The organism is Mycobacterium sp., from assembly GCF_035274705.1.
Lineage (GTDB): Bacteria > Actinomycetota > Actinomycetes > Mycobacteriales > Mycobacteriaceae > Mycobacterium.
Map to the genome: position 1 here is coordinate 115344 of NZ_DATENY010000109.1, position 57385 is coordinate 172728.

Annotated in this window: 55 protein-coding genes and 1 riboswitch (2 of these 56 only partly in view); of the genes, 25 read left to right on the forward strand and 30 right to left on the reverse strand. The window is 66.3% G+C overall.

Annotated elements, in window-relative coordinates; genetic code table 11:
* On the forward strand, positions 1-1282 hold the 3' portion of the coding sequence (radA, locus tag VJV41_RS23130) for a DNA repair protein RadA (protein WP_325337611.1). Its footprint begins 128 nt before the window's first position; only the last 1282 of its 1410 coding nucleotides appear in the window; its start codon lies beyond the left edge, outside the window; the stop codon is at positions 1280-1282.
* Positions 1273-2391: a DNA integrity scanning diadenylate cyclase DisA gene (disA, locus tag VJV41_RS23135; RefSeq protein ID WP_414685024.1), complete on the forward strand. Its 1119-nt coding sequence runs from the start codon at positions 1273-1275 to the stop codon at positions 2389-2391. Before radA ends, disA begins: the two co-directional genes overlap by 10 nt.
* Here the strand turns inward: disA and VJV41_RS23140 are convergent.
* The gene (locus VJV41_RS23140) at positions 2388-3326 is read right to left on the reverse strand and encodes a hypothetical protein (RefSeq protein WP_325337612.1); all 939 of its coding nucleotides are present in this window, start codon (positions 3324-3326) and stop codon (positions 2388-2390) included. The genes disA and VJV41_RS23140 overlap by 4 nt on opposite strands.
* Before the next feature lie 168 nt (positions 3327-3494).
* Between VJV41_RS23140 and VJV41_RS23145 the strand changes: the two genes are divergently transcribed.
* Positions 3495-4055, forward strand: coding sequence for an XRE family transcriptional regulator (locus VJV41_RS23145; protein WP_325337614.1), 561 nt, complete (start codon positions 3495-3497; stop codon positions 4053-4055).
* Here the strand turns inward: VJV41_RS23145 and VJV41_RS23150 are convergent, their stop codons facing one another.
* Positions 4056-4817 carry a hypothetical protein gene (locus VJV41_RS23150; protein ID WP_325337616.1) on the reverse strand — a complete coding sequence of 254 codons (762 nt, stop codon included), beginning with the start codon at positions 4815-4817 and terminating at the stop codon, positions 4056-4058.
* 60 nt (positions 4818-4877) lie between these two features.
* Positions 4878-5498, reverse strand: coding sequence for a carbonic anhydrase (locus VJV41_RS23155; protein ID WP_325337618.1), 621 nt, complete (start codon positions 5496-5498; stop codon positions 4878-4880).
* Here VJV41_RS23155 and VJV41_RS23160 point away from each other — a divergent pair.
* Both VJV41_RS23160 and VJV41_RS23165 read left to right on the forward strand, forming a co-directional pair.
* Positions 5497-6372 carry an A/G-specific adenine glycosylase gene (locus VJV41_RS23160; RefSeq protein ID WP_325337620.1) on the forward strand — a complete coding sequence of 292 codons (876 nt, stop codon included), beginning with the start codon at positions 5497-5499 and terminating at the stop codon, positions 6370-6372. The genes VJV41_RS23155 and VJV41_RS23160 overlap by 2 nt on opposite strands.
* Positions 6373-6381: 9 nt before the next feature.
* On the forward strand, positions 6382-7746 hold the full coding sequence (locus VJV41_RS23165) for an adenylate/guanylate cyclase domain-containing protein (RefSeq protein ID WP_325337622.1): 1365 nt from the start codon (positions 6382-6384) through the stop codon (positions 7744-7746).
* Here VJV41_RS23165 and VJV41_RS23170 read toward each other — a convergent pair.
* Positions 7736-8722: a GlxA family transcriptional regulator gene (locus tag VJV41_RS23170; RefSeq protein WP_325337624.1), complete on the reverse strand. Its 987-nt coding sequence runs from the start codon at positions 8720-8722 to the stop codon at positions 7736-7738. The genes VJV41_RS23165 and VJV41_RS23170 overlap by 11 nt on opposite strands.
* A 71-nt stretch (positions 8723-8793) precedes the next feature.
* Here VJV41_RS23170 and VJV41_RS23175 point away from each other — a divergent pair, with 71 nt between their 5' ends.
* On the forward strand, positions 8794-9048 hold the full coding sequence (locus VJV41_RS23175) for a hypothetical protein (protein WP_325337626.1): 255 nt from the start codon (positions 8794-8796) through the stop codon (positions 9046-9048).
* On the opposite strand, the gene VJV41_RS23180 is transcribed toward VJV41_RS23175, so the two are convergent.
* A complete protein-coding gene (locus VJV41_RS23180; RefSeq protein WP_325337628.1) occupies positions 9022-9786 on the reverse strand; it encodes an alpha/beta hydrolase in 765 nt (254 codons plus the stop codon). The genes VJV41_RS23175 and VJV41_RS23180 overlap by 27 nt on opposite strands.
* A 39-nt stretch (positions 9787-9825) precedes the next feature.
* Here VJV41_RS23180 and mhuD point away from each other — a divergent pair, with 39 nt between their 5' ends.
* Positions 9826-10143 (forward strand): mycobilin-forming heme oxygenase MhuD, encoded by a 318-nt coding sequence (gene mhuD, locus VJV41_RS23185; protein WP_325337630.1) that lies wholly within the window; start codon positions 9826-9828, stop codon positions 10141-10143.
* 10 nt (positions 10144-10153) lie between these two features.
* Positions 10154-11494, forward strand: a complete 1341-nt coding sequence (locus VJV41_RS23190; RefSeq protein ID WP_325337632.1) for a serine hydrolase — start codon at positions 10154-10156, stop codon at positions 11492-11494.
* A gap of 157 nt (positions 11495-11651) precedes the next feature.
* Here the strand turns inward: VJV41_RS23190 and VJV41_RS23195 are convergent, their stop codons facing one another.
* The 7 genes from VJV41_RS23195 to lysS all read right to left on the reverse strand — a co-directional run bounded on the left by VJV41_RS23195 (position 11652) and on the right by lysS (position 18618).
* Entirely contained in the window at positions 11652-12203 is a 552-nt protein-coding gene (locus VJV41_RS23195; RefSeq protein ID WP_325337634.1) for a histidine phosphatase family protein, read from the reverse strand.
* Positions 12200-12931 carry a CbtA family protein gene (locus VJV41_RS23200; protein WP_325337636.1) on the reverse strand — a complete coding sequence of 244 codons (732 nt, stop codon included), beginning with the start codon at positions 12929-12931 and terminating at the stop codon, positions 12200-12202. Before VJV41_RS23200 ends, VJV41_RS23195 begins: the two co-directional genes overlap by 4 nt.
* Before the next feature lie 13 nt (positions 12932-12944).
* Positions 12945-13160 carry a CbtB domain-containing protein gene (locus tag VJV41_RS23205; RefSeq protein ID WP_325337637.1) on the reverse strand — a complete coding sequence of 72 codons (216 nt, stop codon included), beginning with the start codon at positions 13158-13160 and terminating at the stop codon, positions 12945-12947.
* Positions 13144-13331, reverse strand: a riboswitch (cobalamin riboswitch). Its footprint overlaps the gene before it by 17 nt.
* Complete coding sequence (locus VJV41_RS23210) at positions 13327-13698, reverse strand: YbjQ family protein (RefSeq protein WP_325337639.1); 372 nt, start codon at positions 13696-13698, stop codon at positions 13327-13329. Its footprint overlaps the riboswitch before it by 5 nt.
* A gap of 99 nt (positions 13699-13797) precedes the next feature.
* Entirely contained in the window at positions 13798-16347 is a 2550-nt protein-coding gene (clpC1, locus tag VJV41_RS23215; RefSeq protein ID WP_325337641.1) for an ATP-dependent protease ATP-binding subunit ClpC, read from the reverse strand.
* A 290-nt stretch (positions 16348-16637) separates the two neighbouring features.
* Positions 16638-16979 carry a histone-like nucleoid-structuring protein Lsr2 gene (gene lsr2 / locus VJV41_RS23220; protein WP_325337746.1) on the reverse strand — a complete coding sequence of 114 codons (342 nt, stop codon included), beginning with the start codon at positions 16977-16979 and terminating at the stop codon, positions 16638-16640.
* Positions 16980-17103: 124 nt separating this feature from the next.
* Positions 17104-18618, reverse strand: coding sequence for a lysine--tRNA ligase (gene lysS / locus VJV41_RS23225; RefSeq protein ID WP_325337643.1), 1515 nt, complete (start codon positions 18616-18618; stop codon positions 17104-17106).
* Between the two features lie 23 nt (positions 18619-18641).
* Between lysS and VJV41_RS23230 the strand changes: the two genes are divergently transcribed.
* On the forward strand, positions 18642-19865 hold the full coding sequence (locus tag VJV41_RS23230) for an alanine racemase (protein WP_325337644.1): 1224 nt from the start codon (positions 18642-18644) through the stop codon (positions 19863-19865).
* Here the strand turns inward: VJV41_RS23230 and VJV41_RS23235 are convergent, their stop codons facing one another.
* The 11 genes from VJV41_RS23235 to ftsH form a co-directional block, all read right to left on the reverse strand.
* Positions 19866-20681 carry a type III pantothenate kinase gene (locus VJV41_RS23235; RefSeq protein WP_325337646.1) on the reverse strand — a complete coding sequence of 272 codons (816 nt, stop codon included), beginning with the start codon at positions 20679-20681 and terminating at the stop codon, positions 19866-19868. It lies immediately after the preceding gene.
* A gap of 37 nt (positions 20682-20718) precedes the next feature.
* Positions 20719-21126, reverse strand: a complete 408-nt coding sequence (panD, locus tag VJV41_RS23240; RefSeq protein ID WP_325337648.1) for an aspartate 1-decarboxylase — start codon at positions 21124-21126, stop codon at positions 20719-20721.
* Positions 21126-22097 carry a pantoate--beta-alanine ligase gene (panC, locus tag VJV41_RS23245; RefSeq protein WP_325337650.1) on the reverse strand — a complete coding sequence of 324 codons (972 nt, stop codon included), beginning with the start codon at positions 22095-22097 and terminating at the stop codon, positions 21126-21128. The genes panD and panC overlap by 1 nt, the downstream gene beginning before the upstream one ends.
* Positions 22094-23038: a Rossmann-like and DUF2520 domain-containing protein gene (locus VJV41_RS23250; protein WP_325337652.1), complete on the reverse strand. Its 945-nt coding sequence runs from the start codon at positions 23036-23038 to the stop codon at positions 22094-22096. Before VJV41_RS23250 ends, panC begins: the two co-directional genes overlap by 4 nt.
* A gap of 80 nt (positions 23039-23118) precedes the next feature.
* A complete protein-coding gene (locus VJV41_RS23255) occupies positions 23119-24480 on the reverse strand; it encodes a DUF6779 domain-containing protein (RefSeq protein WP_325337654.1) in 1362 nt (453 codons plus the stop codon).
* Positions 24481-24557: 77 nt separating this feature from the next.
* Complete coding sequence (locus tag VJV41_RS23260) at positions 24558-25034, reverse strand: DUF3180 domain-containing protein (RefSeq protein ID WP_325337656.1); 477 nt, start codon at positions 25032-25034, stop codon at positions 24558-24560.
* The gene (gene folK, locus VJV41_RS23265) at positions 25034-25546 is read right to left on the reverse strand and encodes a 2-amino-4-hydroxy-6-hydroxymethyldihydropteridine diphosphokinase (protein WP_325337658.1); all 513 of its coding nucleotides are present in this window, start codon (positions 25544-25546) and stop codon (positions 25034-25036) included. The genes VJV41_RS23260 and folK overlap by 1 nt, the downstream gene beginning before the upstream one ends.
* Positions 25543-25923 carry a dihydroneopterin aldolase gene (gene folB / locus VJV41_RS23270; RefSeq protein WP_325337660.1) on the reverse strand — a complete coding sequence of 127 codons (381 nt, stop codon included), beginning with the start codon at positions 25921-25923 and terminating at the stop codon, positions 25543-25545. The genes folK and folB overlap by 4 nt, the downstream gene beginning before the upstream one ends.
* Positions 25916-26737 (reverse strand): dihydropteroate synthase, encoded by an 822-nt coding sequence (folP, locus tag VJV41_RS23275; RefSeq protein ID WP_325337661.1) that lies wholly within the window; start codon positions 26735-26737, stop codon positions 25916-25918. Before folP ends, folB begins: the two co-directional genes overlap by 8 nt.
* Positions 26734-27369, reverse strand: coding sequence for a GTP cyclohydrolase I FolE (gene folE, locus VJV41_RS23280; protein WP_325337663.1), 636 nt, complete (start codon positions 27367-27369; stop codon positions 26734-26736). Before folE ends, folP begins: the two co-directional genes overlap by 4 nt.
* Positions 27370-27387: 18 nt before the next feature.
* The gene (ftsH, locus tag VJV41_RS23285) at positions 27388-29685 is read right to left on the reverse strand and encodes an ATP-dependent zinc metalloprotease FtsH (protein WP_325337665.1); all 2298 of its coding nucleotides are present in this window, start codon (positions 29683-29685) and stop codon (positions 27388-27390) included.
* A gap of 302 nt (positions 29686-29987) precedes the next feature.
* Here ftsH and VJV41_RS23290 point away from each other — a divergent pair, with 302 nt between their 5' ends.
* The 4 genes from VJV41_RS23290 to VJV41_RS23305 are packed head-to-tail and all read left to right on the forward strand — an operon-like array spanning position 29988 to position 33967.
* On the forward strand, positions 29988-30968 hold the full coding sequence (locus tag VJV41_RS23290; RefSeq protein WP_414685026.1) for an alpha/beta fold hydrolase: 981 nt from the start codon (positions 29988-29990) through the stop codon (positions 30966-30968).
* Positions 30969-32159 (forward strand): LLM class flavin-dependent oxidoreductase, encoded by a 1191-nt coding sequence (locus tag VJV41_RS23295; RefSeq protein ID WP_325337667.1) that lies wholly within the window; start codon positions 30969-30971, stop codon positions 32157-32159.
* A gap of 31 nt (positions 32160-32190) precedes the next feature.
* Positions 32191-33213: a zinc-binding dehydrogenase gene (locus VJV41_RS23300; protein WP_325337669.1), complete on the forward strand. Its 1023-nt coding sequence runs from the start codon at positions 32191-32193 to the stop codon at positions 33211-33213.
* Positions 33214-33223: 10 nt separating this feature from the next.
* Positions 33224-33967: an SIMPL domain-containing protein gene (locus tag VJV41_RS23305; RefSeq protein WP_325337670.1), complete on the forward strand. Its 744-nt coding sequence runs from the start codon at positions 33224-33226 to the stop codon at positions 33965-33967.
* Between the two features lie 74 nt (positions 33968-34041).
* On the opposite strand, the gene VJV41_RS23310 is transcribed toward VJV41_RS23305, so the two are convergent.
* Genes VJV41_RS23310 through dacB form a run of 5 tightly spaced genes read right to left on the reverse strand, consistent with a single transcriptional unit; the run spans position 34042 to position 40279 of the window.
* Positions 34042-36264, reverse strand: a complete 2223-nt coding sequence (locus VJV41_RS23310) for a molybdopterin-dependent oxidoreductase (RefSeq protein WP_325337672.1) — start codon at positions 36262-36264, stop codon at positions 34042-34044.
* An 18-nt stretch (positions 36265-36282) separates the two neighbouring features.
* Positions 36283-36897 carry a hypoxanthine phosphoribosyltransferase gene (gene hpt / locus VJV41_RS23315; protein WP_325337673.1) on the reverse strand — a complete coding sequence of 205 codons (615 nt, stop codon included), beginning with the start codon at positions 36895-36897 and terminating at the stop codon, positions 36283-36285.
* 12 nt (positions 36898-36909) lie between these two features.
* A complete protein-coding gene (gene tilS, locus VJV41_RS23320) occupies positions 36910-37872 on the reverse strand; it encodes a tRNA lysidine(34) synthetase TilS (RefSeq protein ID WP_325337675.1) in 963 nt (320 codons plus the stop codon).
* Positions 37851-38900, reverse strand: a complete 1050-nt coding sequence (locus tag VJV41_RS23325; protein WP_325337677.1) for a zinc-dependent metalloprotease — start codon at positions 38898-38900, stop codon at positions 37851-37853. Before VJV41_RS23325 ends, tilS begins: the two co-directional genes overlap by 22 nt.
* A complete protein-coding gene (dacB, locus tag VJV41_RS23330) occupies positions 38897-40279 on the reverse strand; it encodes a D-alanyl-D-alanine carboxypeptidase/D-alanyl-D-alanine endopeptidase (RefSeq protein ID WP_325337679.1) in 1383 nt (460 codons plus the stop codon). Before dacB ends, VJV41_RS23325 begins: the two co-directional genes overlap by 4 nt.
* A gap of 102 nt (positions 40280-40381) precedes the next feature.
* On the opposite strand from dacB, the gene VJV41_RS23335 reads away from it, so the two are divergent.
* The 4 genes from VJV41_RS23335 to VJV41_RS23350 all read left to right on the forward strand — a co-directional run bounded on the left by VJV41_RS23335 (position 40382) and on the right by VJV41_RS23350 (position 43825).
* Complete coding sequence (locus VJV41_RS23335; RefSeq protein WP_325337750.1) at positions 40382-40870, forward strand: inorganic diphosphatase; 489 nt, start codon at positions 40382-40384, stop codon at positions 40868-40870.
* 188 nt (positions 40871-41058) lie between these two features.
* Positions 41059-41580, forward strand: coding sequence for a 2-oxo-4-hydroxy-4-carboxy-5-ureidoimidazoline decarboxylase (locus tag VJV41_RS23340; protein ID WP_325337680.1), 522 nt, complete (start codon positions 41059-41061; stop codon positions 41578-41580).
* Positions 41581-41600: 20 nt separating this feature from the next.
* Positions 41601-42620, forward strand: coding sequence for an allantoicase (gene alc / locus VJV41_RS23345; protein ID WP_325337682.1), 1020 nt, complete (start codon positions 41601-41603; stop codon positions 42618-42620).
* Between the two features lie 53 nt (positions 42621-42673).
* Positions 42674-43825 carry a serine hydrolase domain-containing protein gene (locus VJV41_RS23350; RefSeq protein WP_325337684.1) on the forward strand — a complete coding sequence of 384 codons (1152 nt, stop codon included), beginning with the start codon at positions 42674-42676 and terminating at the stop codon, positions 43823-43825.
* 13 nt (positions 43826-43838) lie between these two features.
* On the opposite strand, the gene VJV41_RS23355 is transcribed toward VJV41_RS23350, so the two are convergent.
* Entirely contained in the window at positions 43839-44834 is a 996-nt protein-coding gene (locus VJV41_RS23355; RefSeq protein WP_325337685.1) for a TerC family protein, read from the reverse strand.
* Between the two features lie 202 nt (positions 44835-45036).
* Between VJV41_RS23355 and VJV41_RS23360 the strand changes: the two genes are divergently transcribed.
* Genes VJV41_RS23360 through VJV41_RS23385 form a run of 6 tightly spaced genes read left to right on the forward strand, consistent with a single transcriptional unit; the run spans position 45037 to position 52903 of the window.
* Complete coding sequence (locus tag VJV41_RS23360) at positions 45037-45327, forward strand: hypothetical protein (protein WP_325337687.1); 291 nt, start codon at positions 45037-45039, stop codon at positions 45325-45327.
* Between the two features lie 13 nt (positions 45328-45340).
* Positions 45341-49264: a Pls/PosA family non-ribosomal peptide synthetase gene (locus VJV41_RS23365; RefSeq protein WP_325337689.1), complete on the forward strand. Its 3924-nt coding sequence runs from the start codon at positions 45341-45343 to the stop codon at positions 49262-49264.
* Entirely contained in the window at positions 49261-50607 is a 1347-nt protein-coding gene (locus tag VJV41_RS23370; protein ID WP_325337692.1) for a M1 family metallopeptidase, read from the forward strand. The genes VJV41_RS23365 and VJV41_RS23370 overlap by 4 nt, the downstream gene beginning before the upstream one ends.
* Positions 50604-51848: a hypothetical protein gene (locus VJV41_RS23375; RefSeq protein WP_325337694.1), complete on the forward strand. Its 1245-nt coding sequence runs from the start codon at positions 50604-50606 to the stop codon at positions 51846-51848. Before VJV41_RS23370 ends, VJV41_RS23375 begins: the two co-directional genes overlap by 4 nt.
* A 24-nt stretch (positions 51849-51872) precedes the next feature.
* On the forward strand, positions 51873-52565 hold the full coding sequence (locus VJV41_RS23380; RefSeq protein WP_325337696.1) for a glycosyltransferase family 2 protein: 693 nt from the start codon (positions 51873-51875) through the stop codon (positions 52563-52565).
* Positions 52562-52903 (forward strand): DUF2304 domain-containing protein, encoded by a 342-nt coding sequence (locus VJV41_RS23385; RefSeq protein ID WP_325337697.1) that lies wholly within the window; start codon positions 52562-52564, stop codon positions 52901-52903. The genes VJV41_RS23380 and VJV41_RS23385 overlap by 4 nt, the downstream gene beginning before the upstream one ends.
* A gap of 64 nt (positions 52904-52967) precedes the next feature.
* Here the strand turns inward: VJV41_RS23385 and VJV41_RS23390 are convergent, their stop codons facing one another.
* Positions 52968-53912, reverse strand: a complete 945-nt coding sequence (locus VJV41_RS23390; RefSeq protein ID WP_325337699.1) for an NAD-dependent epimerase/dehydratase family protein — start codon at positions 53910-53912, stop codon at positions 52968-52970.
* A gap of 57 nt (positions 53913-53969) precedes the next feature.
* Here VJV41_RS23390 and VJV41_RS23395 point away from each other — a divergent pair, with 57 nt between their 5' ends.
* Positions 53970-55733: a hypothetical protein gene (locus VJV41_RS23395; protein WP_325337701.1), complete on the forward strand. Its 1764-nt coding sequence runs from the start codon at positions 53970-53972 to the stop codon at positions 55731-55733.
* Between the two features lie 56 nt (positions 55734-55789).
* Positions 55790-57385, forward strand: partial view of an EspA/EspE family type VII secretion system effector gene (locus VJV41_RS23400; RefSeq protein WP_325337703.1) — the 5' portion only. The gene runs 678 nt beyond the window's last position; the window shows 1596 of its 2274 coding nt (coding positions 1-1596); it begins with the start codon at positions 55790-55792; its stop codon lies off the right edge, out of view.

The window sequence follows — 57385 nt, forward strand, 5'->3', positions numbered from 1 at the left end:
CGGCTCCGCTGCGCGGCGCGCCGTCGCACCCACCTCACCCGCGGTGCCGATCAGCTCGATCGACCCAGGAAGCACACGCCACTTCCACACCGGGGTAAGCGAGCTCGACCGTGTGCTGGGCGGCGGGCTCGTCCCGGGTTCGGTGACGTTACTGGCCGGTGACCCCGGGGTGGGCAAGTCGACGCTGCTGCTCGAGGTGGCGCACCGCTGGGCACGGGCCGGCAAGCGGGCGCTGTATCTGTCCGGTGAGGAGTCGGCGGGGCAGATCCGGCTGCGCGCGGAACGGACGGGCTGCACGCACGACGAGGTCTATCTGGCCGCCGAGTCGGACCTGCAGATGGCGCTTGGCCACATCGAAGCGGTGCAGCCCACGCTGGTGGTGATCGATTCGGTGCAGACCATGTCGACCACCGAGGTCGACGGCGTCACCGGCGGCGTCACCCAGGTGCGGGCGGTCACGACGGCGCTGACGATGGCCGCCAAGGCATCAGGCGTCGCGATGATCCTGGTCGGCCATGTCACCAAGGACGGCGCGATCGCCGGGCCGCGCTCGCTGGAGCATCTCGTCGACGTCGTGCTGCACTTCGAAGGCGACCGCGCTTCGGCGCTCCGGATGGTGCGCGGCGTCAAGAACCGATTCGGCGCCGCCGATGAAGTTGGCTGTTTTCTATTGCACGACAACGGGATTGAATGTGTTGCCGACCCGTCGGGATTGTTCCTCGACCAGAGGCCCAAGCCCGTGTCGGGCACGGCGGTGACGGTCACGCTCGACGGCAAGCGGCCGTTGATCGGCGAGGTGCAGGCACTGATCGGCGCCCCAGCGAGCGGGACTCCGCGCCGCGCGGTCAGCGGGATCGACTCGGCGCGTGCCGCCATGATCACCGCGGTGCTGGAGAAGAGGGCCAGGCTGCCCGTCGGCTCCAACGACATCTATCTGTCGACGGTCGGCGGCATGCGGCTCACAGACCCCTCGTCGGATCTCGCGGTGGCGCTGGCGATCGCGTCGTCCTACGCCGACTGGCCGCTGCCCGCCAATGCTGTGGTGATCGGCGAGGTCGGCCTTGCCGGGGATTTGCGCCGGGTCAGCGGCATGGACCGCAGGTTGGCAGAGGCAGCAAGGCTCGGGTTCGGCATCGCCGTGGTGCCCGCCGGCGTGACGTCGCCGCCGCCTGGCTTACGGACGCATTCAGCAGACAACATCGGAACGGCATTGCGGGTGCTGCGGCAAATCAGCGAGACTAACGCCAATAGCGGCCGATCCGAGGAGAAGAAATGGCCGTGAAGTCCGCGGGCAGGTCGGGCCGCAACGTGGTGCAGCTCGCCCGGCCCACGCTGCGTGAAACCATTGCTCGGCTGGCCCCCGGCACAGCGTTGCGCGACGGCCTGGAGCGCATCCTGCGTGGCCGCACCGGCGCCCTGATCCTCCTTGGGTACGACGACAGCGTCGAGACCATCTGTGACGGAGGCTTCGAACTCGACGTCCGCTACGCCCCGACGAGGCTGCGCGAACTGTCGAAGATGGACGGAGCTGTCGTGCTCTCCAGCGACGGCAGCCGCATCCTGCGGGCCAACGTCCAGCTGGTACCCGACCCGTCGATTCCCACGGAGGAATCCGGCACCCGGCACCGCTCCGCCGAGCGCACTGCGATTCAGACCGGCTATCCGGTGATTTCGGTGAGCCATTCGATGAGCATCGTCACCGTCTACGTCGCCGGCGAGCGCCACGTCGTGCCGGAATCGGCCACCATCCTGTCGCGCGCCAACCAGACCATCGACACGCTCGAGCGCTACAAGACCCGGCTCGACGAAGTCAGCAGGCAGCTGTCGACCGCCGAGATCGAGGACTTCGTCACGCTGCGTGACGTGATGACCGTCGTGCAGCGGCTGGAGATGGTGCGCCGAATCAGCCTCGAAATCGATTCCGACGTCGTTGAACTGGGCACCGACGGCCGTCAGCTCAAGCTGCAGCTGGAGGAACTGGTCGGCGACAACGACACGGCCCGCGAGTTGATCGTGCGTGACTACCACGCCAACCCCGACGCGCCGACGGCCGCCCAGGTCAGCGCGACGCTGGACGAGCTGGACTCGCTGTCGGACAACGAGCTGCTCGATTTCACCACGCTTGCAAGGGTTTTCGGCTATCCGTCGACGGCCGAGGCGCAAGACTCGGCGATGAGTTCACGCGGCTACCGCGCGATGGCCGGCATCCCGCGGCTGCAGTTCGCCCATGTCGATCTCCTGGTCCGGTCGTTCGGCTCGCTGCAAGGGCTTTTGGCCGCCAGCTCAGATGACCTGCAGTCGGTCGAAGGCATCGGGTCGATGTGGGCCCGCCACATTCGGGAAGGCCTCTCTCAGCTGGCCGAGTCGACGATCGCCGACCGGCTGGCCTAGCTCAATTCCGTTGCGGCCCTTGTGCCGTCGAGGCCATGTCGGAGTAGCTCCCACGCGAGCCGGCGAGCTTCTGCAGCTCTGGTGTGCATGAGCCGCTGTACGGTCCTGATCGAGTCTTGCTTCGGCGTGCGCCCTTCGACGACGGCATCGTGCACATCCTGCGCCACCCGGATCGCCATCGCCGCGGCCTCGTTGACTTGGTCCAGCGCGCGATGCAGACGATCGTCCTCGAGGAGAAGGTTGGCGTTGCTGACCTCGACCGAAAAGTCGTTCACGACTCGGCTGATCTGCTCGAAGATCGGGTTCATCGCCCGCTCGCGCTCATCGCGGTCCTCGATGCACAGGATGCGGGCGCCTTCGTTCCACAGGTTGGCGAGCATGTGAGTGTGCCCGTTGACAGCGCGTGAGACTTCGATCATCGCTTGCTTCTGGAGCTGATTGATGAGGTGCATGCGTTCGTTGCGGGCCAGCCCGCGTTGAGCCTCGACCTCGGCGCGGTACAACTTCTCCCGCGCCTCCATCTCGACGCGGTGCAGTGCCTGGGTGAGCGCTATTTCGCGGGCCGCGCGCTCCTCGGCGGCCAGCAGCTCCGTGCGGAGTCGTTGTGCGGCTTCGGCGGCGTGCTGGTTCGCCTGCCGCTGAATGTTGAGGGTCTGCCACATGGCCACCAGCACGACGCAGAAGACGGCGGCCCCGAAGAACCACTCGGCCTTGGATCCGATCTCTCCGTGGCTGAGGAAGATGAACCAGGCGATGGCCAGGCTGCCCGCCACACCGCAGGCAAACCATCCGATTCCGCGCCAGCGCTGGGTCGTGGCAGAGCGGTGGGGTTCCTGGCGAATTGGCGCGGCCGGTTCGACGGGCTTCGCGGATGCGCTCAAGTCATCGGGTTCCGAATCCTCGGTGGCACTGGGGAATTGCGCTAGTCCGGTCACCGTCACCTCCCGTTCACCCGATGCTGCCGCCGTGCGGGTTCAGACTAGAGCGCACGGGCTGAGTCGTCGCGCCCCGACCTCACTGGCGGTGTACGCGCAACAACGCGGACCGCTAGTGTCGACCCGTATTCACCGCTATCGAATTGACCGCTCGAGAATTGAGGGCCCATGGGACAACCCACGCAGGAAGGTGACTCGTCGATCATTGTCGACCTCTCCGAGGCGGCGATGCACATGTACACAGCTGCGATCGACGCGTTGCCCTTCCCGGAGGACAAGAAGTTCCACAAGCGCGCCGATGTCGTTCTGTCGGGCATGCGGAAGCTACGCGCCGCGCTCACCGATGCGGCAAGTACCAGCAGGCCCTCACCCGCGGTGATCGTGGCACTCAGCAATGTACGGCGGCGTTACGACTCGCTGATGGCACACGCCGCCACCGCTCCTGGATCGAGTTTGGGTCAGCAGTTGTACGTCACGCGTATCGAGGCCAAGTTGTCCGCACGGGAAGTGGCCAACGGGGCCGGGCTTCGTGACGGTCGTCTCGACGAACTCGAGGCGGGTGGAACGCCCAACGACGACGAAGCCGCAAGGATCAAAGACGCTATCGCTGCCCTCGGCGGGGTGCCCGGCACCGAACACCAACAGCAACCCGAACCGGCTCATGAGGAGCCGGAGGAGTCACACGTCAACGGCTGGGACGAATCGCTCGTCGGGGAGAACGCCGGGTAATCAGCCGCCTTGCGGTGCGGGCGGTGCGCCCTCGGGCGGTGGCGGCTGCTGCGCTGGAGCCGCGAGCATGAACGGCACCGGTGCCGACCGCAGGTTGCCCAGCTGGACGATGAGGTTGTACGTACCCGGTCCGATCGGCTGACGCGGCAGCGGGCACTGCGGTGCCGAGCCCATACCCGTCCAGGTGACCTCAGTCGTCACCTGCTCGCCGGGCTGGAACGTCTTGACCAGAGTCTCGTTAGACGGCGCGCAGTCGAGGTTGGACCACAGCCGGATGTTGTCGAGCGAGTACACGTATGCGGCGAGCACCGCGGCGCCGACATCACGCCGGCAGGCCACCAGCCCGATGTTGGTCACGACCATCGTGAACTTGGGCTGTTCGCCGACGATGTACTGCGGCTGGTTGGTGATGCCCTTGACTGCAAGTGTGGAGTCCGGGCAGTCGTCGCCCTCTTTGAGGACCGGCGGAGGCATCACAGCCGCAGTCGGGGTGGGCGTGGGCGGCGGGATCTGCTGGGCGGGCGGCACCACGACGGGCGTCTTGATCTCGGGATTCTCACCGGGCAGTGGCGTCGGCGCGGCGGCTGGGGCGGGCGCCGGCTTCTCTGCGACCTTGTTCTGGGTACCTGTGCTGTTCACGACGACCATCACCACGACGGCGGCGATGACGCCGATCACGAGTACCGCTATGCCCAGCGCCAATGCTCTGCGTCGCCAGTAAATCTGCGACGGTAGGGGGCCCTGCGGTTCCAGATCCAGCACAACCCTCACGGTAAGGCCAGGTCACGCCACCTCGTCCGAGGTGGCCCGGCGTGTCGCGCGTCAGCCTTCGCCGAGATCACCCAGATGATCCCGCAACACCACGCGGCCGTCGGCCAAGTGGTACGTGAGCCCGACGATGGCTACGGTGCCCGCGGCCAGCCGTTCGGCGATGGACGCGGAACGGACCCGCAGCTGCGTGACAGTGTCGTTCACGTGGCGGGTTTCGAACTCGTCGACCCGCGTCAGCCCGGCATGGCGGCCCTGCAGGATGGACGGCGTGACCCGCTCCACGATGTCGCGCACGTAACCGCTGGGCACCTCGCCGTCGTCGATCGCCGACAGCGTCGCCTTCACGGCGCCGCAGCTGTCGTGTCCCAGCACGACGATCAGTGGCACATTGAGCACTGTCACGGCGTATTCGATCGAGCCGAGCACCGCCGAGTCGATGACATGGCCGGCGGTGCGCACCACGAACATGTCGCCGAGACCCTGATCGAAGATGATCTCGGCCGCCACGCGGCTGTCGGCGCAGCCGAACACCACCGCGGTGGGTTTCTGTGCCCCGGCCAACCGCGCCCGGTCCTCGATGCTCTGGCTGGGATGTTCGGGCTCGCCCGCAACGAAGCGCTCGTTACCCTCCTTGAGTGCTTTCCACGCGGTCACGGGGCTGGTGTTTGGCATGACCGACATTGTGCCGCAGCTGCTCGATTGGTATGACCTCGAGCAGCGCGACCTGCCGTGGCGGCGGGACGGCGTCACGGCGTGGCAGATCCTGGTCAGCGAGTTCATGTTGCAGCAGACGCCGGTCTCCCGCGTCGAGCCCATCTGGCTGGACTGGGTGGCGCGCTGGCCGACGCCGTCGGCGACTGCCGCCGCGAGTGCGGCCGACGTGTTGCGAGCCTGGGGGAAACTCGGCTATCCGAGGCGGGCCAAGCGGCTGCATGAATGCGCGACCGTGATCGCCACCGCACACGGTGACGTGGTGCCGTCGGACGTGGAGACGCTATTGACCCTGCCGGGCGTCGGCGCCTACACGGCCCGAGCCGTCGCGTGCTTCGCGTACCGGCAACGCGTGCCGGTCGTCGACACGAACGTGCGCCGCGTGGTGGCCAGGGCCGTGCACGGACGGGCCGCCGCCGCGGCATCGTCGTCAGGACGGGATCTCGACGACGTCGAGGCATTGTTGCCGAATGAACTTCTGGCCCCGCAGTTTTCGGTTGCGTTGATGGAGTTCGGGGCGACCGTGTGCACTGCGCGCGCTCCACGTTGCGGGCTGTGCCCGCTGAGCGCGTGCGCGTGGCGGTCGGGCGGTTTTCCGGCGGGCTCGGTGACGCGGCGGGTGCAGCGGTATGCCGGCACGGACCGCCAGGTGCGCGGTCGGCTGCTGGATGTGTTGCGGGGCAACGACTCTCCAGTCACCCGCGCGCAGTTGGACGTCGCATGGCTGTCCGACACCGCGCAGCGCGACCGCGCGCTGGACTCGTTGCTCATCGACGGGCTTGTCGAGCAGACGGCCGACGGCCGTTTCGCTCTGGCAGGCGAAGGCGGCGACTAGCCTGAGGATGTGGCGCAGGCTCCGCGCACCCGCTACGCCAGTTGTGGCGACATGGACATCGCCTACCAGGTCTTCGGCGAAGGCCCGGTCGATCTGCTTGTGACGCCCGGGCCCTTCGTTCCGATCGATTCGATCGACGCGGAACCGTCGATGTATCGCTTCCATCGCCGCCTTGCATCCTTTGGCAGGGTGATCAGGTTCGATCAGCGCGGAATGGGCATGTCATCGCGCGTTCCCTCGATCGACGTGATCGGGCCGAAGGGCTGGGCCGAGGACGCGATCGCGGTGATGGACGCGGTCGGATGCGAACAGGCGACGATCTTGTCGTCTAGCTTCAACGCCACTGGCGCGCTCGTTCTGGCCGCCGATTATCCCGAGCGCGTGCGCGGGCTCGTCGTCGTGAACGGTGCTGCCCGCGTGCTGTGGGCGCCCGACTATCAATGCGGCGTCAAGGGAAACAGCGTCAATCGGTGGGAGGTCGCGTTGGAGCCCGATGCGCTCGAGCAGGGCTTTGACGTTCTCGAGTCCATCGCGCCGACGGTCGCGGGCGACAATGCATTCCGTACTTGGTGGGACCAAGCCGGCAATCGTTCAGCATCGCCGAGCATGGCCCGAGTGGTGAGTCAGATAGTGGTCGAGGCGGATGTGCGCGACAGGCTCGCCGCCATCAGCGCGCCGACTCTCGTTCTGCATCGCGAAGACGCCAGCTTCGTCGAGGTCGGGCACGGCCGCTATCTCGCCGAGCACATCGCGGGATCGCGCTACGTCGAGCTGCCCGGCGCGGATTCGCTGTACTGGGTCGGCGATACCGCGCCGATGCTCGACGAGATCGAAGAGTTCGTCACCGGCGTGCGTGGCGGCTTCGAGGCCGAACGTGTACTCACCACAATCGTTTTCACCGATATAGTCGGCTCAACACGGCGCGCCGCAGCCCTCGGCGACCACCGCTGGCATGACCTGCTGGACAACCACGACCGCGTCGTCCGCCACGAACTGGAGCGGTACCGCGGCCACGAAGTCAACACGGCCGGAGACGGATTCGTTGCGACCTTCACCAGTCCGAGCGTCGCGATCGATTGCGCCGACGCGATCGTCGACGCGGTCCGCTCACTCGGAATCGAGGTGCGGGCGGGCATCCATGCGGGTGAAGTCGAAGTGCGCGGCAACGACATCGCCGGCATGGCCGTGCACATCGGTGCGCGCGTAGCGGCGCTTGCCGGTCCCAGCGAGGTGCTCGTGTCGTCGACCGTGCGGGAGATCGTCACTGGATCGCGACGCCAGTTCGTCGAGCGAGGTGAGTACGAACTCAAGGGCGTGCCGGGGCAATGGCGGGTGCACGGGCTCGTGCGTGAGAACGCGGAGGTCAAGCGGTAGCAGCGGCCTCTTCGCACGGACCATTGCAGGAGAATCGGCGCCGGTAATCCGACGGGGTCACGCCGATGACCCTGCGGAAGTGGTGGCGCAACAGCGTCGCGGTCCCGAAGCCCGATTTGTCGGCGATCCGGTCGATGTCGAGGTCGGTTTCCTCCAGCAGCCGGCGCGCGTAGAGCACCCGCTGGTCGGTGACCCACTGCATGGGCGTGCGCCCGGTCTCCTCGACGAACCGCCGGGCGAACGTGCGCGCCGACATGTTGACCCTGCGGGCCAGTGTGGTGACCGTGAGCGGCTTGTCGAGATTGCTCAGCACCCAGTCGAGGTGCGGCGCAAAGCCTTCCGAACAGCGGACTGGAATCGGCTGGTCGATGTACTGACGCTGACCGCCGTCGCGTTGGGGCGGCACCACCATCCGGCGTGCGATCTTGTTGGTGACCTCGCTGCCAAGCTCCCGGCGCACCAGGTGTAGGCAGGCGTCGATGCCCGCGGCTGTGCCTGCACTGGTGATCAGATTGCCGTCGTCAACGAACAGCACGTTGCGGTCGACGTTGGCCGTCGGGTACATCCGGGCCAGTTCGTCGGCGTGCATCCAGTGCGTGGTGCATGGCCGCCCGTCGAGCAGCCCCGCCGCACCTGCGACGAACGCCCCCGAGCAGACCGTGAGGATGATGGAGCCGGAATCGGCGGCCTCCCGGACGGCCTTCAACGCCTCGGGTAGATAGCCGTCGTTTTGAGCACTGATCGCCGGGATGGCCACCAGGTCGGAGCCGACCAGCCCGTTGAGGCCGCACTCAGGTGTCAGGGTTGCGCCGACTGACGTCCGGATCGGCTTGCCCGGCTCGGGTCCGCAGACCTTGAAGTCGAAGTTCGGAACACCGTCGGCGGAGCGGTCGATGCCGAACACCTCGCAGATCACGCCGAACTCAAAAATCGCTAGACCGTCCAGCACCAGCGCCGATACGCTCTTTATTGCCATGGCAGCATTTTATCGCACGATGTCGTTCCTGCCACTGTTGGCGGGATATTGATGAGCGGAGCATTACTGCCATGACCACTGCACTGACCTTTCTCATCCTGATCGCCCCGTTCGCGGTGGCAGCGGCGCTCAGCTGGGCCGCCCATCGCTCGGACTCGCTTCGCATCCGGTTCGACCAGTTCCGGGGGTCCGCGCCGATGGTGGGCCGCTTGTTCGAGGACGACCGCGACGGATTTCGCATCGCGCACGACGTCGACGCCATCCGCACACGCTTCGAGAAGGAGCCGTTCTGGCCCGCCTCAGGCGCTGTGGGCGAGCGTCGCTAGGAACGATTCGACCGCTTCTTGGTAGATCTGCGGCGCGTCGTCGTGGATCAGATGACCGGCTCCGGGCACGTGCAAATACGTTGCCTGGTAGCCGGTCTCGTACATTTCGCGCATCTGACCCGGCGGTGTGACGGAGTTGCCCGCCTCGATGAGCAGCGAGGGCTTCCGCACCGCCTTCCACTGCTTCCAGTAGTCGCGCGTGCCCCATTCGGCGGCGATCTCGATCCAATAGCCGGGATGCCCGTGCAACCGCCAGCCCGTCGCGGTGCGCTCGAACGCGTCCATGAAGTACTGGCCGGCTACCGGCCCGAATTCGTCGTAAAGCTTTTGCGCAGAGCTGAATTCGACTGGCAGCGCATGCAGCCACGGTTCCCACGGGCCAGTCGTGCGCCCGCGGAAATCGGGCGACATGTCCTCCACCACCACAGCGGTGACCAGATCCGGCTGTGCCGCCGCCAGACACCACGAATGCAGCGCGCCCATCGAGTGGCCGACCAAAACGGCAGCCCGGCCCAGCTCCGCAACCGCCTCGCCGAGATCCTCGACGAACCGTTCGGTGCTGATCGGATACGGGCCGGTGATATCGCGGCCGCGATGCCACGGCGCGTCGTAGGTGTATACCTCGCCGAGTCGCGTGAGCCACGGCAGCTGGCGCGACCACGTGCTGCCCCGCCCCATCAGGCCGTGTACCAGCACGAGCGGCTCACCATGACCGCCGCGTGGGGTGAGGAGTCGCATGCCGACATCATGCACATCACGGTTCGGTAACCTTGCCGCATGCCCGTCGTGAAGATCAACGCAATCGAGGTCCCGCCCGACGCAGGCCCCGAACTGGAGAAACGGTTCGCCAACCGCGCACATGCAGTCGACAACCAGCCGGGTTTCCTCGGCTTCCAGCTGCTACGCCCAGTCAAGGGCGAAGACCGATACTTCGTCGTCACGCAATGGGAGTCCGAAGAGGCGTTCCAGGCGTGGGCGACCGGTCCTGCCGTCGAGGCTCACGCCGGTCAGCGGGCCAACCCCGTGGCCACGGGCGCATCGCTGCTCGAGTTCGAGGTTGTGCTGGACGTTGCAGGGACCGGCGCGAAGGCGTAACGCAGGCCGGGTGCGACGAGCGGCCTGCCTCACGGTTGCGGTGGTTCTCGTCGTCGCACTGGCCTGCGGTTGCGCCAACACCGGAACGGCCCCCACGGCCGATGCCGCGTACGGCGTGCCCATCGACATCAACACGCCTCAGGGCCTTCGGGCCAAGCAGACCATGGACATGGTCAACTCCGACTGGCCGATCGGCACCGTCGGGGTGCGCACGATGGCTGCCCCGCAGCAGGTCAACAGCATCACCAGCGCAATGGGCAATCTGTGGTTGGACCGACCGATCACCGTTGCCGGCATCGAGGTCGGCGCGGGCGTCGCGACGCTGCACACGCTGAACCCCTACGGCGCGGCACAAGACATCGAACTGCGCACCAATGCCGAAGGCATGGTCGACCGGTTCGCGGTGAAACTGATGCCGCCCGTGATCAAGAATTGGGCAGACATCGACTCGGAGCTGACCAAGTCGGGAGCGCGCTACTCGTATCAGGTGTCGAAGGTCGTCAAAGATGGCCCGGCCGGGAAGTGCGTCTCAATCGCCGGCACCAACACCGACCTATCGCTACCTCTCGCTTCGATCTTCAAACTCTATGTGCTGCTTGCGGTTGCGGAAGCGATCAAGGCAGGAACCGTGAGTTGGAACGACTCGCTGACCATCACCGAACAGGCCAAGACGGTCGGATCGGCGGGCCTCGAGGAACTGCCCGCCGGTGCGCAGGTGTCGGTGCGCAAGGCGGCACAGGAGATGATTTCGGCCAGCGACAACATGGCCACCGACCTGCTGATCGAACGGCTGGGACCCGGCGCGGTCGAGCGTGCCCTGATGGCGGCAGGGCACCACGACCCGGCCAGCATGACGCCGTTCCCGACGATGCACGAGTTGTTCTCCGTCGGCTGGGGCGAGCCGGATCTGCGTGAGCAGTGGAAAAATGCCTCTCCGCAGGACCGAGCCAAGCTGCTGCAGCAAACGAATTCCCGTCCGTTTCAACCGGATCCGAACCGCACACACACACCGGCGTCTCCCGACGGGGTCGAGTGGTACGGCAGCGCCGCCGATATCTGCCGGGTACACGCCGCGCTGCAGGCTGCGGCCGTCGGCGACGCCGCGCCGGTCAAGCAGATCCTTTCGGCCATACCCGGTATCGAGCTGGACAAGTCGAAGTGGTCGTATATCGGCGCCAAGGGCGGAAACCTGCCCGGCGACTTGACCTTCAGCTGGTACGCCGTCGACCACACCGGACAGCCCTGGGTGGTGAGCTTCCAGTTGAACTGGCCGCATTTCTATAGTTCGACCGCGGCGAGCTGGCTGCTGTCGATCGTGCATCAGACTTTCGATCTGGTCCCGATCGCCTAGCGGGTTGAGTCGTTAATTCCGCGCCGCTTCTTCGCATTTGCGGTGAGACTCTAGTTGTCGTAGATAAGTGCGAGTAGCGGCCGCGATAACCACAGTCTCGACAATGCTGCATGCCCGCGTTCGCCGGAATCTGCCACAGAACTTGTGAATCGGGACACTAGAGGGTCGACCGTAGCGTCCAGGCGTGCCCGCGGAAGTGCATCACCGTGCGGCTCGCGGGGGCAACATCGATGCGCCAGAACGATATTGGAGGCGCGTCGAGCGCCACCAATATCGCCGCGCGGATCACCGCAGGGTGGGTGACGGCGACCAGCCGGATGCGGTTGGCGGTCAGTGAATCCATCCACGCACGCACCCGGCTGATCAGCTCGACGACGGACTCGCCTCCGTGCGGGGCGCGCGTCGGGTCGGTCAGCCAGATCGCCAGATCGGCCGCAATCACACCGCCAAGCACGTCACCTCGCCAGCGGCCGCAGTCCAGATCCGCCAGCCGGTTGTCGACACTGGCGTGCAGGCCGAGCAGCTCGGCCGTTTGCCTGGTGCGCTTCTCGGGTCCGCAGTACGCGCGTTCAGTGACGCCAAGTTCAATCGACGTGTCGATCTGACGGTGGCCGACGGAGTTCAGCGGTTCGTCGGTGGGAAATCGTCCGGCTGCCATCGCATCCGTCATGGCGTGGGATACGAGGGTGAGCCGGACGACCTCGCTCACGCGCTGACGCTCTCCCGTCGTCGCGTTTCACCGAGCAGCCGCTGCGCCATCGAGGCGAACACGAGCCCGATGATCGCCCACAACACCAACTGCGTGCCCAACGAGTACAGGCGGAACTCGTAGAGAACGTCGGCGGGGAAATGGTCGGGCGTCTCGTCGATGGTCGGCAGCGCCAGCATCACGATCGCGATCGCCACGACATACGACCCCGCCGCGATCAGCGCGGCGCTCCACCCTCCGTACCGCTCCACCAGACTGCGGCCCACGTACACCGCCGCCACCAGGAGCGCCGCCGACAGCACGACCATCAGCAGATACAACAGCGTGCGCTGACGGATGGTCTCCTCCAGGCTGGCCGCCGGCGGGCTAGGCGGATACTTCAGGAACGGAATGACGTAGAGCGACAAGAACATTCCACCAGCAAGCAGCAGAGACAACAGCCGCGGCGCGATGTTGCCGACGCGTCCATAGGCCACGCAGTAGGCCACCGCGAACAAGGCGCCCATTGCGACGCCGAACGCCAGTACACCGAATCCCATGCCGATGTTGGCTTGTACCCCACGGCTGAACAATTCGACGCCATGCTCGTGACCGCCGTGATCGTGCAATTCCTCGAAGGCGATAGCCCGTTCGATCACCGGCTCGACGAAAGTGCGCGCAAAGAAGAATGCGAGCACGCCACCAATTGCGCCGGCCAGAACGCCGCGCGCGATTATTCGTTTTTCCATTCTCGGCTCGCGCTCAGTGGCAGGGGAAGCCGAGCAGGTGGCGAGCGTCGTGCACGAATTCGTGCACATACATGTTGTCGCCGAACACCGACGTCGCGCCCTGGTCAAGGCCGACGAAGTACAGCACCACCAACGCCAGGAACGCCGTCAGCGACAGCCACAGCGCCGCCTTGGCCACCGACAGATCGACGGCCGGTGCGACGGTCTTGCGTGCCTCGGGAGAGGTCATGACATTTCCTTTCCGGGATTTCGCGTCCCAGTTTCCACACGGCGAGCCGTGCATCTCGCAGAAGTGATGGCGGACGTCGGGTCTGACTGTCACAGTGGCGCGACCGTTCTGGAGTCTCACCAGATTCCTTCGCCCGCCGATTACAGCAGCATCGTAACTAAGACGTCTAGCCTCCGGCGCCGTATCCCAATTGCTGGGCGGTGTACTTCGCCCCGTCCGTCACCGGGACGGCTTGCACCGCCGTGCCGTAGGCGCAGATCTCGGTCCACACGTCGCCGAGTTCGGTGGTGTCGAAACGCATTGCGACGATCGCGTTGCCACCGCGTGCGCGGGCCTCGGCGATCAGCCTGCCCATGGCCTCGTTGCGGCTATCGGCGAGGTTCTTTGTCATGCCCTGCAGTTCGCCGCCGAACATCGATTTGAACCCTGCACCGATTTGGGCGAACGCGTTGCGGGAACGGACGGTCAGCCCGAACACCTCGCCGCATACCCGCTGGATCTCCCATCCGGGAAGGTCGTTGCTGGTGACAATAAGCACTGCGCACGCACTCCTTTTCTGACACGAAAAACGGGCGGCTACCCGGTGAGAGGGTAACCGCCCGCTTTTGTTGTAGTCCCAACTTGCGCGGGGGCCCAGTTACTCTGCGGCCGCCGCGCTCGGCGCGCCCGCAGCGCCAGCCTTCTCCAGTTCCGGCTCGGCCGGCTTGGCCGGCTTCTTGGTTCCGGCGAACGTGAACACCGCGTCCTCGCCGGTGCCCTCGCCGTCCCAGTTGTCGACGTCGACCTTGACGAGCTGGCCGGGTCCGACCTCCTCGAAGAGGATCTTCTCCGACAGCGCGTCCTCGATCTCGCGCTGGATCGTGCGACGGAGCGGGCGAGCTCCCAGCACGGGATCGAACCCGCGCTTGGCGAGCAGAGCCTTGGCCTTGTCCGTCAGCTCCATGGCCATGTCCTTGCCCTTGAGCTGCTTTTCCACCCGCGTGATCATCAGGTCGACCATCCGGATGATCTCGTCGCGAGTCAGCTGGTGGAAGACGATGATGTCGTCGATGCGGTTGAGGAACTCCGGCCGGAAGTGCTTCTTCAGCTCGTCGTTGACCTTCTGCTTCATCCGCTCGTAGTCGTTCGCACCGCCGCCTTGGCTGAAGCCCAGGCCGACAGCCTTCGAGATATCGGATGTGCCGAGGTTCGACGTGAAGATCAGCACCGTGTTCTTGAAGTCGACCGTGCGACCCTGACCGTCGGTCAGGCGGCCGTCCTCGAGAACCTGCAACAGGCTGTTGTAGATCTCCTGGTGCGCCTTCTCGATCTCGTCGAACAGCACAACCGAGAACGGCTTGCGCCGCACCTTCTCGGTGAGCTGGCCGCCTTCCTCGTAGCCGACGTAGCCCGGAGGGGCACCGAACAGCCGCGAGGCGGTGAAGCGGTCGTGGAACTCGCCCATGTCGATCTGGATGAGCGCGTCCTGGTCGCCGAACAGGAACTCCGCCAGCGCCTTGGACAGCTCGGTCTTACCGACGCCGGAGGGGCCGGCGAAGATGAACGAGCCCGACGGGCGCCGTGGATCCTTCAGGCCGGCACGGGTGCGGCGGATCGCCTTGGAGACGGCCTTGACGGCATCCTCCTGGCCGATGATCCGCTTGTGCAGCTCGTCCTCCATGCGCAGCAGCCGAGTCGTCTCCGCCTCGGTCAGCTTGAACACGGGGATACCGGTCCAGTTGCCCAGAACCTCGGCGATCTGCTCGTCGTCGACCTCGGCGACCACGTCAAGATCACCTGAGCGCCACTGCTTCTCGCGCTCGGCACGCTGCGCGACCAACTGCTTTTCCTTGTCGCGCAGACTTGCCGCCTTCTCGAAGTCCTGCGCGTCGATCGCGGACTCCTTCTCACGGCGGGCCTCGGCGATCTTCTCGTCGAAGTCACGAAGGTCTGGCGGCGCCGTCATCCGACGGATCCGCATCCGGGCACCGGCCTCGTCGATCAAGTCGATGGCCTTGTCCGGAAGGAAGCGGTCGTTGATGTAGCGGTCGGCGAGCGTGGCCGCCGCGACCATCGCGGAGTCGGTGATCGACACCCGGTGGTGCGCCTCGTACCGATCGCGCAGACCCTTGAGGATCTCGATGGTGTGCTCGACCGTCGGCTCGCCGACCTGCACCGGCTGGAACCGGCGTTCCAGAGCGGCGTCCTTCTCGATGTACTTGCGGTACTCGTCGAGCGTGGTCGCGCCGATGGTCTGCAGCTCGCCGCGGGCCAGCTTCGGCTTCAGGATGCTGGCGGCGTCGATCGCGCCCTCGGCGGCACCCGCACCCACGAGCGTGTGCAGCTCGTCGATGAACAGGATGATGTCGCCGCGGGTGTTGATCTCCTTGAGCACCTTCTTCAGGCGTTCCTCGAAGTCACCGCGATACCTCGAGCCTGCCACCAAGGATCCCAGGTCAAGCGTGTAGAGCTGCTTGTCCTTCAGCGTCTCGGGGACCTCGCCGTGCACGATCGCCTGCGCAAGCCCCTCGACGACGGCGGTCTTGCCGACGCCGGGCTCGCCGATCAGCACCGGGTTGTTCTTGGTGCGGCGGGACAGCACTTGCATGACCCGCTCGATTTCCTTCTCGCGACCGATGACCGGGTCGAGCTTGCCCTCCATCGCGGCCGCGGTCAGGTTGCGGCCGAACTGGTCGAGCACCAGCGAGGTGGACGGGTTGCCCGCCTCGCCGCCGCGGCCGCCGGTGCCGGCCTCCGCGGTCTCCTTGCCCTGGTATCCGCTCAGCAGCTGGATCACCTGCTGACGCACGCGCGTCAGCTCGGCACCCAGCTTCACCAGAACCTGGGCGGCCACGCCTTCACCCTCACGGATCAGCCCGAGCAGGATGTGCTCGGTGCCGATGTAGTTGTGGCCGAGCTGCAGCGCCTCGCGCAGGGACAGCTCCAGTACCTTCTTGGCGCGCGGGGTGAAGGGGATGTGGCCGGACGGCGCCTGCTGGCCCTGGCCGATGATCTCCTCGACCTGGCTGCGCACGCCTTCCAGCGAAATGCCCAGCGACTCCAGCGACTTGGCTGCTACGCCTTCACCCTCATGAATGAGTCCCAACAGGATGTGCTCGGTCCCGATGTAGTTGTGGTTGAGCATCCGGGCTTCTTCTTGAGCCAGGACGACGACCCTGCGGGCACGGTCGGTGAATCTCTCAAACATCGGTGGTTACCTGCTCTCCATCAAAAGGCTCGGTTCTTTGCGCGGCACGCCGCGCCCGGACCCGTCACCCAAGTCTAGTGGGCGACCGCCACCCCTGCGTCGCGTGCCGGAGTTGTCGGACAAGCGAAGTTGGGAGGCTATGCGTGCCAAAGGCCCTGTACCTGGCGCGCTACACGTAGCAACGCCCATGTTGAGGAAAACGTTTCCGGACCTGATACCGCGACTGGTTCGCCGCTAGCGAAAGGCAGCAGCAGTTGTCGTCCATACGGACGACGACTGGCAACGGCCGATTAGGTTGCCGCGTGGAATGCGTCGATGACGTCGGCCGGGATGCGACCACGGGTCGACACATTGTGTCCATTGCGCCGAGCCCATTCGCGGATCGCGGCACTTTGTTCGCGATCGATCGCCGCCCGCCCCCGGCCCGATCCAGCAGAACGCCCACGCCGACGACCACCAACCCGGCGGCCAGCATCGACCCATTGCTTCAGGTCGTTTCGAAGCTTTGCAGCATTCTTGGAAGAAAGGTCGATCTCATAGCTCACCCCGTCGAGCCCGAATTCGACCGTCTCATCGGCGCCACCTTCGCCGTCGAAATCGTCGACCAACGTGACGGTCACTTTCTTCGCCATTAGCTCACACTGACCCTTCTGCCTGCGCACTACAAGAGTAGATTAGTTCTCGAACCCCCGCACCAATGTGCCATATGGAGGCACCCCATTCAACAAGATTGAACAAGTTCTGAATCGAAGCAGTTCAGTTGATGTGTCGACGAACAATCGGGAACAAAACCGTATCCCTAATCGACAGTCCCGTCAAAGCCATCAACAACCGATCGATACCCATTCCGGTGCCCGTAGAGGGCGGCATCCCATACTCCAATGCCGCCAGAAAATCTTCGTCGAGAGCCATTGCCTCGTCGTCGCCGGCGGCCGCCGCGCGCACTTGCGCTTCGAACCTTTCCCGTTGGATTACCGGGTCGATCAGTTCCGAGTAGCCGGTCGCCAACTCGATGCGCCGGACGTACAGATCCCACTTCTCGGTGACGCCCTCAACGCTGCGATGAGGCGCGGTGAGCGGCGTCGTCTCCACCGGAAAGTCACGCACGAAGGTTGGTGCCCACAGCTTGTTACCAACCGTGTGCTCCCATAGTTCTTCGACCAATTTCCCGTGCCCGTAACCACGATCGCGCGGAATCTCAACGCCGAGACGGTCTGCAATCCCCCATAACTCATCCGCAGGAGTCTCAGGCGTGATCTGTTCTCCGAGAGCCTCGGACAGCGATGGATACATTTGTATCGAGTCCCATTCGCCGTCCAGATCGTAGATAGTGCCATCAGGCAGTGGCAGCTTTCTGGTACCGATCGCGTCGTCGGCAACCTCCTGAATAAGTTCGCGCGTGACGACCGCGGAATCGTCGTAGGTGCCGTACGCCTGATATGTCTCCAACATCGCAAATTCGGGTGAATGTGTGGAATCCGCACCTTCGTTTCGGAACACGCGATTCAACTCGAAGACCTTGTCGAAACCGCCTACCAAGCAACGCTTCAGGAAAAGTTCCGGAGCGATGCGAAGGTACAGGTCCGCGTCGAGCGCATTCGAGTGCGTCACGAACGGACGCGCGGCGGCGCCACCGGCCAGCGTCTGAAGCATTGGCGTCTCGACTTCGAGAAAACCGCGCCTCTGAAGCGCCTCGCGAACCGCACGCACCACCGCAACGCGTTGACGGGCAATGGTGCGAGCCTCGGGGCGCACGATCAGATCGACATAGCGCTGCCGCACCCGAGACTCTTCGCTCATCTCTTTATGAGCGACGGGAAGCGGCCGCAACGCTTTTGAAACAATTTGCCAAGAATCTGCAAGCACAGACAGTTCGCCTCGCCGCGAACTGATCACCTCGCCGTGGACATAAACGATGTCACCCAGGTCGACGTCAGACTTCCAGGCGTCGAGCGATTCCTGACCGACCCGATCCAGGCTGATCATCGCCTGCAGCGCCGTGCCGTCGCCTTCCTGGAGAGTTGCGAAACACAGCTTTCCGGAATTGCGCGCGAACATCACCCGGCCCGCGACGCCGACGATCTGGCCGGTTTCGGTGTTGGCCGCCAATTCCGGATAGGCCTGACGGATCTCGGCCAGGGTATGGGTGCGCGCAACCTCGATCGGGTAGGGCTGGCGTCCCTCCGCGAGCAGCCTTTCCCGCTTGGCCTGACGGATCCGGAACTGCTCGGGGACGTCGGACTCGGAGTTGGGCTGATCAGGAGAGGTCACGACTGGCCAGCTTAAATGAACGCATGGCCGATCCCGTCAACGCGGCGGCGCTGGCCGCCCTTGCCGACGAGCCGCTGGACTGGCGATTCAAAGGAATACCAACGTCATGGTTGGGCCGCACTGCTGCGCAGATCTGCGCTTCGGCCCCCAACCTTTTCGATGAAGGTGCAACGGGGCCCGTCTGCGTGCTGCGCGCCGACGCGCTGACGCACAACCTCACCACGATGGCGAACTGGTGTCGCGACCACAGTGTCGAGCTGGCGCCGCACGGCAAGACGCACATGGCGCCGCAGCTGTTCGCCCGCCAGCTCGCCGCCGGTGCCTGCGCGATCACGGCGGCCACGGTCAGCCAGATCCGGGTGTGTCGGGCGTTCGGCGTGCGCGACGTCGTGCTGGCCAACGAGCTGGTGGACGCGGCCGGACTGCATTGGCTGGCAGCCGAACTCGATGCTCATCCGGACTTTCGGCTGGTGTGCTGGGTAGATTCGGTTCGCGGTGTGGAACTGATGACCGATGCGCTGTCGGCGGCGGGGGCGCAGAGACAGCTCGACGTCTGCGTCGAGGTGGGCATGGCTGACGGCCGCACCGGATGCCGTGGACCAGCCGCTGTCGACGAGGTCGCGCAGGCGGCCGCCCGTTCGTCGCGGCTGCGACTTGTCGGAGTGGCCGGCTACGAGGCGGCGCTCGGGCACGACGTCACACCCGACGCGGTAGCCGTCGTGACCGGCTATCTGCTTCAGATGCGCGCAGCGGCGCTGCGACTGGCCCCATTGTTCGAGACGGATCGGGTGATCGTGACGGCCGGTGGCAGCACGTACTTCGAATCGGTCGCCGACGTGCTGACCGGCGAATGGCGCACCGTATTGCGCAGCGGCGCCTATCTGACGCACGACGACGGCCTATACGCCCGCACGTCACCTCTTCGCGACGCGCTGCGGCCCGCGCTGCAGGTGTGGGCGCAGGTGGTGTCACGCCCTGATCCAGAGCTTGCGGTGCTGACCATGGGCCGGCGCGACGTGTCGTTCGATCAGGATCTGCCGTCGCCGCTGAGTCTGCCCGGCAGCGTCGTCACCAAGCTCAACGATCAGCACGCCTATCTTCGACTGGGCGGCGTCGACCGCGCCGAGGTCGGCGACTGGCTGGGTTTTGGCATCTCACACCCGTGCACGACGTTCGACAGGTGGCAGCTCATCCCCGAGCTGGACGCCGACGATCGAGTGGTCGGCTTGATCCGCACGTTCTTCTAGTTAACGGGCCTGCTTGAGGCGGCCACGCTGGCTGTCTCGGTTGCGCTCGAACACCAGCCGCAGGCCGTCCAGCGTCAGATGCTCGTCGTAATGCTCGACCGAGCGCATATCGGGCAGCAGCAGCGGCGCGGTGTGCCCGGTCGCAACTACGGCGACGTCGTCGCCCGCGAATCCGTCGACGTCGTCGCGGATCCGCTGCACCAAACCGTCGACCAGCCCGGCGAATCCGAATATCGCGCCGGCCTGCATGCATTCGACGGTGTTCTTGCCGACGACCGATCGTGGCCTGGTCAGCTCGACCCGGCGCAGCGCAGCGGACCTGGCCGCGGCGGCATCTGAGGACACCTCGACTCCGGGAGCGATTGCGCCCCCGAGGAATTCGCCCTTGGCCGACACCACGTCGACACAGATGGACGAACCGAAGTCGACGACGATCGCGGCGGTGCCGTATTTGTGGTAGGCCGCCAGGCAGTTGACGATGCGATCGGCGCCGACCTCTTTGGGGTTGTCGACCAGCAGCGGGATGCCGGTGCGCACGCCGGGCTCGATCAATACGTGGGGCACCGACGGCCAATACTGCTGGAGCATTTCGCGCAGTTCGTGCATGACCGACGGCACCGTCGACAAGCCGGCCGCGCCGGTGAGCCGCTCGGAGTCATCGCCGATCAATCCGTCGATGGTCAGCGCCAGCTCGTCGGCGGTCACCTCGGATTCGGTGCGAGTCCGCCACTGCTGCACCACTTTGGCGTGGTCGCCGGAACCCGACACCAGACCCATGACGGTGTGGGTGTTGCGGACGTCGATCGCGAGAAGCACGGCTACATCACCCCTACTCGGGTCACTTCGTTCCTGCTCACCGTGGCGACATCAGCTCGGCCGCATCCGCCGGCACGTAGGCGGGGTCGGTCCCGAGGTCGATCTGCTTGTTGTCGGCGTCGACGAAAACCACGCGCGGCTGATACGTCCGCGCCTCGGCGTCCTCCATCGTGCCGTAGGCGATCAGGATCACCAGGTCGCCGGGATGCACGAGATGCGCTGCGGCACCGTTGATGCCGATCACGCCGCTGCCGCGCTCACCGGTGATCGCGTAGGTGACCAGCCGGGCGCCGTTGTCGATGTCGACGATCGTGACCTGCTCGCCCTCCAACAGGTCCGCGGCGTCCATCAAGTCGGCGTCGATGGTTACCGAGCCGACGTAGTGCAGGTCGGCCTTGGTAACCGTGGCACGGTGGATCTTCGATTTGAGCATCGTTCGTAACATCAGTTCCTCCAAGGCAATTCGTGACTGCCGGCTGAGCCGGCGATCTGTCCGGTGTCGTCCGACCCGACGCGTGGATGTCCGTCGGTGCCGGCGGTTGCTCCGATGTCAATGGCGATGTTGTCCAGCAGTCTGGTGCGGCCCAGTCGCGCCGCCAGCAGCATGCGGGCGATGCCTTCGGCCGGCGGCGGACCCAGCATGATGTCGCGCACCTGCAGGTAGTCGAGTTCGATGGCGGGCACCTCGTCGAGCACCGCGCGGGCGGCGTCCAATGCGGCCGACGTGCCGCCCGACGCGGCGTACATGCCGGCCAGCAGCGCCGCCGACAGTGCGCCCGCCTGCTCACGATCGACCTCGTTGAGATAGCGGTTGCGCGAGGACATCGCCAGCCCGTCGGGCTCGCGCACGATCGGCACCCCGACGATTTGGACGTCGACGTTGAGGTCGGCAACCATCTGCCGCACCAACACGAGCTGCTGGTAATCCTTCTCGCCGAAGAATGCCCGATCCGGGCGCACGATCTGCAGCAGCTTGAGCACGACGGTCAGCACGCCCGCGAAATGCGTTGGACGAGTGGCACCTTCGAGCTCCTCGCCGAGCGGGCCGGGATGTACGGAAGTGCGGGTGCCGTCGGGATACATGTCGGTGGCGGTCGGGGTGAACGCGATCTCGACGCCCTCGGCGCGAAGGGCTGCCAAGTCGTCGTCGAGTGTGCGCGGGTACGCGTCGAGGTCCTCACCGGCGCCGAACTGCAACGGGTTGACGAAGATCGACACCACCACGACCGCGCCCTGCACGCGCTTGGCGGCTCTGATGAGGGTGAGGTGGCCCTCGTGCAGAGCGCCCATCGTCGGCACCAGCATCACCCTGCGGCCGACCGTGCGCAGCGCCCGGGTGACGTCGGAGACTTCGCTCGGCCGGGAATACACGTTGAGCTCACCGGTGGTGAACTTCGGTGCTTTGCGATCGGTCATTTGTGTCCCGCTTCCCGGCTAGCGCCTGGAGCCACGGCAAGTACGGCCAACACGTCGTCGGGGGCATGGGCGCGCTGCGCGGTGCGCAGTGAGTTCGCCCGATATGCCTGCGCCAGTTCAGGATCCACCTCGGCGAACGCCCGCAGGTGGCCAGCCACTGCGGCCGCGTCACCGCGCGCGACGGGACCGGTCAGAGCCGCCTGGCCGCGTACAAGCGCATTCTCCAGCGACGCCCGAGCCAACGGACCGATCACGCGCTCAGCGATGCCGCCCGGCGCGTCGCCGACCAATTCCTGGCCGAGCAGCTCCTGTCCCCACAACGCCGACCGCAGCGCCTCGACGGCGTCGAGAAGCACAGTGACGACGTGGTTGCTCGCATGGGCCAGCGCTGCGTGGTACAGCGTGCGGGCGTCCTCGCGCACCCGGAACGGCTCTCCGCCGATCTCCAGCACCAACGACTGGGCGACGGCATACCCGACCTCGTCGGCGGCGGTGATACCGAAGCAGGTGTCGCGCAGGCGGTCGATGTCCTCGTCTGAACCGGTGAACGTCATCGCGGGATGGATGGCCAGTGGGATGCAGCCCTGCTCTGTCAGCGGGGCCAGCACGCCGATGCCGTTGGCTCCGGAGGTGTGGACGACGATGGTGCCCGGTCGCACCGCCTGCGTCGCTGCGAGGCCTGATACCAGCGAGGCCAGCTCGGCGTCGGGCACCGCGAGCAGCAAGAGTTCGGCCCGGCCTGCCACCTCGTCGACAGGCAACACTGCGGTGTCGGGGAGCCGGCGCTCGGCGCGCTGCCGCGACGCATGCGAGACGGCGCTGCATGCCACGACGACGTGGTCGGCGCGCTCCAGCGCCACGCCCAGCGCTGTACCCACCCGACCAGCGGAAATGATGCCGATCGTGAGTCGCGCCGGACGCAGTCCGTCTACCTGCTCCATCGCAGACGACCTCGCAAGTTCTGTGGTTCGCTCGTTCCGGTCCTGCGTTGCGGGTACCGGACGGTCGGGAAAAGGTTATCTCACTCTTCGCGTCGGCGGCGACGGCCGCCCCCGGTAGGCGTCGCTTGCAGCCTCGCGAGCAGCTCGGCAACGGACTGTCCACCGGTGTCCTCGACGCTGCGGTGCCGCGGCTGCGCGGGGGTGGGTGGCGGGGTGGGCTCCGGGTGCCGCAGCGCCTGCGGAGGTTCGGTGGCCAAAGTCGGCGGTGTGGGCGGACGCCCGGGATCGGTGGCTTCCGGCGGAGCGGAGTGGCGGCCACGGGGAGACTCGGCCGGCGGCGGCGACATCGTCGGCTGAGCCGGCGAATTGGATGCCGTCGGCTGAGCCGGCGAATTGGACACGGCGGGCTCGGTTGCCCTTCTCCTGCCGACATAGTCGCCGGCCGAGCCGTTGTCACCCGTCGGCTGAGCCGACGAATCGGGCACCGACGGCGAGATCCAGTTGCTGCCGGGTGTCCCCGCCGGTACCCACTGCCCCTCGGCGGGCGCGGGCTGCCAGTCCGTCGGCGGCGCTTGCGCGGCGACCGGCTCCGGTTCCGGGCGCGGCGGAGGCGGCGGAGGTGGTTCAGGGGCCGTCGGTGGTTGCTCCTGTTGCGGTGGCCGCCAAGGGAATTGGGGCTCGGGTGCCTGCTGCGGCGCCGGCTCAGGGGCAGGCGGCGTCCACACCCGCGGCGGCTCCTCTACCCGATGCCGCAGGCCCTCCTGCGCCAACTCCGACGGCCTGCGATGCGCACCGCCGAAGGTCGACGACGGTACCCATTCAGGCTCAGGCGGATGCGGTTCAGCGGGCACGTCGATGATCGGGCTCTCCTCGGTCCGGTCCTCGACGTCGTAACGATCCTCGGTGTCGATCCGGCTGGCGGTGACGCGGCCCGTGGTTTCGGCGTCGCGCGCCCAATCACTGTACGCGCGGACCGTGGTGCGTTCGTTCTCGATCGCGGGCCGGTGCGATAAGTCGGCGTCGAAGAGGATCTCCAAATTCGCGCGCAGCGCCGCCAATTCCGCCCTCAGTCCGGCCACCTCGTCGGCGGCCTGGGCTCGCAGCTCGGAGGCCAACTCGCGGCGCAGCTCGGTTTCGACGCTCAGCTCGTATTCGCGTCGCGCCGAGATCTCACGGTCCAGTTGGAGGTCGTAAACCAGCTTCAGATCGCGCACCTTGGCCTGGTCGACATCGCTCTGTCTGCGGTAGATGACCGATACGAACGCGGCCACTACCGCTGCCCACAACGCCAGGATGACGGCGAGCTTCAACAGCTCCACCCGGTTGGTGAACACCAGGGCAGAACTCGCCCCTATGGCGAGCACCAGCAACACCGTCAACAGCGCCCAACCCGGCCTGCGGCCGCCGCGCCGTGACCGGGCGCTGCGGGTCAGATCGGTCATGGGCCGACTGTACCCGCCACAGGTCGGCTCGCGTGTCGACCTCTCCGGCGATTCGGCAGGTAGAGCCTCCGGGCCAGCTACTCAGTGGCTCCGTCGGCGCTGTCGGGCGGTTCCTCCGGCGACTTGCAGCAATGCTGAAGCCACAGTGCGGCGATCACCAGCGCGAGCGCACTGGCGGCGGCCACGGCCGCCCCGGCGGTGTCCTCACCGGCCACCCGCAGACTGCTCCGGCGTGGCAAAAGATAGACCAACACAGCGATCCACCACCCGAGCACCAGCGCACCCACCCACGCCGACGCCTTAGCGATCAACACCGACCGCGCCACCGCTAGCGGATGCAGCCAGCCAGGCCCGTCGCCGATCTGTCCGTCGTTGATCTTGGACCGTATGTAGAAGGCCCAGCCCCCCTCGGCGACCGCCACCGCGAGCAGCGACACGCCCGTCCACAGGGTGATCGGCGGGAACCACCGGTACAACAGGACGACGAGCATGTAGCCCACCAGAGCAGCACCGGCCGCCGCGGCCGTCAGGTCACGTTTGCGGGTCGGCCCCATCAGGCGAGCACCAGGCCGGTCAGGTGCACCCCGTCTCGCTCGGCGGGATCGATTTCGGCGAGCAGCTTGTCGATGCGTCGCGGTCCGCCTGCCACTGTCAGTGTGGCGTCGGGTTCGACCGCCAGCCACGGGATCAACACGAACGCCCGCAGATGCGCCAACGGATGCGGCAGCGTCAGTCCTTCGTCGCGGGACGTCACTTCATGGTCGCTGTCATGGCATGTGACGAGATCAACGTCGAGGGTGCGTGGACCCCAGCGCTGACCGCGCACGCGGCCTGCGGCCTGCTCCAGCTCTTGGGCACGCCGCAGCCAGCCGTGGCCGTCGAGCGCGGGGTCGTCGGCGATCAGCACCGCGTTGAGGAATGCGCCCTGCTCGACGCCGCCCCACGGGTCGGTCTCGTACACCGGCGACACGGCGCGCACGGCACCGTCGAGTCCGTCGACGACGGATTGCAGCCGCGCCATCCGGTCGCCGACATTCGACCCGATCGACAGCACCACCCTGCTCATGCGCCGCCCCTGTCGCCGCGTCGCGACCGTCGCGCCACCACCGCCACATCCGAGAACTCCAGCGGAATGGGCGCGGCGGGCTTGTGTACGACGACCTCGACGGCGTGCACGCGCTCGTCGGTCATCACGCCCTCGGCGATATCGCCTGCCACCGCCTCGATGAGTTTGCGCGGCGGCCCGGCGACGATGTCGGCGGCCCTCTGTGCCAGCGTGCCGTAGTCCAGCGTGTCGGCGAGGTCGTCACTGGCGGCGGCCTGCGCCAGATCGATCCATACCGTGATGTCGACGACGAACTCCTGGCCGTCGCGGCGCTCGTGCTCGAACACACCGTGGTTGCCCCGAACCGTCAAGCCCCGCAACTCAATTCGATCAGCCATCGCGCCACGCCTCAAGCACTTTCAGCGCATCGACTGACGCACGTACGTCGTGCACCCGCACTCCCCACGCCCCGTGCAGACCGGCCAGCGCGGAGACCACCGCGGTCGCGGTCTCGCGTCCGTCCGGTGGCCGCGGTTCGCCGTCGGGACCCGCAAGCAGCGTGCCGAGGAAGCGCTTTCGCGATGCCCCGACCAACACGGGGATTCCGGTGGCGACGAACTCTGGCAGCGCACGCAGCAGTGCCCAATTGTGTTCTGCCGTCTTGGCGAATCCGAGCCCCGGATCGATGATCAGCTTGGCGGAATCCACGCCGGCAGACACTGCGACGTCGACGCTGGCCAGCAATTCGTCTCGCACCTCGCCTACCACGTCGCCATAGGCGGGCACATCGTGCGGGCGGTCAGCGCCGACCGACCGCCAGTGCATCAGCACCCACGGCACTTTCGCGTCGGCGATCAGCGGCGCCATGTTCACGTCGGCGCGGCCGCCGGAGACGTCGTTGACGATCCGAGCTCCGTTCTCGAGCGCAGCTTTAGCGACCTCGGCGTGCATGGTGTCGATGCTGACCGTAATGCCCTGTCCGGCAAGTTCTTTGATCACCGGCACAACGCGTGCGGTCTCGACCCGAGGATCGATACGGGTGGCGCCAGGGCGCGTCGACTCTCCGCCTACGTCGACGATTGCGGCCCCGTCGGCAGCTAGCGCAAGGCCGTGCTCGACGGCGCGGTCACGGTCGAGGAACACTCCTCCGTCGGAGAACGAGTCGTCGGTGACGTTCACGACCCCCATGACCTGCACGCGCGTCGGACTCACTTTCGCAAAATGAGATCCAGCGCCTCGGATCGTGACGACGCATCGCACTTGAACTGGCCGCGCACCGCCGATGTGGTGGTGACCGCTCCGGGCTTGCGCACGCCGCGCATCGACATGCACAGATGCTCAGCCTCCACAACCACGATCACGCCACGTGGATCCAGCTTGCGCATCAGCGCATCGGCGATCTGCGCCGTGAGTCGTTCCTGCACCTGCGGCCGCTTGGCATACAGGTCGACCAACCTTGCGATCTTGGACAGACCCGTGACCCGTCCGTCGACACCAGGGATGTAGCCGACGTGCGCGACCCCATGGAAGGCCACCAAGTGATGCTCGCAGGTCGAGTACAACGGGATCTGCTTGACCAGCACCAGCTCGTCGTGCTGCTCGTCAAAGGTGGTGTCCAGCACCGTGTCGGGGTCGGTGTAGAGCCCGGCGAACATCTCCTTGTATGCCCTCGCCACACGCGCAGGCGTGTCCTCCAGCCCGTGCCGGTCGGGGTTTTCCCCGACAGCGATCAGCAACTCCCGCACTGCGGCTTCCGCACGCGGTTGGTCGAATGCCGGGGTGGTGAACGTGGCCGAGTTGTTGTGCGACACCTGCTGAACCGCTCCTCGCGTGCGCGGGGTCATCGAGAGCCTCCGTATCTGTCAGCCGTGGGCCGGCGGATTAGACCGGTTCTCCTGGCCCGAGTCCTCATTATTCGGGTTTGACGCGGGAGCCCCGCCTCCAGGTGCGGGTTGTCCGGGCTGCGGGTAGGGCTGATACGGCGGGTAGGGCTGTTGCCAGTGCGGCGGCGGGTACCAGTACCCCTGCGGGTGCTGGGCCGGCGGCTGCTGCTGCTGCGGAGGCCAGCCGGGCGCGTGCCAGCCGGCCGGCGCGCCGTAGTCGGGCTGGGTGGGCGTGTTGGCGGGGATTCCGTTGGTCCCGTTGCCATTTGCGCCGTTCTGGTGGGCCGCCTCGGCCGCCTTGCTGGCCTGCGCGATGGCGGCCTTGAACGCCGGTTCGGGTTGCGGCTTGGGCCACGGCTCGCCGCGCTCGATCGCTAGCTCGCCGGGTGTCTTGATCGGCGGCTTGTCGGACGGGACACGGCCACCGAAGTCGTCGAACATCGTCAGCCGCGGGCGCTTCTTGACCTCACCGAAGATCGCTTCGAGTTCTGCGCGGTGCAGCGTCTCCTTCTCCAGCAGTTCGCCGGCCAAGATGTCGAGCACGTCGCGGTACTCGGTGAGGATCTCCCACGCCTCGGTGTGCGCGGCCTCGATGAGCTTGCGCACTTCGTCGTCGATGATCTGGGCGACCTCGTGGCTGTAGTCCGCCTGGACACCCATCGTGCGGCCCAGGAACGGGTCGCCGTGCTCGGTGCCGTAACGCACCGCGCCGAGCTTGGAGCTCATGCCGTATTCGGTGACCATCGCGCGGGCGATCTTGGTGGCCTGCTCGATATCGGACACGGCGCCGGTCGTCGGCTCGCGGAAGACGAGTTCTTCTGCGGCGCGTCCGCCCATCGCGAACACCAGCCGCGCGATCATCTCGGAGCGGGTCATCAGGCCCTTGTCGTCCTCGGGCACGGCGACCGCATGCCCGCCGGTGCGACCGCGGGCCAAAATCGTCACCTTGTATATCGGCTCGATGTCTGGCATCGCCCACGCCGCGAGCGTGTGCCCACCCTCGTGGTAGGCGGTGATCTTCTTCTCGTGCTCGCTGATGATGCGGCCCTTGCGGCGCGGTCCGCCGACAACGCGGTCGACCGCCTCCTCGAGCGCAGCCCCGGTGATGATGGTGCCGTTCTCGCGGGCGGTCAGCAGCGCGGCCTCGTTGATCACGTTGGCCAGATCGGCGCCGGACATGCCGACGGTGCGCTTGGCCAGCCCGTCGAGGTCGGCGTCGGGTGCGACGGGCTTGCCCTGCGAATGGACGCGCAGCACGGCGCGACGGCCGGCGATGTCGGGATTGGACACCGGGATCTGCCGGTCGAAGCGGCCGGGACGCAGCAGGGCGGGGTCCAGGATGTCGGGGCGGTTGGTGGCCGCGATCAAGATGACGCCCTGCCGCTCGCCGAAGCCGTCCATCTCGACGAGGAGTTGGTTCAACGTCTGCTCGCGCTCGTCGTGGCCGCCGCCGAGACCCGCACCACGCTGACGGCCAACGGCGTCGATCTCGTCGACGAAGATGATGCACGGGCTGTTCTGCTTGGCCTGCTCGAACAGGTCGCGGACGCGGGATGCGCCGACGCCGACGAACATCTCGACGAAGTCGGAGCCGGAAATCGTGAAGAACGGAACCCCGGCCTCACCGGCGACGGCTCGGGCAAGGAGCGTCTTGCCGGTGCCCGGCGGGCCGTAGAGCAGCACGCCCTTGGGGATCTTGGCGCCCAGCGCCTGATAGCGCGACGGGTTCTGCAGGAAGTCCTTGATCTCGTAGAGCTCTTCGACCGCCTCGTCGACACCGGCCACGTCGGCGAACGTGGTCTTGGGCATGTCCTTGTTGAGCATCTTGGCGCGGGACTTGCCGAAGCCGAAGCCCATCCGACCGCCGGTCTGCATCCGCGAGAACATCACGAACAGCCCGACCAGAAGCAGCAGCGGCAACAGGTAGATCAGCAGCGAGCCGAGCATGTTGCCCTGGTTCACCACGGTGTTGGTCTTGGCGTTCTTTGCCTGCAGGGCGTCGAACAGCTGCACCCCATAGCCGGTGGGGAATTTGGTGATGACCTTGTCGCTGTCGTCAGTGTCGGCGTTGCCGTTCTTCAGCTCCAGCCGCAGCTGCTGTTCACGGTCGTCGATCTGCGCGTTCTTGACGTTGTCGCTGTTGATCTGGGCCATCGCCACCGACGTGTCGACGGGTTTATATCCGCGGGTGTCGTCGCTGAAATAGAAGAACGACCAGCCCAGCAGCAACACCACGGCGACCGCGGTGAGCGTGCGGATTACATTTTTCCGGTTCATTAGATGTCCGTCGACTTCATCTTTTGCGGCCGCTCGCGGCCGGTGTCCTTCCAATACGCGCAGCTGGAAACCTCAAGGCTACCGCTACAACAACGAAGTCCAGTTCCCGACGGCTTGCCGGAGGGAACCGAGGGTGTAGCCCGACGGCTTGCCGGAGGGAACCGAGGGTGTAGCCCGACGGCTTGCCGGAGGGAACCGAGGGTGTAGCCCGACGGCTTTCTCGCCCGCGTTCGCCGAACGTGGGTTACCCGCACGCTTCTTGCGCTCGAGGCGTGACATAACCCCACACTCGCCGCTCAGGACTGTGCTTGGCTGTGACCGTGCTCACGTCGACCGAACGGTTAGTAGAGACCAACGGAGTGCAGCTTCGGGTCATCGAGGCCGGCGAGCAGGGTGCGCCGGTCGTCGTGCTGGCTCACGGTTTCCCCGAGCTGGCGTACTCGTGGCGCCATCAGATTCCCGCGTTGGCCGAGGCCGGCTACCACGTGCTGGCACCCGATCAGCGCGGTTATGGCGGCTCGTCAAAGCCTGCGGCCGTCGACGCCTACAACGTCGTGGAGCTGTCCGCTGACATAGTCGGCCTGCTCGATGATGTCGGCGCGCAGCGGGCCGTGCTCGTCGGACACGACTTCGGTGCAGTGGTGGCGTGGACGGCGCCCCTGCTGCATCCCGACCGGTTCGCCGGGATCGTCGGGCTGAGCGTTCCGCCGGTGCCAAGGCCACAGGTGCCGACGACGCAGGCCTTCCGCAAGGTGTTCAAAGACAACTTCTTCTACATCCTCTACTTCCAGGAGCGCGGTCCGGCTGATGCCGAACTGAACCGTGACCCGGCGACCACACTGCGACGGCTCATGGGCTCGCTGACGACCACCGACGAGGCCGCCGCACTGCGGATGCTCCAGCCCGGTCCGGAGGGGTTCATCGACCGCATCCCCGAGCCGGCCGCGCTTCCCAACTGGATCAGCCAGAACGAATTCGACCACTATGTAAGCGAATTCACTCGATCCGGTTTCACCGCGCCGCTGAACTGGTATCGCTGCTTCGATCTCAACTGGGAGCTGACCGCGACGACGGCCGCCGCCACCATCGCAGTGCCGTCGCTGTTCATCGGCGGAGGCGCCGACCCGACCCTGGCCTACACGCCACGGCACCGCGTCGGTGAAGTCGTTACCGGCGACTATCGCGAACTGATGATCGAGGGCGCCGGTCACTGGATCCAGCAAGAACGGCCCGATGACGTCAACGCGGCGTTGCTCGACTTCCTATCCAGATTGGAGCTGTAGGTGACCCGTCCACTCAATTTCGGCGTGTTCATCACGCCGTTTCATCCCGTCGGCCAATCCCCAACTGTCGCATTGGAATACGACATGGAACGAACGGTGGCGCTGGACCGTCTCGGCTACGACGAAGTGTGGTTCGGCGAGCATCACTCCGGCGGCTACGAGCTGATCGCCTGCCCCGAGGTCTTCATCGCCGCGGCCGCCGAGCGGACCAAGCACATCCGGCTGGGCACCGGCGTGGTATCGCTGCCGTATCACCATCCGCTGATGGTCGCCGACCGTTGGGTACTGCTCGACCACCTCACGCGCGGGCGTGTGACGTTCGGCACCGGACCGGGCGCGCTGCCATCCGACGCCTACATGATGGGCATCGATCCCGTCGAACAGCGCCGGATGATGCAGGAATCGCTGGAGGCGATCCTCGCACTGTTTCGCGCGGCCCCCGACGAGCGGATCAACCGGCATTCCGACTGGTTCACGCTTCGCGACGCACAGCTTCACATCCGGCCGTACACCTGGCCGTATCCCGAAATTTCAACGGCGGCAATGATTTCCCCGTCCGGTCCACGTCTGGCAGGAGCGCTTGGCACGTCACTGCTGTCGCTGTCGATGTCCGTGCCTGGCGGATACGCGGCGCTGGAGAACACGTGGCAGGTCGTGGTCGATCAGGCGGAGAAGTCGGGACGCGGCGAGCCCGACCGCCGTGACTGGCGAGTGCTGGCCATCATCCACCTGGCAGACACCCGCGACCAGGCGATCGACGACTGCACCTATGGGCTGCAGGACTTTGCGAACTACTTCGGCGCGGCCGGTTTCGTGCCGCTGTCGAATTCCGTTGAGGGCACACAGTCGCCGCGCGAGTTCGTGGCGGAGTATGCGGGCAAGGGCAACTGCTGCATCGGCACCCCGGGCGACGCCGTCGCGTATATCCAGGACCTGCTCGACACATCCGGCGGGTTCGGCACCCTGCTGCTGCTCGGCCACGACTGGGCATCCCCGCAGGCGACCTACCACTCGTATGAGCTGTTCGCCCGCGAGGTGATGCCGCACTTCAAGGGCCAGCTGAGCGCGCCGCGGGCGTCGCACGACTGGGCCAAGGACATGCGAGACAAGCTGCTCGGCCGAGCGGGTGAGGCCATCGTCAAGGCGATCTCGGAACACACCGACGAACTCAAGGAACAGGAGCAGCGATGAGCGCTCGCGCGAAGAGCCGAGGGCAAAGCTGATGCGCGCGGCGGTACTTCGCGACGGCCGCATGGTTCTGCGTGACGACGTTCCCGAACCGGTGCCTGGTCCGGGACAGGTGCTCGTCGAGGTGAAGGCGTGCGGAATCTGCGGCTCAGACTTGCATTTCGCCAAACATGGCAAGGACGTCATCGAGCTCAACAATCAGATCGACGGATTCGGCGACGGCGGCATGCAGCTCGACCTGAACCGCGACATCTTCATGGGCCATGAGTTCAGCGCCGAGGTGCTCGAAGCGGGTCCCGACACCCAAGCCCCGGCACCGGGCACGCTCGTCACGTCCCTGCCGGTGCTGGTTTCAGCAACTGGTGTCGAACCGATCGTCTACTCCAACAAGACGATCGGCGGCTACGCCGAACGCATGCTGTTGTCGGCTCCGCTGCTGACTCCGATCCCCGACGGGTTGGATCCGCGACACGCCGCGCTGACCGAGCCGATGGCCGTCGGCCTTCACGCAGTGAACAAGTCGGCGATCCAGCCCGGCGAGGTGGCGCTGGTGTTGGGCTGCGGTCCGATCGGTCTGGCCATCATCGCCGGTCTACGTCATCGTGGTGTGGAATCCATTGTGGCGGCTGACTATTCGGCGCGGCGTCGCGAACTTGCCGAGACGATGGGGGCCACCGCGACGGTCGATCCCGCCGACGGCTCGCCCTTCGAGAGCGCTACTCCGAGGGTGGTCTTTGAGGCGGTCGGGGTGCCGGGCATCATCGACGACATATTGCGCCGCGCGCCCGTCGGCGCACGGGTGGTCGTCGCGGGCGTGTGTATGCAGCCCGACACCGTCCATCCGTATTTCGCCATCGCCAAGCAGATCAATGTGCAATTCGTGTTGGCCTACGACCCGAACGAGTTCACCGATTGCCTGCGCGCCATCGCCGAGGGCGATATCGACGTCGCTCCGATGATCACCGGTGAGGTCGGTCTCGCAGGCGTCGGCGCAGCGTTCGACGAGCTGGCCCATCCCGACACACATTGCAAGGTCCTGGTGACACCCTCACGCTAAGGTGCCAGGCATGCCGATCGCAGCGAGAGCGAAGATGCCCACACGACTTCTCCTCCTCGCCGCGGCGGGGCTTGCGGCTGTGGGACTCTCGGGTTGTGACACGTCATCCGGGCCGACGGGCAGCTCGGACAAGGACACCCGGCAGGTCACCGTCGTTGGCGCCGGCCAGGTGCAGGGCACGCCGGACACGCTGACCGTCAACGCCTCGATCGAATTCGTCGCACCCGATGTCACCGGCGCAATGAACCAGACCAGCGACCGTCAGCAAGCCGTCATCGACGCGCTGGTGGGCTCCGGCATCAACCGCAAGGACATCAGCACGACGCAGGTGAGCCTGCAGCCGCAGTTCGCCGGCGGCGACAGCTCCGCGATCGTCGGCTACCGGGCGAGCAATTCAATCGAGGTCAAGATCCGCAAGCTGGACTCCGCGTCGGCAGCGCTGACGCTGATTGTCAGCACCGGCGGCGACGCCACCCGGATCAACTCGGTGAACTATTCGATCGACGATGACTCGCAACTCGTCAAGGACGCCCGCGCACGCGCGTTCAACGACGCGAAGGACCGCGCCCAGCAGTACGCGCAACTCTCCGGACTCGATCTCGGCAAGGTCATCTCGATCACGGAGTCAGGTGGCGCGACACCACCGACGCCGATGCCGAGCTTCAAGGGCGGCGCTGAGATGGCGGCGGTGCCGCTCGAGCCGGGCCAGCAGACGGTCGGCTTCTCCGTGACGGTGATCTGGGAACTGACCTAAGCCGGCGAGCAGACGCAAAACTGCCCTAATTGGCCCGGAAATGAGCAGTTTTGCGTCTGCTCGGCCAGGAAAACCTAGCCCGCGGGCGCGATGTCGACCGGTATGCCGTTGAGCACAGCCGTGCCCGACAGCGGGTCGAGCAGGTTGCCGTCGTTGAGCTGGTTGACGTTGACACCCGGCTGACCGGACGCGATGCCCTGCCGCGTGCCGCCGCGGTCGTGACCCCACCCGTGGGGAAGGGACACCACGCCGCGCCGCATGCCCGGCGTGACCTCCACCGGCGCGACGAGATCACCGCCCGGCCCCTTGATGACGGCGTTGTCCGTCAGGCCGAGTTCCGCGGCGTCGTCCGGGTGAATCTGCAACGTGCACTGATTCGTGCCGCCCGCGAGAGCGGGCAGGTTGTGCATCCAGCTGTTGTTCGACCGCAGATGCCGCCGGCCGATCAAGACGAAGCCATCGTCGCCTCGACTCAGAGAGTCCCGTAACCGAGCCGCATCGGCGATCAGCGGCTCAGGTGCGAGTTCGATCTTGCCGGTTGGTGTTCGCAAGGCCCCAGGTAGCCGAGGCTGCAAGGGCCCGAGGTCGATGCCGTGCGGAGCGGCCTTCAGCCCTTCCAGGCTCAGCCCGTCGGGCTTGGCGCCGAACGCATCGCCGTAGGCGCCGAGGCGAAGCATCATGTCGAGGCGACGCTCGTAGCCCGGGCCGGCGACGAGCATCGCGGTCAGTTCCTCGATGTCACGCCCGGCGACGGACGAGTTCGCGTCCGCGGTCTCCTTGGTCAGTGTCGTCGCGATGACCTGCGCGTCGACCAGCCCCGGATCATCGTCGTAGCCGAGGCCATAGAGGATCAGCGCGAGGCGCGACAGGATCTCCGCCTCGTCGGGTCGCCCGTCCAGCGGCAGCGCCGGTGGCGAGTACCGGGCGTTGTTGCGCACCGCGAGATTGTTGAGCGCGAGATCGAAATGAGCGGCATGCGACGGCGGTGGCGGCGGGAGGATGACGTCGGCGTGACGGGTCGTCTCGTTGAGGTACGGATCGATGCTGAGCATGAAACCCACGCCGTCGAACGCGCGGTCGAGGCGATCGCCGTCAGGCGCGGAGAGCACCGGGTTGCCGGCGATCGTGATCATCGCCTTGATCTGACCCTCGCCGGGCGTTTCGATCTCCTCGGCGAGCGCGGCCGCGGGCAGTTCTGACAGGACTTCGGGATAACCCGAGACCCGGCTGTGCCATCGGCCCGTCTTGAACCCCCGGCCGGGACCTGCTGGGCGCGGCGTAGGCGCGACGGGAGACAGCGGGAACATCGCCCCGCCCGGACGGTCGAGGTTTCCGGTGAGCACATTGATGACGTCGACGAGCCAGCTGCCGATCGTACCGAATTCGACTGTGCTGGTACCGATTCGGCCGTACACCGCGGCCGAGGGGGCTGCGGCGATCTCGCGGGCCAGTGCGCGGATTTCGTCGGCGGGCACCCCGCAGTGGCGTGCAACGGTTTCCGGCGAGAACTCGTCGGCCAGGGCGCGGACTTGCTCGATACCGTTGACGTGTTCGGCCACACCTCCGAGATCCGGTGCGACAAGTCCTTCTTCGAACAACACGTGCACGATGGCGAACAGCAGTGCGGCGTCGGTGGCGGGACGCGGGGCGATGTGGCGATCGGCCAGTTCGGCAGTGCGGGTACGCGCGGGGTCGATGACCGTGAGCCGGCCACCGCGCTTACGCAGCGCCCGCAACTTGCCAGGGAAATCGGCCGCGGTGGCCAGACTGCCGTTGGACACAAGGGGATTCGCGCCGATGATCACGAGGTAGTCGGTGCGGTCGAGATCGGGCACGGTGAAGGCGACAGGGCTGCCGAACATGTAGCCCAGCGAGACATGCTTGGGCATCTGGTCCAGCGTGCTCGCCGAGTACACCTGGCGCGTGCCCAGCGCGCGGATGATCAGCGGTGCGTACAGGCCGCCGGCGACCGTGTGCGCATTCGGGTTGCCGAGGTAAACGCCGACCGACGTACCGCCGTGCTCACGAAGGACCTCACCGAGCCGTTCGGCGATGACGGCGTATGCCTCGCCCCATGTCGCCTCGGTCAGCACACCGTCGCGGCGGACCAGCGGGCTCGTCAGCCGGTCGGGATCACTGTCGAGTTCGGCGAAGCTCGCGCCCTTCGGGCAGATGAAACCCTTGCTGAAGACGTCGTCGCGGTCGCCGCGGGCACCGGTCACCCGGCCGTCGGAGATTGTGAGCGTCAGGCCGCAGGTGGCCTCACACAGCGGGCAGATCCGCAAGGCAGTCGGCATGCCCTCATCTTGCGCCGGTTACAGCTCCTCGTACACCTTGGGGTCGAGCGTGCCGATGTAGGGCAGGTCGCGGTAGCGCTCGGCATAGTCCAGGCCGTAGCCCACGACGAACTCGTTGGGAATGTCGAAACCCACGTATTCGATGTCGACATCGGCGCGCACCGCGTCGGGTTTGCGCAGCAGGGCGCATACCCGCAGCGATCGCGGGCCGCGCGACGCGAGGTTGCGCAGCAGCCAGGACAGCGTCAACCCGGAGTCGACGATGTCCTCGACGATCAGCACGTCGCGATCGCTGATGTCGCGGTCGAGGTCCTTGAGGATGCGCACCACACCCGACGACGACGTCGACGAACCGTAGGAGCTGACCGCCATGAACTCCAGCTGCGTGGGCAGCGGAATCGCACGGGCCAGATCGGTGACGAACATAACCGCACCCTTGAGCACGGTGACCAGCAAGAGGTCCTGCTCGCCGATCGCCTTCCGGTATTCCTCGCCGACCTCGGCGCCGAGCTGCGCGATGCGGCCCTGAATCTGATCCGACGAGAGCAACACCGACTTGATGTCGCCCGGATAGAGCTCGGCGGGTTGCTCAGGCACGACCACAGCGTGCCATGTGATCACGCCGACGACCAACGCGACGCCCTCTCACACCGGTTCGGTGTGCAACGTGAGCATTCCGTCGCGCCTGCCGGCGATCAGCCGTTGGCTGCGCAACGGCGACCCGACGGCCACCCCGCCCTGGCCGCGCCACGCCGTGACCAGGCTGTCCACCCCGCGGATCTGCTTGTCAGTCAGGTTGCAGGCGCCACCGGCCAGCAGCCACCCGCGAATCACCCTGCGCCGGACTGCCTCCGGAAGGGCGGCCAGCCCAGCGGTGTCCAACCCGTCACCGCTCCCGACGTCGGCGAGCGCGTGCCGCGCCAGCTCGTCGAGTGTCTCGGTGTCCTCTCGCAACGCCGTCGCCGTCCGGGCCAGCGCCTCGGCGACCCCACCCCCGAGCACCTCCTCCAGCAGCGGCAGCACCTCGGTACGCAGCCGGGTGCGGGTGAACCGGCGATCGACATTGTGCGGGTCCTGCCACGGCGTCACACCGAGCTCGGTGCATGCGGCGTGCGTGACCGCGCGGCGGACGCCCAGCAGTGGGCGGTACCACGGCGGGTCACACGGGCGCATCCCCGCGATCGAGCGAGCCCCCGATCCGCGGCCCAATCCCAACAGCACGGTCTCGGCCTGGTCGTCGAGCGTGTGAGCCAGCAGAACCGGAGCATCACCGCGGGCCGCATCCAAAGCTTGGTACCGGGCGGTCCGGGCCGCCGCCTCCGGACCGCCGGCCGCGCCGACGTCGACGCAAAGCACACGGGCGTCAACACATCCCAACGCTAGGGCCTGATCACGTGCAGTCAGAGCCACTCGGTTGGAGTCGGGCTGCAGGCGATGGTCCACGATCAGCGCGGTGGTGGGCTTCACCGATGCCGCTACGGCGGCCAGCGCCAGCGAGTCCGCGCCGCCGGACAGCCCGACGCACCAGCGCTTGTCCCCGTCTGCGTATTCGCGCGCGAACTTGGCGACGACCGCCTGCAGTGTGGCTAGAGGACCCGATCGATCCATCGCTGCGGCTCGTCGACTTCGGTTGGGAGCGGTAAAGTTTCGGGGCTCGACCACACCGCGTTGAACCGGGCCATTCCGACACGGGACACCACATGGTCGACGAACGCCTTGCCCCGGGTGTACTGGCTCAGCTTGGCATCGAATCCCAAAAGCGCCCGCACCACGCGTTGCAGCGGCGGCTGCTTGCGCTGGCGCCGCTCGTCGAACCGGCGGCGGATCGTCGTCACCGATGGCACGACCGCGGGGCCGACGGCATCCATCACATGATCGGCATGGCCTTCCAGCAGGGTGCCCAAGACCAGCAGCTGATCCAGCGCCCGCCGTTGCGGCTCGGACTGCACCGCACGCAGAAGGCCGATGATTCCGCTCGAATTCGCTTCCGGCTCAGGGTCATTGCGACTGCGGACGTGCTCCGCAAGCCGGCCCACCACCTGACCGACGTCCTCACCGGCGTCCTCGGTGAGGACGGCCAGCGACTGCGACATATGGTCGGCCAGCCAGGGGTTGGCGCGGAACTGCACTCGGTGCGTGACCTCGTGCAGACACACCCACAACCGGAAATCGTGTGGCAACACCCGCAATTGGCGCTCGACGGCGATCACATTCGGGTAGACGAGCAGCAGTTCACCGCCGTTGGGCCCGAATGGGTCGTATTGGCCGAGGATGCCCGACGAAATGAACGCCAGCACCGCTCCCGTCTGCGCACCGGTGATACGGCCGGTGATAAGGCGCGGCTTCTCGCCGTCTTTCTCGCCGCCCGTCATGATCCGCATGGATTTCGTTGCGGCGCGGATCCATTCGACGCGGTCGACGATGTGAGCCTCGGGAATCTCGCCGCCTTCGTTCAGGCCGGTGACCTCGCGCACGGGCAGCTCCGCACTGCGCGATGCTTGCGCCAATTGTTCGATGACCTGGCGGCGGGTGTAGTCGGTGGCCGCAGGACCGGGCCGGGCCAGCTTGGCGCCGACGTCAGCCGCGAACTGCCAATCGACGGCCCGCCCGACCGTCAAGCTCGACGATGGGCTCATGTGCTGCACCCGCAGGAGCGCAGTGTGGCGGCCAGCGCGTCGATGGCCGTGCGGCCCGTCGGCCCGGCGTTGTTGGAGATGAACGCGAACGTCAACACCCGCCCGCTGGCGTCGGTGACGATTCCGGCAAGCGCGTTGATTGCGGTCAGCGAACCGGTCTTGGCCCGTAGGTAACCGGCGGCCGCGCGGCCCGCATCGGTGTCGAGGTAGCGGTTGGACAGCGTGCCGCTGCCACCGGCGATCGGCAGCAGATCCAAAAGCGCCCGCAGACGCGGTTGGTCGTTGCCTGCCGCGGCGTTCACCACACCATCGAGCGTTTCAGCGGTCAGCCGGTCATCCACCGAAAGTCCGCTGGAATCCAGCAGGTGTGCGCCGCCGGTGTCGATCTTCGCTTTGTCGAGCTGTCCGAGAACCGCCTGCGCCGCCCCGTCGAAACTCTGCGGACGGTTGGTCGCCTCGGCGACTTCACGGCCGGTCGACTCGGCCATCACGTTGTCGGAGGCGTTCATCATCTCCCGCAGCCGCTCGATCAACGGCGGCGACTGCACAGTCGCGATCTCCTTGCCGTCGCGTACTCCCGTCGGCAGGACACCGACCGTGGCGGGGTTGACCTTCAGCGCGATGGCCAGCGCTCGGCCCGCGTCCAGCGCGGGCGTCCTGGACCGCGCCGAGTCGACGCTCACCGGCTGGGTGCGCCCGCCGTCGAGCATCACCGCTTCCATCGGGGCGATGTCGCCGCCGTCGACGTCGACCGGGTCCCAGCCCGGCGCCATGGTCGGGCCGCTGTAGTCGCTGACGTCCACCTGCACGGTGGTGACGTTGACGCCGCTGCGGCGGACCTGATCGGCCAGGTCGCTGATCCGCGCGGCGTCTCGGTACCACGTCTGCTGACCCGGCGGAGCCGCCGACAGCGTCGGGTCTCCGCCGCCCTTGAGCACAACCACGCCAGGCTGACCGGTGGTGAGCACCCGAGTGGTCAGGCGGGCGTCGCGATCGAGGGTCAGCAGCGCCGCGGCGGCGGTCAGCACCTTGTTGGTCGACGCCGGCTGCATCGGGGTGTCGGCGCCCTGCACCCACAACTGGGCGCCGGTCATCGCATCGGTGATCCGCCCGGTCAGGTTGCCGAGGTTCGGGTCCGCAACGAGCGGGGCGAGCGTCGCGGCCAGCCGGTCGGGCGTCGGTTTGGTCGCGGAGTCGGCGAGCGCCACGATCCCGGGCTGGGCGGTCGCAGCGGGCGGTGCCGGCTTGACCGCCTCCGCGCCGCTGGTGGAGTTGCTTGTGGTGAGCAGCGCAGCGACCACGACGACGGCAGCAACCAGCAGAAGCACCGCCACCCCGACCACGAGATGCGTGGATCGCCGCCACCGAGTGGGCCGCATAACACTCCTGCTCAATCGACCGCCCCCCTTACAGCAGCGTATCGCTCCACTATGGTGAGCCCCGTCCCCAAGACCTTCAGCACAGGGCAAGGAGCCGCGGCGGTGCAGTTCGAGGTAGTCATCGAGATTCCGAAGGGTTCACGCAACAAATACGAGGTGGACCACGACACCGGCCGGGTGAAGCTCGACCGCTACCTGTACACCTCGATGGGATACCCCAGCGACTACGGGTTCATCGAGAACACGCTCGGCGAAGACGGCGACCCGCTGGACGCGCTTGTGCTGCTGACCGAGCCGCTGTTCCCGGGTTGCCTGGTCGACGCGCGTCCGGTCGGCATGTTCCAGATGGAAGACGAGGCCGGCGGCGACGACAAGGTGCTGTGCGTGCCCGCCGGCGACAAGCGCTGGGACCACATCCAGGACCTCGCCGACGTACCCGAGCAGATTCTCGAAGAGGTCAAGCACTTCTTCGTGCACTACAAAGACCTCGAGCCCAACAAGTTCGTCAAGGCCGCCGACTGGGTGGGCCGCGACAAGGCCGAGGCAGAGGTGCTGCGTTCGCTGGAGCGGTTCAAGACCGACAGTCACTGAGGGCAGCGCGCCGGCGTTGCCTCACCTGTCACCAGAACCAACGTTTCGCAGACGAAGTTCGAGTGCACCTCTGCAGAACGTGGGTCTGTGAGTCAGGAGTCACTCCAGAGGTGTGCCGCGCTACATGAATTAGCGCGGCCGTAACACGGCGTAACGCAGGCGTGGCTTGTATTTCCGATCATTGCGGTGTGTTGCTGCACCAGGGGATCGGCCTCGAGGCGTTCAACGCCATGCCGATGCGCCGGGCGGTGCATGCGGTGTACGAGTGTTGCTACAGCGTGCCCCTGGCCGCCGATCTGGCCCGCGGCCGCCCGTATTCCAACCACAATGCGTTGTTCCGGCAGGCTGACACGCTGTTGTTCGGGCTCTCCGAAGACTCGATCGACTCGATCCTTCAGGCCTACCCCGACGTGGGCCGACGGCCGGGCAGCGAGAAGTCGCAGGCCGAGCAGTGCGCGGTGTGGGATGAGCGCTCGGAGGTGATGGACCAGCTCGGCGCGGTGTCGAAGAAGTACCTGGAGCGCTTTGGCTTCGGCTTCGTGATGTACGTCAACGGTTATTGCGCCCAGGATGTTCTCGCGACGATCACCGACCGGTTGCTCAACGACTTCGAGACCGAGCGCAAGGTGGTTCGCAACGAGCTGGCCCGCATCAACCGCACCCGTCTCGAGCGCATGCTGGGTCCCGAGGGCGGCTACGACAACTGGTGATCGGGCTTAGGCTCGGCTGAGTGAACAGCCCGACCGCGCATTCGCATTTCCTGTCTCTGCCCGATCTCGCGGCCCGCCCTGCGGGCGGCGCGGTGGTGTGGGCCAACGACGACTTGTTCGCCGAGAAGGAAAACCTCCTCAAACCCGGTGCGGCCGAATACCGGCCGGCCACCTTCGGCCACAAGGGGCAGGTGTACGACGGCTGGGAGACGCGCCGCCGCCGAGGTGCCGATGCTGATGCGTATGACGCGGCCATCGTGCGGCTAGGTGTGCCGGGCGTCGTTCGCGGAGTGGTGGTCGACACCGCGTGGTTCACCGGAAACTATCCGCCGCAGATCTCGGTCGAGGCAGCGTCTGTGGACGGCTATCCGTCGGTCGAGGAGCTGGTCGACAAGACGCAGTGGACGACGATCGTCGAACGTGGCGACGTCAATGGGGACACCCGAAACCCGTTCAATGTCAACTCTTCTAAGCGGTGGACGCATCTGCGGTTGTCGATCTACCCCGACGGTGGGGTGGCACGATTGCGGGTACACGGCGAGGGACTGCTCGACCCGCGGTTCGCCGACCTTCCGCTGGACTTGGCGGCATTGGCGAACGGGGGGCGAATAACCGCTTGCTCCAATATGTTCTACAGCTCGCCGAACAACCTGTTGCTTCCCGGCGCGGCGCGCACGATGGGCGAAGGCTGGGAGACATCGCGTCGGCGTGACACCGGAAACGATTGGGTGCAAGTACATTTGGCGAGCCAAGGCGTGCTGGCCGCGGCGGAGCTGGACACCTCGTACTTCATCGGCAATGCTCCCGGCTCCGCGCGGTTGAGCGGCCGCAACGGCGATGGCGAGTGGTTCGAGCTGCTGTCCCGGACCGACCTACAGCCCGATACAAGGCACCGGTTCCTGCTCGGCGAACAGCGGCCGGTGACCGAGGCGCGCCTGGACATCTATCCCGACGGCGGCATGGCGCGGCTGCGGTTGTTCGGCAAGCTGACGCCCGACGGGCTGCGGCGGGTCAAGGACGCCTGGGAAGCAAGCGGTTAGTCTCCTCCGCTGTTTCACCCATCGGCGTCCAAGGCTCAGCGCATGATGTGCCGATGAACGAAGTCGTGCACGGCCACTGGGACACCCGATTCGACGAGGTCGCCGAAGCCTTCGCGCAGGCGATCACCGACGGCGAGGAGGTGGGCGCGGCCATCGCCATCGATATCGACGGCGAGCCCGTCGTCGACATCTGGGGCGGTCATGCCGACGCGGCGCGCACGACCCCATGGGACGAAAACACCATCGTGAACGTCTGGTCCTCCACCAAGACCGTGACCGCGCTGGCCGCGTTGATCCTGATCGATCGCGACCAGCTCGACCCATACGCTCCCGTGGCCAAGTACTGGCCCGAGTTCGGCGCGAACGGCAAGCAGGACATCGAGGTCCGACATGTGTTGTCCCACACGTCGGGAGTCTCCGGGTGGGAGCCGCCGTTCACGGTCGAGGACCTCTACGACTGGGAGAAGGCCACGACGCAACTCGCCACGCAGGCCCCGTGGTGGCCACCGGGCACAGCGTCGGGTTATCACATGCTCAACTTCGGCTACCTGGTCGGCGAGATGGTGCGTCGGATCACCGGCACATCGCTGAAAGAGTTTGTCCGCCAAGAGATCGCCGAACCGCTCGGAGCGGACTTCCAGATCGGCGCGCGCCCCGAGGACGATGCCCGCATCGCCGAACTTCTTCCGCCACCACCACTGGAGCTGCCACTCGAACTGCTCACCCCGGACAGCCCGATGTTCAAGACGTTCAGCGCACCGGTGACGGACGCCGATTTGGCTGCGCTGGCCAACAGCACGCCATGGCGGCGTGCCGAAATCGGCGCGGCGAACGGGCATGGAAATGCGCGCTCGCTGGCCCGAGCGTTGTCTCCGATCTCGTTGGGCGGCAAGGCCAATGGTGTGCAGCTGCTCAGCCCCGCCACCATCGACCTGATCTTCAAAGAGCAGTCCCATGGCATTGATCTGGTGCTCGCCGCGCCACTGCGGTGGGGCGTCGGATTCGGGCTATCGGAGCGCGACACGTTCCCGTACTTGCCCGATGAGCGGATTTGCTTCTGGGGCGGTTTCGGCGGCTCGATGATCGTGATGAACCCCGACCGCCGCACCACGGTGGCCTACGTCATGAACAAGATGGGCGCCGGACTATTCGGGTCCGAGCGCACCAACCGCTACGCGAAGCTGATCTACGAAGCGCTCACCTAAGCGACGCTCACCCTCAGCGCGAATCCAGCGCTTCTGACTGTTCGCGTCGCTCGTTCGCCCGTGTTTTGTACAGGCTCGCCGCGGTGGTGATGATCAATGTCACCACGATCACGCCAAGCGAAAGCAGCGTCGGGATCTCGGGCACCGGCACGTGTTCACCGCCGTTGATGAACGGCAGCTCGTTCTCGTGCAAGGCGTGCAGGACCAGCTTCACCCCGATGAACGCCAGGATGATCGCCAGCCCCTGCGACAGATACACCAGACGCTTGAGCAAGTCGCCGAGCAGGAAGTACAGCTGCCGCAGGCCCATTAGCGCGAATACGTTGGCGGTGAACACCAGGTATGGCTGCTGAGTCAGGCCGTAGATGGCCGGAATCGAGTCCAGCGCGAAGATCAAATCGGTGGTGCCCAGCGCCACGACGACAAGGAACATCGGCGTCATCAGCCGCTTGCCGTTGTCCTTGATCCACAGCCGCAGGCCGGCCCACTTGTCGGTCAGGCTCAGGTGCCTGCGCGCGAAGCGCACAACCAGGTTGTCCGCGTCGTCATCGTGATCGGTGTCGCGTACCAGGTTGATGGCGGTGTAGAGCAGGAACGCGCCGAAAATGTAGAACACCCAGGAGAATTGCTGAATGGCCACCGCTCCCAACGCGATGAATACGCCTCGGAAGATCAGCGCGAGAATGATACCGACGAGCAGCGCCTGCTGCTGATACTTCTTGGGCACGTTGAAGCTGGCCATGATGATCAGGAAGATGAACAGGTTGTCGACCGACAAGCTGTATTCGGTGAGCCAGCCGGCGAAGAACTCCAGCCCGTATTGCCCGCCGTGGAAGAACCAGGTCCACAACCCGAACGCGATCGCCAGCCCGATGTAGATCGTCAGCGCCGTTCCGGTTTCACGTCGTGACGGTTCGTGGGGTCGGCGCCCGATGACCACCACGTCGAACAGCAGCACACCGATTGTCACGGCGAGCGTGATGATCCACTCGAGTTGGGTTACGTGCATATGGAAGCCTCCGGCCGTTGATCAACGCCGGAGGTCTCTTCCACCGCCACGGAGATCCGTGGTCGGCCCGCGGTACCGGTCGTCCGATGACGGCCGACGTGGTGACGACACCGCGGCGAAGGAATACTCCCCTCCGCTGCCCATTCTGCCAGGTGATTGTGCCTCGCACGAATCGGGGCCGCACCCGCCTACGGTTACCGGCATGTCCGACACCCAGTTGCCCGGCATCTTCGGGGAGGTGCAGCCGATGCTCGAGCACTACGGCTACCTGGGCGTCGCGGGGATGCTGTTCCTCGAGGACTTCGGCGTGCCGGTGCCCGGAGAGATCATGCTCATCGCCGCGGCGGTGTTCGCCGGAGCCGGCGAGCACCTCGTCGAGATCTACGACGAGTTCGAGCGGTACAAGTGGTATGTCGTCGGCGCACTAGTGATCGTTGTCGCAATTGTGATCGCCCACCGCGTGCGGCGCCGACGTGCCGCACGAATGACTTAGTACGTTTGTAGTCGTGTCAGGGGATTATCTATCGGCGGTGCCTGCCCAGTACCTGCTGTCGTCGAGTGCTCCCGAGGCGCGCACGCTCATCGACATTCTCTACGAGGCCGCCGCACGCTACCCCGACGCGCCAGCCATCGACGACGGCGACGTCCAGCTCACCTACGCGGAGCTGATCTCCGACATCGAGGAGAGCGTCGAGTGGCTCGCGGCACGCGGCATCGGCCGCGGCGACCGCATCGGCATCAGGATGCCGTCGGGCAGTTACGCGCTGTACGTCGCGGTTCTCTCGACGCTGGCGACGGGTGCTGCCTACGTACCGGTGGACGCCGACGACCCCGAGGAACGCGCCGAGCTCGTGTTCACCGAGGCGGACGTGGTGGCGATCATCACCGAGCAGGGCCTGGTGCGCGGGCCCGGCTCATCGCGCGGGTGGCGCGCCACCGCGCCGCTGGGCCGCGACGACGCGTGGATCATCTTCACCTCCGGCTCCACCGGAACCCCGAAGGGTGTCGCCGTCACGCATCACAGCGCAGCGGCGTTCGTCGATGCGGAAGCGCGGATGTTCTTGCAGGACAATCCGATTGGTCCGGGCGACCGGGTGCTGGCCGGCCTGTCGGTGGCATTCGACGCGTCGTGTGAAGAGATGTGGCTGGCCTGGCGGCACGGGGCATGTCTGGTTCCTGCGCCGCGCTCGCTGGTGCGCAGCGGCATGGACCTCGGGCCGTGGCTGGTCTCGCGCGACATCACCGTGGTGTCGACGGTGCCGACGCTGGCTGCGCTGTGGCCTGCCGAAGCACTGGAGGCGGTGCGGCTGTTGATCTTCGGCGGCGAGGCCTGCCCGCCGGAGCTCGCCGAACGCCTGGCTGTCGACGGCCGCGAGGTGTGGAACACCTACGGCCCGACCGAGGCGACCGTCGTCGCGTGCGCGGCCCGGCTCAGCGGCTCCGCGCCGGTGAGCATCGGGCTACCGCTGGCCGGCTGGGATCTGGCAGTGGTGGACAAAAACAGCGCCCCCGTGGCCGCCGGCGAGGTCGGTCAACTCGTCATCGGCGGGGTGGGTCTGGCGCGCTACCTCGATCCGGATAAGGACGCCGAGAAGTACGCGCCGATGCCGACGCTCGGCTGGGCGCGCGCCTACCGCAGCGGTGACCTTGTGCGGCTGGAACACGACGGGCTGTACTTCGTCGGCCGGGCCGACGACCAGGTCAAGGTCGGCGGGCGTCGCATCGAGCTCGGCGAGGTGGATGCGGCGCTGGTTCACCTGCCCGGCGTGAGCGGCGGCGCGGCGGCCGTGCGGCGGACCGCGAGCGGCACCCCACTGCTGGTCGGCTATATCGCCAGCGCTGATCCGTCCTTCGATCTGGCCAAGGCGCGCGCGACGCTAGCCGAATCGTTGCCGGCCGCGCTGGTTCCGCGGCTGGTGCTCCTCGATGAGTTGCCGACGCGCACCTCCGGGAAAGTCGACCGCGACGCGTTGCCCTGGCCGACCGCGGGCGGTCCGCCCGGAACGGATGAAGCCGAGGAACCCGATCTCGGCGGCACCATGGGCTGGTTGGCCGGACTGTGGCGCGACGTGCTCGCCGCGCCGATCGACGGACCAGAGGCAGACTTCCATGCACTCGGCGGCGGGTCGCTGTCCGCGGCCCAGTTGATTGCGGCCATCCGGCAGCGCTATCCGCAGGTGACCGTCGCCGACCTCTACGACCACCCAAGACTCGGATCGCTGGCAGGCTACCTGGACGAACTCAACCCTCCGCCCGCAGCGACACCCCGCGTCGTCAAGCCCACCCCACGGCTGACGCAGGCCGCCCAGGTGGTGCTGTCGCTGCCGCTGGCCACGCTGACCGGGTTGCAGTGGGTGGTCTGGCTGGCGCTCGTCAACAACGTTGTCGCCCAACTACATCCGATGCCCTGGCTGGTGACGGTCAATTGGTGGTGGATCGCCGTCAGCTTCGTGCTGTTCATCACCCCGCTGGGCCGCATGTCCATCGCCGCGTTCGGCGCGCGAGTTCTGCTGGGTGGTCTCGAGCCCGGCACCTACCGCCGCGGCGGACCAGTCCATCTGCGGGTGTGGGTCGCCGAGCGGCTCGCGGACGCCAGCGGCGCCGAGAACCTGGCCGGGGCGCCGTGGCTGGTCTACTACGCCCGCATGCTGGGTAACAAGGTCGGTAAGGGCGTCGACCTGCACTCCGCCCCGCCCGTGACCGGAATGCTCACGCTCGGTCACCGCTGTTCCATCGAACCCGAGGTCGACCTGTCCGGCCACTGGATCGACGGCGACCACTTCCACGTCGGCCGGATCACCGTTGGCAACGACGCCACCATCGGGGCCCGCACCACACTGTTGCCCGGTGCGGTCGTCGGCAAGAACGCTGACGTCGCGCCCGGCTCGGGTGTCGTCGGCAAGGTCAAGAACGGCCAGTACTGGAAGGGCTCACCGGCCGTGAAGTCCGGCAAGGCCCGTCACCCCTGGCCCGACCACCGGCCGCGGCGGGCGCCGCTGTGGGTCGCGGTCTACGGTGTGACGTCGATACTGTTGGCCGGATTGCCGTTGCTGGCACTGGGCGTCGGCCTGGCCGTAATTGGCTGGGGCGCACGCCATGCAGCGTCGCTGACCGATGCGATTGCGCCCGCCGCGGTGTGGACGCCCGCGGCGACGCTGGCCGCGGTGATCACCTATGCGGTATTGACGGTCGTCGGAGTCCGGGTGCTGTCGTGGTGGATGCCCGAGGGCTATCACCCGGTGCGCAGCCGCGTCGGGTGGCAGCTGTGGGCGACAGAGCGACTCATGGATGCGGCGCGTAACTACCTGTTCCCGATCTACGCAAGCCTGTTGACGCCATGGTGGCTGCGCGTGCTCGGCGCGAAAGTCGGTCGCGGTACCGAGATTTCGACGGCGCTGCTGATACCGAAGTTCACCGTCATCGAAGACGGGGCGTTCCTGGCCGACGACACTATGGTGGCGTCCTATGAATTGGGCGGCGGCTGGATCCACGTCGCAAAGGCGACGATCGGCAAACGCGCGTTCCTGGGGAACTCGGGCATCACTCAGCCGGGGCGGCGTGTTCCCGACGACGGACTGGTCGCAGTCCTGTCCGCGACGCCGCACAAGGCCAAGGCCGGCTCATCCTGGTTGGGCAGCCCGCCGGTTCGGTTGCGCCGCAAGCCGACCGCGGCCGACGTGCTGCGCACCTTCCATCCGTCTGTGCGGCTGAAGGTCCTGCGCGCGTTGGTGGAAACCTGCCGGTTGGTCCCGATGATCGTCACGTTCGCAATCGGTGTGACTGTGCTTTTGGCCGTGCAGTGGCTGGCGGTCGAATTCGGCTGGGCATGGGCCGCGGTGGGCAGCGGCGTGCTGCTGCTAGCCGCCGGGGCAGTTGCGGGCGGAATCGCGGTGATCGCGAAATGGCTTCTCGTAGGACGTATCAGCGCGATCGAACATCCGCTGTGGTCGCCGTTCGTCTGGCGCAACGAGGTATCGGACACGTTCGTCGAGTCGGTTGCGGCGCCGTGGTTCGCGCGTGCAGCGAGCGGCACTGTAGTGATGAACCTGTGGCTGCGGGCGCTGGGCGCGACGATCGGTCGTGGGGTTTGGTGCGAGACGTACTGGCTGCCAGAGGCTGACCTGGTCACCCTGGAGAAGGGCGCCACCGTCAACCGTGGCTGTGTGGTGCAGACGCACTTGTTCCACGACCGAATCATGCGGATGGACACCGTTGTGCTGGAAGAGGGTTCGACGTTGGGCACGCATTGTGTCGCGCTGCCCGCCGCGATAATCGGCGCGGGCGCCACCGTTGGCCCCGCCTCGCTCGTCATGCGCGGCGACGAGGTACCGCCGTCGACGCGCTGGCAGGGCAATCCCATCGCGCCGTGGAACCTGTTCCGCAAGAAGCGCGGCGACGCGCCCAAGAAGGCCGCAGAAAGCGCCGCGTGACGAGGAGCAAGAAGGCTGCCAAGAAGGCCGCACCACCCGTCATCGACCCATACCTGCCAGCCAACGGCAACTTCGGCTACCGGGTATCGCGATACGATCTCGACCTCGAATACAAGGTGGCGATCAACCGGCTGTCCGGGCAGGCCACGATCACGGCGGTGACACTCGCCGCGTTGCGCACCTTCACCCTGGATCTATCGGATGCGCTGACTGTGACGAAAGTGTCGGTGAATGGCCGGCGTCCCGCGCAGTTCCGCTCATCGTCGAACAAGCTGCATATCGCGTTGCCGGAAGCGCTGCCTGCCGGGGCGGCGATGACGATCGTGGTCCGCTATGGCGGCACCCCGCGGCCGATCGATTCCTATTGGGGCGAGGTCGGTTTCGAGGAGCTGTCCAATGGGGTGCTGGTCGCCGGCCAGCCCAATGGAGCGGCCTCGTGGTTTCCCTGCGACGACCATCCCAGCGCCAAAGCCAGCTTCCGTATTGAGATCAGCACGGAGAGCCCGTATTTCGCGCTTGCCAACGGTGAGTTGCTCTCACGCCGAAACCGAGCGGGTATGACCACATGGACGTACGAGCAGGCCGAGCCGACGTCGACGTATCTGGTGACGCTGCAGATCGGGATGTACGGCAGACAGCGAATGGCCAAGAACGGCGTGCAGATGCATGCCGTGCTGCCGGACCACCTGCGCGGCAACTTCGAGCGGGACTTCGGCCGACAGCCGCAGATGATGAAGTTGTTCGTCAAGCTGTTCGGGCCGTATCCGCTGTCCACCGGATACACCGTCGTGGTCACCGACGACGACCTGGAGATACCGCTTGAGGCGCAGGGCATTTCGATCTTCGGCGCCAACCACTGCGACGGCCAGCGCAGCGCCGAGCGGCTGATCGCCCACGAGCTGGCCCATCAGTGGTTCGGCAACTCGGTGACCGCAAAACGATGGCGGCACATCTGGTTGCACGAAGGATTCGCCTGTTACGCCGAGTGGTTGTGGTCGGAGGATTCCGGCGGGCGAAGCACCGACGAATGGGCACGGCACTATCACCAGCGGCTGGTCGATTCGCCGCAGGATCTGCTGCTGGCCGACCCCGGTCCACGCGACATGTTCGATGATCGTGTGTACAAGCGGGGTGCGCTGACTCTTCACACGCTGCGAAGGCGTATCGGCGACGAGAATTTCTTTGCGCTGCTGCGGGATTGGACGGCGCGCTATCGGCATGGCACCGCCGTCACCGACGACTTCACCGGTGTGGCCGCAAACTTCGCCCACGAGTCGCTGCGCCCGCTGTGGGATGCGTGGCTGTATTCGACGGCTGTGCCCGCTTTGGAACCGCCGCCGTGACCGACGCGCCGACACCGACCGGCCCGATCACACGCGCCAGCGTGGCCCGCGTCGGCACGGCAACCGTGTTGTCCGCGTTGTGCGGATACACGGTTCTGTACCTGGCCGCCCGCGATCTCGAGCCGGCGGGCTTTTCTGTGTTCGGCGTGTTCTGGGGGGCGTTCGGTCTGGTCACCGGGGCCGCGTTCGGTCTGCTGCAGGAGGCCACCCGGGAGGTGCGCTCGGCGCGCTACACCGAGGTGGTGGAGGGTCCGCGCACGCATCCGATGCGGGTAGCGGCGATGGTTGGTGTTGTAGCCGCGGCGGTGATCGCCGCGAGCTCGCCACTCTGGTCGGCACACGTTTTCGTGGAGTCGCAATGGTTGAGCGTCGCGCTGCTGTGCGTCGGGCTCACCGGTTTCTGCCTGCACGCCACGCTGCTGGGCATGCTGGCCGGGGTGAACCAGTGGACCGCGTACGGGTCGCTGATGGTGACCGATGCCGTGATGCGGGTTGTCGTGGCGGCCGTGGCGTTCGTCGTCAGCTGGGGTTTGGTCGGATATCTGTGGGCGACCGTCGCGGGTTCGATTGCTTGGCTGATCATGCTTCTGGCGTCGTCTGCGACCCGGTCGGCCGCTCGACTGCTAACCCCGGGCGGCACGATGACGTTCCTGCGCGGGGCGGCGCATTCGATCGCCGCCGCGGGTGCCAGCGCGATCCTGGTGATGGGCTTTCCAGTGCTGCTCAAAGCGACCTCGGGTGATCTGGGCGCGACGGGCGGCGTGGTGATTCTGGCCGTGACGCTGACCCGCGCGCCGCTGCTGGTGCCGCTGACGGCGATGCAGGGCAATTTGATCGCCCACTTCGTGGACCAACGCACGGAGCGGCTGCGGGCGCTGGCCGCGCCGGCGGCGGTGGTGACCGGCCTGGGTCTGGTGGGTGTGCTGCTGGCCGGCGTGTTCGGGCCCTGGCTGCTGCGGGAGGGATTCGGCAGCGAATATCGCGCGGACGGGGCCTTGCTGGCCTGGCTGACTGCGGGAGCCATCGCGATCGCACTGTTGACGCTGACGGGCGCCGCGGCGGTGGCAGCGGCGCTGCACCGCGCCTACTCGGTGGGCTGGGTCTCGGGGACAGTCGCGTCGGCGCTGTTGTTGCTACTCCCGCTCGACTTGCAGACCCGTACGGTGGTCGCACTGCTATGCGGTCCGGTGGTGGGGATGGCGGTGCACCTGGGCGCGCTGGCTCGGATGCCTGCCCCCTGAACGTGTAGTTTGTGGTGCATCGATATGCGTTACCACGATGTTTGGATCGTCATCCCGGCCTTCAACGAGGCGAGCGTTATTGGCGACGTCATCACAGACGTTCGCTCTGTTTTCGATCACGTGGTGTGCGTGGACGACGGCAGCCGCGACGACACCGGCGACCAAGCGCTACAGGCCGGCGCCCATGTCGTGCGCCATCCCGTCAACCTCGGCCAGGGCGCGGCCATCCAGACCGGCGTCGAGTACGCCCGCAGGCAACCCGGCGCTGCCGTGTTCGCGACCTTCGACGCCGACGGTCAGCACCGGGTCAAAGACGTCGTCCGGATGATCGACCGGCTGTCGACCGAGGACGTCGATCTTGTGATCGGCACTCGGTTCGCCGACCCCGGCGTGGTGAGCCACACGCCGTTCCTCAAGCGGCTTGTCCTGCGAAGTGCGGCCACGCTGAGCAGACGGAGTCGCAAGCTGGGTCTGACCGACGCGCACAACGGCCTTCGCGTCTTCGACAAGAAGGTGGCCGACGCATTGAACCTCACGATGAGCGGCATGAGCCACGCCGATGAGTTCATCTCGCTGGCGTACGAAAACCATTGGCGGGTAACCGAAGAGCCGGTCGAGATTCTTTACACGGACTACTCGATGTCGAAGGGACAGCCGCTTCTGAACGGCGTGAACATCCTCTTCGACGGCTGGTTGCGAGGAAGGATGTCCCGATGAACTGGATCCAGGCGCTGCTGATCGGTTCGGTGCTGGCGCTGCTGGTGTATCTGCTGCGTTCACGCCGAAGCGCGCGGTCGAAGGCCTGGGTGAAGGTGGGCTATGTGCTGTTCGTGATCGCGGGCATCTATGCGATTTTGCGCCCGAACGACACCACCGTCGTCGCGAATTGGGTTGGCGTGGACCGCGGTACGGACCTGATGCTCTACCTATTGATTGTCGCGTTCGTGTTCACGACACTGTCGGCGTACATGCGGTTCAAAGACCTCGAGCTGAAGTATGCGCGGCTGGCCCGCGCGGTGGCGTTGCAGACCGCGCGGGTGCCCGAGGATCGTTAACCTCCGCCAAGCAGCGCCGTGAGCACGTCTTGCAAAGTGGCCAGCAGCTTTCGTCGGTGCGTGCTCACAATCTTTCTTGGGACCGGAAGAAATCGACCGTACGCGCGACACCGTCGTCGAGCTTCACATGCGGCCGCCACCCCAGGATCTTCTCGGCCCTGCTGATGTCGAGACAGGACCGGCGCAGGTCGCCGAGGCGGGGCGGGTAGAACTCCGGCTCATCGGGTGCTCCGACAGCAGAAGCAATAGCCGAATGTAGTTGGCGCACAGATGTTTCCACTCCGGTGCCGATGTTGAAACGCTGCCCTCCCCCGGCCTCACCCGATGCCCTGACGAAAGCGTCGACGAGATCGTCGACGAAGACGTAGTCGCGGGTGTCGGTGCCGTCGCCGAAGATCTTGGTGGGCCGACCGGCGAGCAGCGCCTGCGCGAAGATCGCCACCACGCCGGCCTCGCCGTGCGGGTCCTGACGGGGTCCGTACACGTTGGCCGGAGCGATGTGCGAGCACTCCAGGCCGTACAGGTTGCGGAAGGTGTTCAGGTAGATCTCGCCGGCCACCTTGCTGGCCGCGTAGGGCGATGTCGGATCGGTGGGCACGTCTTCGTTCGTCGGGTACGTCGGGGGCGTGCCGTAGATGGATCCGCCGGACGAGGTGTGGACGACCTTGCGGACACCGGCGCGACGGGCCGCCTCGGCGAGGCGCACGGTACCCACAACGTTGATGGTCGCATCGAACGGCGGATCGTCTACCGAGTGGCGGACGGAGATCTGGGCGGCCAGGTGGAAAATGACCTCGGGGCGGGTGTCGGCAAGCAAGCCGATGAGGTCGGCGTCGACGATGTCGGCCTTGACGAACTCGAAGTCGGCGTGCCGCTCGGCCGGGCCCAGATTTTCGCTGCGGCCCGAGCTGAGGTCGTCGACGCCGACGACGCCATGGCCGTCGGCGAGTAGCCGATCTACCAGCGTTGATCCGATGAAACCGGCCGCCCCCGTCACCAGTGTGCGCATCGGCTCACCATACCGACGGCCGCTATGGACCACCTTGGTCCGTAGGCTCGACGCGAGATGAACTGGGTCGCCCGCACTGCTGCCGCGCTGGTCGCGGTCCAGCTGGTGATCCGGGCAGTGCTGGCATTTCGCGGCTATTTCTATTGGGACGACCTGATCCTCACCGGCCGCGCAGGCACGCAGGGCCTGCTGTCGCCGGCGTATCTGTTCGACGACCACGACGGTCACGTCATGCCGGGCGCATTCCTGATGGCGGGTGGCATCACACGGATCGCGCCGCTGAATTGGATCGGGCCGGCAATCAGCCTCGTCGTGCTGCAGCTGCTGGCGTCGCTGGCGCTGTTGCGTGCGCTGCACGTGATTCTCGGGTGGCGGCCGGTGTTGCTGGTGCCGCTGACATTCGCCTTGTTCACTCCGCTCGGTGTGCCGGGGTTTGCGTGGTGGGCGGCGGCGCTGAACTCGCTGCCGATGCTGGCCGCGCTGGCCTGGGTGTGCGGAGACGCGATCATGCTGGTGCGCACGGGCAACCAGAGATACGCGGTGACGGGCCTGCTGGTGTACGTCGGCGGATTGCTGTTCTTCGAGAAGGCGGCGGTCATACCGTTTGTGGCGTTCACGATCGCGGCGCTGTATGCCCATGTCACCGGTTCGGGTTCGGTGCTCGGAGTGTGGCGGCGAGGCCTTCGCTTGTGGGTGGCGTCGCTGGCGGTGACGGCAGCGTGGATCGGTGTGTATCTGGTCGTCGTCGACCAGAAGCGGTGGAGCTTCGATGTGGCGATGACGTGGGACTTGTTGAGCCGCTCGGTGACTCACGGCATCGTGCCGGGTCTGGTTGGGGGGCCGTGGGATTGGCAGCGGTGGGCACCGGCATCGCCGTGGGCGACGCCGCCGGTAGTGGTGATGATGCTGGGATGGGTGGCGCTGGCGGCGGTGGTCGCTGTGTCGGTCGTGCGCAAGGAGCGCATCGGTGTGGTGTGGCTGACGGCGGTCGGTTATGCGATCGCGTGCCAGATACCGATCTATCTGATGCGGTCGTCGCGGTTCACCGCTTTGGAATTGGCGCAGACGTTGCGGTATCTGCCGGATCTTGTCGTGGTGTTGGCGTTGCTCGCGGCCGTGGGGTTGTGTGCGCCGAACCGTTCAGGGTCGACGTGGCTGGACGCGTCGCGGCGTCGAACGGCCGTATTGGCCTGCTGCTTGATCTTTTTCGTTGCGAGCAGCCTGTACTCCACGGCGACGTTTTTGAGGAGTTGGCGCGACAACCCGGCGCAACCGTATCTGCAGAATGCGCAGGCAGGGTTGGCCGCAGCGCACGCCGCGTCCGATGCGCCGATGTTGGACCAGGAGGTGGACCCGCTGGTGCTGCAGCGGGTGGCGTCGCCGGAGAACTTGGCGAGCCATATGTTCGCGTTGCTTCCTGACCGTCCGGAGTTCGCCTCGGCGACAACCAATTTGCGCATGCTGGATGTGAGCGGGCGGCTGGTGGATGCAAAAGTCACGTGGGTGCGGACGATCGTTCCGGGCCCGTCGCCGCAGTGTGGCTATCTCGTCCAGCCGGACTTTCCGGTGAAGATGCCGCTGGACGGGCCACTGCTGCCGTCGGATTGGACGGTGGAGATCAACTACCTCGCCAACAGTGACGGCTCGATGACGATGTCGCTGTCGGAGGGCAAAGAGGTGAGGGTGCCGGTGAGGCCGGGACTCAATCGGGTCTTTGTACGGCTGCCGGGTGCGGGTGACGCGATCAATGTGCGGGCGAACACGGCAGCGCTGTCGGTGTGCATCGCGTCGGGGCCGGTCGGATTTGTGGCGCCGAGGTAGTTGGAGCCGGGAGATAATGAGCAAATGATTCTGCGGCGGGCTAGCGGGTGGCGCGGGTGAGCGTGGTCGATGGGTTCTTGACGACGTGGTCGAATGCGCGGCAGACATTCGGTGAGGGCAGTCCGCAGACGGGCGATCAGTACGACAAGAGTGCGACGTTCAACCAGCTGCAGTCGACAGTGCAGACCGCGGCCCCAGGTTCGAAGTGGTCCGGTGGTGCAGCAAACGCCTATGGCGCGGCCAACACCGAACATGGTCAGGTTCTCGGCAAGCTTGCCGGGTTGGACCAGCGGCTGGCTGCCCATGTGAACCAGTCGGCTGAGGTGGTCGCCGCCGGGCGCCAGAACCTCGACGCGGTACGGAAATGGGTGATGGACGCCGCGGCGGGTGTTCCTGAAGGCAAAGCCGGTGACCAGATGCGGCTGGCGATCGTGCAGAAGGGGCTGACGCAGCTGCAGCAGGTTGTGCAGCAGTCCAACGGAGATCTCAACAAGATCGCCGGTCAGATGGGCGGCCTGCGCGGAGAATTCGAAGCGCTGGGCAACGGTCAGAAGTTCAAGGACGGGCCGCAGTTGGTCGGGCCCGATGGGAAGAGTGACGACCAAGACGCCGAGGCGAAGCGTCGGCAGGCCGAAAAGGACGTCAAGGCCGCACTCGCCGGCGATCAGGAGGCTGCGAGAAGGGTTGAGCAGGTCCTCGGCGGTATCAAACCGGGCCAGCAGTTGAATGCCGAGCAAGGCTCGTACCTCAGTCAAATGCAGGCACAGCAGCATGGGATGTCTATCGACGCATTGAAGACGGCCGAACAGCGCCTCGGCGATCAGAAACACATCATCGCTGATTCCTGGCAGCTGATGAGCAACCCCAACGTCCAGGTCCCGAAGACCGACACGAAAGTCGGCGCGCTGGACAATCCCTCGCAGGTGCTTTCCGGCGGCAAGACGATGCTGCCGGAAAGCGTTCAGCACGCCCTCAACCGGGACGGGTTGAATTCTATTGGCGCGAAACTGGATCCGTTGTCAGCGCGGACAGAAAACGCACACGATGTCTCCACCATCGCGGGCATCGTCCACGATGGGAATGAGAACCTTCAGCAGGGAACGGAACTCGATCGCGGGATGCTGGACTGGTCACGAGACACACTCCATGACCCAACGAAACCCGGTCTATACGATTCGCTCGGTCTGGGCAACTACGACCAGTACGCCGAGGCGCGGGACAACGCGCTAGGAGATGTCTTCGACAGCGCTGGGCGAGACCACTCGTCGGTGACTGCCGAAATGACTGACGCTAAGACCGGACAGCAGTTCCTGACGGATCTGCACACGCATGTGTGGGCCGACACGCCCACCGCAACGGAGAATCGCCAAAGCACACATACGCTGCTTGATTGGATAGCCGACGATGCGCATTCTTCGAACGAGGAGGTCGCAACACGAGCGGGTGCGGCCGCACATGCATTGGCTGAAAACCTGGACGCCAACCACGACAAGTATCTGCACCCGCCAGGGTCGCCCCTCGGTGCGACCCCGAATGTCGCGAACCTCAACCCGGAACTGATCTCGGCAGATGCGATTGCGCTCGAGCCATATCAGGACGCGCTAGTCGGTGACATGACGGGTACAAAGGGCTTCGAGCTGATGGGCGACCCA

Coding starts and splice junctions, on each gene's coding strand:
- VJV41_RS23385 (WP_325337697.1), top strand. CDS start 52,562: ATGAACTGGATCCAGGCGCTGCTGATCGGTTCGGTGCTGGCGCTGCTG.
- VJV41_RS23180 (WP_325337628.1), bottom strand. CDS start 9,786: ATGCGACTCCTCACCCCACGCGGCGGTCATGGTGAGCCGCTCGTGCTG.
- VJV41_RS23325 (WP_325337677.1), bottom strand. CDS start 38,900: ATGAGCCCATCGTCGAGCTTGACGGTCGGGCGGGCCGTCGATTGGCAG.
- ftsH (WP_325337665.1), bottom strand. CDS start 29,685: ATGAACCGGAAAAATGTAATCCGCACGCTCACCGCGGTCGCCGTGGTG.
- VJV41_RS23250 (WP_325337652.1), bottom strand. CDS start 23,038: ATGGAGCAGGTAGACGGACTGCGTCCGGCGCGACTCACGATCGGCATC.
- VJV41_RS23175 (WP_325337626.1), top strand. CDS start 8,794: ATGACCACTGCACTGACCTTTCTCATCCTGATCGCCCCGTTCGCGGTG.
- VJV41_RS23350 (WP_325337684.1), top strand. CDS start 42,674: ATGAACGAAGTCGTGCACGGCCACTGGGACACCCGATTCGACGAGGTC.
- mhuD (WP_325337630.1), top strand. CDS start 9,826: ATGCCCGTCGTGAAGATCAACGCAATCGAGGTCCCGCCCGACGCAGGC.
- VJV41_RS23380 (WP_325337696.1), top strand. CDS start 51,873: ATGCGTTACCACGATGTTTGGATCGTCATCCCGGCCTTCAACGAGGCG.
- VJV41_RS23310 (WP_325337672.1), bottom strand. CDS start 36,264: ATGCCGACTGCCTTGCGGATCTGCCCGCTGTGTGAGGCCACCTGCGGC.
- clpC1 (WP_325337641.1), bottom strand. CDS start 16,347: ATGTTTGAGAGATTCACCGACCGTGCCCGCAGGGTCGTCGTCCTGGCT.
- folB (WP_325337660.1), bottom strand. CDS start 25,923: ATGGCTGATCGAATTGAGTTGCGGGGCTTGACGGTTCGGGGCAACCAC.
- tilS (WP_325337675.1), bottom strand. CDS start 37,872: ATGGATCGATCGGGTCCTCTAGCCACACTGCAGGCGGTCGTCGCCAAG.
- VJV41_RS23395 (WP_325337701.1), top strand. CDS start 53,970: ATGAACTGGGTCGCCCGCACTGCTGCCGCGCTGGTCGCGGTCCAGCTG.
- disA (WP_414685024.1), top strand. CDS start 1,273: ATGGCCGTGAAGTCCGCGGGCAGGTCGGGCCGCAACGTGGTGCAGCTC.
- lsr2 (WP_325337746.1), bottom strand. CDS start 16,979: ATGGCGAAGAAAGTGACCGTCACGTTGGTCGACGATTTCGACGGCGAA.
- VJV41_RS23170 (WP_325337624.1), bottom strand. CDS start 8,722: ATGGCAATAAAGAGCGTATCGGCGCTGGTGCTGGACGGTCTAGCGATT.
- VJV41_RS23145 (WP_325337614.1), top strand. CDS start 3,495: ATGGGACAACCCACGCAGGAAGGTGACTCGTCGATCATTGTCGACCTC.
- VJV41_RS23230 (WP_325337644.1), top strand. CDS start 18,642: ATGGCCGATCCCGTCAACGCGGCGGCGCTGGCCGCCCTTGCCGACGAG.
- VJV41_RS23155 (WP_325337618.1), bottom strand. CDS start 5,498: ATGCCAAACACCAGCCCCGTGACCGCGTGGAAAGCACTCAAGGAGGGT.
- folK (WP_325337658.1), bottom strand. CDS start 25,546: ATGAGCAGGGTGGTGCTGTCGATCGGGTCGAATGTCGGCGACCGGATG.
- dacB (WP_325337679.1), bottom strand. CDS start 40,279: ATGCGGCCCACTCGGTGGCGGCGATCCACGCATCTCGTGGTCGGGGTG.
- VJV41_RS23205 (WP_325337637.1), bottom strand. CDS start 13,160: ATGACCTCTCCCGAGGCACGCAAGACCGTCGCACCGGCCGTCGATCTG.
- VJV41_RS23355 (WP_325337685.1), bottom strand. CDS start 44,834: ATGCACGTAACCCAACTCGAGTGGATCATCACGCTCGCCGTGACAATC.
- VJV41_RS23260 (WP_325337656.1), bottom strand. CDS start 25,034: ATGGGGCCGACCCGCAAACGTGACCTGACGGCCGCGGCGGCCGGTGCT.
- VJV41_RS23200 (WP_325337636.1), bottom strand. CDS start 12,931: ATGGAAAAACGAATAATCGCGCGCGGCGTTCTGGCCGGCGCAATTGGT.
- panD (WP_325337648.1), bottom strand. CDS start 21,126: ATGTTACGAACGATGCTCAAATCGAAGATCCACCGTGCCACGGTTACC.
- VJV41_RS23160 (WP_325337620.1), top strand. CDS start 5,497: ATGACCGACATTGTGCCGCAGCTGCTCGATTGGTATGACCTCGAGCAG.
- VJV41_RS23305 (WP_325337670.1), top strand. CDS start 33,224: ATGCCGATCGCAGCGAGAGCGAAGATGCCCACACGACTTCTCCTCCTC.
- folE (WP_325337663.1), bottom strand. CDS start 27,369: ATGACCCCGCGCACGCGAGGAGCGGTTCAGCAGGTGTCGCACAACAAC.
- VJV41_RS23300 (WP_325337669.1), top strand. CDS start 32,191: ATGCGCGCGGCGGTACTTCGCGACGGCCGCATGGTTCTGCGTGACGAC.
- VJV41_RS23390 (WP_325337699.1), bottom strand. CDS start 53,912: ATGCGCACACTGGTGACGGGGGCGGCCGGTTTCATCGGATCAACGCTG.
- panC (WP_325337650.1), bottom strand. CDS start 22,097: ATGACCGATCGCAAAGCACCGAAGTTCACCACCGGTGAGCTCAACGTG.
- VJV41_RS23360 (WP_325337687.1), top strand. CDS start 45,037: ATGTCCGACACCCAGTTGCCCGGCATCTTCGGGGAGGTGCAGCCGATG.
- VJV41_RS23255 (WP_325337654.1), bottom strand. CDS start 24,480: ATGACCGATCTGACCCGCAGCGCCCGGTCACGGCGCGGCGGCCGCAGG.